Source organism: Arthrobacter livingstonensis, assembly GCF_003219815.1.
In the GTDB taxonomy this organism is placed as follows: domain Bacteria; phylum Actinomycetota; class Actinomycetes; order Actinomycetales; family Micrococcaceae; genus Specibacter; species Specibacter livingstonensis.
Genome location: NZ_QJVD01000001.1, coordinates 285,010 through 340,689, shown reverse-complemented (window position 1 = coordinate 340,689; position 55,680 = coordinate 285,010). Strand labels below are relative to the sequence as shown.

Below are 55,680 nucleotides of genomic sequence, written 5' to 3'. Positions count from 1 at the left end.
ACACTGCCTGAGATTGCACCATGAATTGAAAGTAGCGCCCCACATCAAGTGGGGCGCTTCCTTTTTCTGGCGGTCACGCCGTCCGGCAGGGCCGTCCGTGTTGGTTCGGGTCGACGAGGACCCCCCAACATGGCAGGAGCATATCCTTGGTTCCGGGAGCCAACATCCCGACCTTACTCGCGAGGGATGTGTGCAGCAATCAGATCGCCGTCATGGGTTGGTCCGGGTTGGGTGTTTCGTCAGGCAGGGAGTATTCTGCTTCTTGTCCTTCCGGTCCCCCAATGCGGAAGGGCAACCCCTTTGAAGCCGCCCCGACCCATCCGTCCGGAGCGGCTTCTTTGTCCTAGCATGCCACCGCGCAATGAGCAACAGGCCCATCACTCACCCATGCGGAACGCGGCAGCAGGCAGGTCGGTGCCAGCCGGGGTGCCTAAAATGACCGCCGTGGAGAACAGCAGCCAGCGCGCGTACGTCGAATCACACCCGGATTTCGCCGTGCACCCGACAACCCGGTTCACGGACCGCCGCGAACCCTACGTACGGGCAAGCGTGCAGCGCACCGACGGTGACACTGAAACCGTGGACGCCAAGGTCACCTTCTGGACAGCTACCCACGCCAACATCCGCTGGCAGGCGAACGACGCCGCCTACGACTTCTGGGTGCGCGCCGAAACAGTCACCCGCATCCCCCGCCGTGACTCAATCTGGAAGGACGTCTACGACCATGCCGACGGATATCCCGAAGGTGAATACTAATCGTGGGGCGGCTACAGATTCAGTTGCTGGCAGCGCCGGCAAGAACTCGGCCAGATTGTGGTTGACCTTGCGGTCCAGATGACTGCCCGGGGCTGGCCAGAGTTCCCGCGCTGACGGCCGGCGGTTGTTCGACGTGAATTAGCCAGTCCACACCGTTGAAGTCCTGGCGCCAACGACAAGGCAGAGGGCGGACCGAACAACGGAAACGACCGCTCGGATTCATCATCTGCGAAGCTTCAGAGCGCTTTTTGAGACCAATATGCGATCGCAGTTTCAAGTTCAAGCCTGTGGCCAGCATGGCCACGGGTAAAGGCGCTACGACCATTGCTCCTACTCGCTAGTTTATGGCCCGGTACCCAGACACCCCCGACTTGTCCAAGTGAAAGTCACAGACCTACATGCCCAAATTCCTTGCGGGCCTCATCAGCCAGCCAATCAAAGTCATCCCAGTAGCTTCGAGCAAGGGCATCGACCATGTTGCTACGGAAGCCTTCTATCATGGGCGCACACACCTTGTGGCAACGAATGATGCTTGCTCCGTAGCTCTGGATGATCGGACCGCTGTCGACAACTCCGCTGCGCAAAAGTGTCCCTATTAGGTCGTACGAAGCCGATGCGTTGGAGGCAGTCGCGCATTGTTCCGCTGTCCACTCAGAGGCGGGAATGGTGGCCAAGACCGTGAGGATCTCTCGTCGTGAATCACGGATGTCAGGGCGTTGGAGATAGTCCAAGACAGCGAGGAGCGATTGGGCGCGTGACGCTGACTGGGCCACGTGAACCTGCTGGCGGGCGAACAGGGCGCTCACGGCAGCCGCGAGAAAAGCAAGAATGGAGATCACAAGCGCGGCGACGTTCATGGTCCCATGCTTGCAGAGGGAACCAGCGATCGCTACAGCCGGCTGCTCACCAATATCAAGTACCAGATGAACCACGTGCACCAATTTGTGTCCCCAGGGATGATTGCGCCCATGTGATCAGCGATGTCTACAAACGAGGAACACCAGCAAGTTCGTCTTGGGGACGCGCAAGGATTGCGGTCGTCTCCTTGAAGCCGTTGGGGAGAATCGCCCGTGTATGCCTCGTGTGCACCGTGGTGAATCCTGATGTCGCTCACCCGACCACCCGGCCCGCATTCTTGCCCTTTTCCTGACAACAATTCGATCGAATTCAGGCCTTACTTTGCTCGAAGGAACAACGGCCGTCGAAGACGGCCCGGGAGGTGGCGCGACAGAATTTCACCTCACGAAAGGCCATAACCCGATGAGCACAAACCACGTTGGACACCCCAAGGCGCCCGATGCCGAGCTGGTGAACGAATGAGCGCGGAGCGCAACGCCAGGTCCCATGCGGAAGCATTTCACTGGTGGCGGGGCAACCCCGAAATGACGGTTGACGAGGCAGAACTGCGCGACCTGATAGCCCTGCGCGAGGCCACTGACGGGCTGATCGCTAACCGCCTACGCGACATGCGAGATTACGACGGCACGACCTGGGCCGCCATCGCATGCATTCTCGGGATAAGCGTGCAGGCTGCCCGGGCCCGGTACGCAGGGCGGGGGTGATGGGTGGGACATCCGTAGCAAACCTAGCCGCCGGAGGTGGTGACCCAGCTAGGAGCGCCACACCGTAGCCCCGCAGAAAAGTGCGACGCCGAGGACGTGGCCCGGGGTCGCTCTTTTCTTTCAGGCTGAAGGGTATTGGAACCTTCCGCTCAACCCTCCGGGCCAAGCTCGCGCAATACTTCCGCGGCCGGCACCGTCTTGGGACGGCCCGCCCGGACATCGAGAGCTCTCCGGACAAGCGCATCTGCCGGATCGCTACCGATACGGCACCCCGGCGTGCGCATCCGGGGCAATTTCATGTTTGCCAGACGCTTCACCGTAAGAGAAGTTTCACGATGAAGTTGTTCGTCGAGGGTGACCTTCAGCCGTGCAGCGAGGATCTCGCGGCGCAAGGTAGCCATAAACTGGTCCTTGCTCCACCCGGTGTACTTGGATTTGTTAGCCATTGCTTTCCTCCTCGCTGCCTAAATTCTCTCGCAGTACCTGCACACTGCCTAGGTTGCGACGAGGAGCGGCGACGCGGTGCCGACTCCTCCACCATGAGGTCTCGGAACGGCTTCGCCCGCGGACCATGCTGATTAGCATCTGCCCGGATTTTTTCAACTTTCCTCAGAGACCGATGTGGGTACATTGTGGCCAATAAGGTTGGTTCAAGAACAAATGTCGGCTGATTCCGGCGGGCACATCGCCTCCGGGATCTGGCATGGCTTCTGGAAAACCCGGCCTTGTCGGAAGAGTGCATTACCGTTTCGGTTGCGTCGCAACATAAATTCCTTGACCGGTGGATCTCCCTCGACAATCGCGAGTACCTTGGCTGGATTCGGGCCGTTCTGGGCATTGCATGGATACCGTTTGCCTGCGCGGCCGGCCGCATCACATAATTGGCGGGGAAAACCGTCAACTCAGACTTTAGGCTCGTCCTCGACCCTTCCAGCAAGCCAATATTCCTACTCGACAACTACAGGGACGCTGATCTGGAAATTGTCGAGGGCTAATTGACCGTGGCCACGCGCAGTCCCACGGCGTGGGCCTCAACTTACTTGACGCACCAACCGCTCTGTCTGGAGCGCTAGGTCCTCTCGCGCCGATACTCAACCCACTGGGACGAGCCGACTGATGCGAAAGCCTCCTAACGGTAATCACCGGTCATTGATGGGCCGTATTCGTCCATCATCATTTGGTTGAGGTGGGCCGCCTGCTTTTCCTGCATCACTTCTCGGGGCCGCACGATCAAGGAAAGATCGAGGCCGGTCAATGGAAACGTCCACTTTTGCGTCACAGTGACTGTGTGACCGCGCAAGCCGCGAGCCTCTTCCTCGTGTTCGGGAAGAACAGAACGGACCACGTCCAAAGCCTTGAGCTGACAATATTCCCAGCGTGTCGACTCATCGAATTTAGAGATTTTCCATACCTCCGCTGTGGCGCGCGCTCCCGCCTCGGTGAGCATCCCCACCTCTCTCATCGAAAGCACGAGGGGTGTAATCATTGCCGACACATTGACCAGTTCAGGGTTACCTCCGGACCACGAGAATTGCCCCGGCTCATTTTCCTCATAGTCAACATAGAGGGCGGTGTCACGTTGCCTTTGTAAGTCGTTTCGGAACCCCCAATCAGCATCATTGGGCCCGTCGAGATAGTGGCTTTCCCGATGGTCCTTGACCTGTCGGACTATTTCTCTGTAGTCAGCCGGGTTGCTGCCATGCACCTGAGCGTAGATAGACCGAGCAAGGTGGTTGTAGAAGCTCTTTGCTGATATTTGGCCTACCTTTTGAGAGTAGATATCACGAGCCATGTCCAGGAGAATGAGGACTTTGGCGGCTTCTTCTGTACAGATCACGTCCAAGGCGGCAGCGCCTCTAATGTCGTCCCGGGCCTGCAAGGTTTCGATTGATGCTGCCAGTCCAGCGACATGCTCCCCAAGACGTTGGAGCCCATCGCCAATGATTGAGAGCCGCAAGACCGGCTTTTTGGTTAGAATCTGATCCAGTCGCCTAGGAATCATCATGAGCGGTTCAATTCGACCGGCCGCAACAGCTCCGACCCTTCGCCTTTCAAAGGCGCTACCTGATGGAACTGCAGCGCCTCTGCCACTGGGGTGGCAGCAGCGACAGCTGCGTCCACGAGACCCTGGTCGCCGTCTTGCTCAGCGTCGAGCCACTCGTCCCAAAAGCTGGGCGGCAATGTCACAGGCGTCCGGTCGTGCAGCTGGCTGACTGGTCCTACTGCAGCGCGGGTCAGGATCGTGGCTGTGAGCGTCCAGTAGTCTTGGTGATCTTCGGGCAGGGACCTGTCCGGCCACCACGTGTACAGCCCAGCGAATGCCAGGATTTCATCTCCCGGGCTGTGGATCGCGAACGGCGTCTTGGTCTTGCCGACTGTCTGCCACTCGTAATAAAAGTCCGCCGGCTTATCCGGTAGGCCGTTGGAGCGGTCTTTAACGTCTTAGAGTGCATCATTGGCTCGGCTAACCCCAGTGAAGCTGTGGATATCTGGTCTTGTTCTTCAATGACGTGGATGTCTTCAAGTGGTGAAACCCGGTATTGCCACCGGCTGTATTCGGGGGAATGCTTGGTGGGAACAGCGTCTGGAAGGTGCCGATATGGCCAGAATCCAACGTGTCACCCTTGACGGCCAGGATCCGACGTGGACTGTTCTTGGTGATGATTTCCTGCCGGTTGTTCCGGTTGAAGAGTTTCTTGAATACCTGCGTCAGGTTGGCTCCTCGCCGAACACTGTTCGTTCCTATGCCCGCGGACTGATGCTGTGGTGCGATTTTCTGGGACTTCGCGACAGGGCATGGGACGACGTCAGGCTGGAGGATCTGACGGGGTTTTTGGGGTGGCTCAGGACCGGCTTGCCGCCGGAAATCGCAACCATCGGCCCGCCGCCAACGGATCTTATTTCCGATGCCACAGCGGCTTTGCGTTTGCAGTCCGTGCGTTCCTTTTATCTCTTTCATCAACGGGGAGGTCTGGCGATCATGCCGCAGCTCTCCGTGGCGTCGGATTTCGGTTCGCCCTACAAATCGTTTCTTCATCACATTCGCCGCCCGGGCGGCAACCGGAGGGCGACTGTGAAGGTCCGGCGCCGGCGACGGTCTGCCCCGACGCTGACTCCAACCCAGCTGACGCTCATCAAGGATTCTTGTGCCCGCTATGATCCGCTCACCAGAATGTGGGACGGGTCGGTGCGCGACAGGCTCTTCTTCAACCTCTTGGAGGAGACTGGTCTACGGATCGGTGAAGCATTGTCGCTTCAACATCGGGACTGGCACAGTGGCGGGGGCGGCAATCCGTTCATCGAGGTAGTCCCGCGGCTCCACCCGCTGGGAGAGCGGGTTAAAGGCGGAAACTACCGCAAGCTGTATATCGGTGACGATCTTGACCGGCTCTATGCGGAGTACGTTTGGCGGCTTTGCGACTCAGGCATGGATCTCGCCATCGCGGACATGGACCAGGCCTATGTCTTTGTCAATCTCCAGGGTGAGCGGAGCTTCTGTCCTCTGCGCCCGGAGACTATTTACAAGCTGGTGAGCAGGATCAGCCGGTCATTGGGACCGCGACTCCCTGCCGGGTGGTCTCCGCACTGGTTTCGACATACCCATGCCACGGCCCTGCTGCTCTCGGGGAGTCCAGTCCATGTCGTGAGTCGGCGCTTGGGCCATGCGGATGTCCAGACAACCCTGAATATCTATGCCTGGGTGACCGAAGACGAAGAACTTCGGGCCCTGGCTGATTGGAAAGCGGTGACAAGCAAATGGAGGGACGCCAATGAAACGCTCGGATGACGACACCTACTCTTGGCTACACAAGCTCAACCCAGAACCCTACTCACCGACCATCAATGCCGAATTGCTAGAAGCCGTGCCGCCGGGGCTGCGACTGCTGCACTACACCCGGACCACCGTTCCGGGAGAACATCTGGGAGCGTTTGCCTTCTACCATCGCAAGATTGGCCCGTTCCACCTGGACGAGCTCCCGGAACCCATGCAACGAGAAATGATGTTCATCATTTGGCGGATTATCGAACTCGGAGGGCGGGTGCCGTGTGCGCCATTGGGTCTGCTGATGAGGGAGTTGGCCGAAACCGCGCAACGGCTCAAAGCCGCGGGACAGCCGTTCGAATCTCTCATGGGAAGGACACCTGCACAGTGGAAGTCCGAACTTGCCCGCACCTGGGTGAAGCGAACAGGTGCTTTCCCCAATCCACAGACGTTCCGCACCTACGTCTCACCACTAGATCGCGCATGCAAACTCCTATGGTTTACCTACGACACCAGTGCTTGGTGGCAGCGAGAACTCTGGGACCTGACCATGGATTCCCGCATTCCACGACGAGCTCAGGAACCATGCGGACAAAAAGGCATTCACTGGTACCCCTTGGAACCGTTCTGGCTACGGGCTGGAGGGATGTATTACTTGAAGTCCTTGATGGAAATGGGGCAAATGACGTGGTCCACTGCGCATACGCACAAGAACGCCCTTATGGAATTCTCACACTTCGTGACCTCACGTGGCTTGACTGATCCCCGTTTGGTTAGCGACGACCGTCAGCTTCGGCCGTTGATGATCGAATTCCTCACGGAACTGCGTTCCACCCCGAACCACGGCGGACGCAACCACGGCAATCCGCGATCTGGGGCGAGCATCATTCAAATTGCGTCCACCATCAAGGCCTTCTACGCATTCATGCACGACTTCGGAGACGAGGCCGCAGCAGCACTCAACGACGATCGCTGGACCGGGTTCAGTCCGGAATACCTCCGCTTTTGGCGCCCTGGCGACGTCGGCAGATTCAAAAAGGCGCACCTAGATGAACGCTACCTTTTCAGCGACAACGACCTAGCGAGAATCAAAGCCGCGGCACCGTTGCTGGGATTACCCCGCACCGAGGGCGGGATGGGAGATCCGCAAGCCATGCGGATCCTCCTGCTGATAGTCGCCACCGGGCGACGGATTAATGAGATTTGCATGCTGGACGCGGACCCGCTCATCCTGCTGGAAGCTAACCTTGCAAAGCTGCGCTACCAACAGACAAAGATCTTGGATGCGCCTGACACAATCTTCGTCGATCAGGAAGTTATCGACATTGTTGAAGAGCAACAGGCCTGGCTCAAGGCGCGTTTATCGAAAACTGGCACCAATATGAACCCTCCTTACCTGTTCGTGCGCACCTATAACAACCTCCGTGGCCAAAATCCCTACCTCAACCACGTCTTGAGGAAGCAACTGGAAAAGTTTGTGGACCGCGCTCACCTGACAGACGATGCCGGCTTCCCTTTGATTCTGAGCAAGACACACCGGTTCCGCCACACCAAGGCAACCAGTCTGCTCAACGGCGGCGTTCCGCTGCACGTCGTACAACGCTACTTGGGACACACGACACCGGAAATGACCATGCATTACGCCCAAACCTTGGACTCCACGGCGAAAGCGGAATTCCTCAAATACAAGAAGATCACCAGCGAAGCAGCCCCCACTACCGTCAAGGCCGAGGACCTCTATGACCTGATGCTTTTGGACTCCCGCACTGACAGGGTACTGCCCAACGGCTGGTGCACTCTGCCCCCAGCGAAAACCTGCGAGAAAGGCAACGCCTGCCTGACCTGCAATCTCTTCGTTACCGACGAACGATTTCTGGACGTCCACAAAAGCGAACTCGTATCCTTGGACTCGTTGATCGAACAACGCCAGGAAGCTCACCGACACCGAACCGGCGAAGCAATGTCCGAAAACCATGTCTGGCTCACCTTGCGGCGTCGGGAGCAACAAGCACTGACCAGCATCATCAACACCCTCGAGACCGACGATCCAAGAACCGACACAGCCATCGCCGCCCCAGCGGTCGGTGTCCGAACAGAAGGGGACCAGAATTCCCGAGCAACCCGACGACCTGGGTGGCACGCATGAGGGGTAACCCAGAGAATCTGCGCCAAGCGGCCCGCGCTAAACACGACGCAGCCCTACTGAGAGCCGAGAAGGGTCTCAAAGCCGTCCTACGTGCCCAAGAACCGGTGACCTTTGAAGGCGTCGCCGCCGCCGGCGGCGTATCGAAGGACTTCCTCTACCGGATTCCAGAACTGCGAGCCCGCATCACCAAGTTACGCGAGCAACAATTACCAACCAGGCGCACCTTCATCACCAGCCAGTATGCGGAAGCGTCCGAACTGGATACCAGCAGCATCGTTCGCACGCTCACCGCCAAACTGGCAACAGAACGGGCCAGCCACCGCCAGGAACTCGCCGAGCTGAACCAAGCACTTGCCGCCGCTCACGGACAAATCCTCGCCCTCAAACGACGCTTACCCAATGCCGAATCGGGCGATGGACACCACATTTCTGGCTGAGCATCAGAGCCTGTGGGGTGAAAATATCCGAAAATATCCGGTTTTATCCAAATTCCTTGATAAGACCATCCTTGGCCTGCCACGCGGGCCCGCTGCCCAGTTCTTTCGTGGGGGCAGTGGTCCTGGTGTTGATTTCACTGAGGACCAGAGATGTTTATCGTGGTGACGTCAATGAGCGTTCCAGTCATTCAGGGAACGGCGCAACACCTGCGGCAGTCAACACCGTCGCCGATCCGTCGCCGACTCAGGAACTCGACGGAAGTGATGGAAAGCGCGGTGAGAACCAGTCTGGCGGGGTCACGAACCAGTATTCGGGTTCGGCGCCGTGATGTCATTCTTTCCTTCTAAGGGCCGCCCGGCGGGCGGCCAACTCCGTTTCGTCGATTTCCCCGCGGGCAAATCGTTCGTTAATGATTCGTTCGGCCTCGTCATGGGGAGCACCGTAGGGGCCATGTGGTCGTGGTCCATTCACGCCCCGGCCCTGACGGATCAGCACAATCACCACGGTGATTAATCCGCCCCAGAACAGCAGCATCATCACGGCCATCAACACCCATGCCCCGGCACCCATGCCGTCGTCCCATCCGTACATCATGCGAAATTCTCCCTTTTCACCTATTTGCCTATAGGTGAAGTGTCACCTGCTCGTGATCTTCTGTGTAGGGCCCTTTGGCCCTCAAATCACGGTGCTGGGTCGTTTTCAGGCAGCGGGCGCCATGAGTGTGTTGCCGCTGGGTGTTGTTCCTGCCATTAGTCGCGCCATCGTGCACATGCCGATGGTCGGGATCATCTGGGGCACCCGGCCCGGAAGCTCTGATGAATGCCATGACTGACTAGGCATAGTTGCGAACGGACATGGTATTTAGCATTAAAGCGGACACGGCGTGTGGCATGACATAGGCGGGGTAGGTGTTGCTGGATATGTGGTGGTCCCTCCCTATGTGAGGTAGGAGAAGACGCCCATCATGCCGCGTTCGGCATGGTAGGCGTTGTGGCAGTGGAAGAGCCACTGGCCCGGGTTGTCCGCATCGAAGTAGACGGTGACGGTCTGCTTGGGTCGGACGATGACAGTGTCCTTGCGAGCACCCGTCGTTCCGATTTGGAAGGTGTGGCCGTGGATGTGCATGGGGTGCCACATTTGGGTGTCGTTGATGAACTTCACTTCGACCCGTTCCCCAGCCTTGATGTCGAGGGCGTTCTCGAAGGGTTTGGCCATGTCGAACTGTTGAGCGTTGATGCCCCAGTCGTACTGGGCCATGCCACCTGTCAGGTGCACCTCATGGGTGCGGTCCACTGTCTTCGTCGCGAGGTTCACGGCTGGGTCTGCGGTGAGCTGGCCGCCGTCAACAACCTTGCCCTCCAACGTTGTTGGCAGGCTGGCCAATGCCGGTACCGTTCCTGTCCCGGTCGAGACCAGGCCGTAGGTCATCTGCGCTTTTCCTTCGGCCAGGGCGAGCACGGGGGTGTAGCCGTCCTGGACGGTCAGGATCGCGTCGATGCGTTCGCCCATGCCCAGGACGACGGCGTCGACGTCGACGTGTTGGATAGGGAAGCCGTCGGTGTGGGTCAGCGTTAGTTTCTGGCCCGGGGCCCCAACCCGGTAGGCGGTGTCTCCGGCGGCATTGATGATCCGCAGGCGGACACGTTCACCGGCCTTCGCTGTGAAGGTTTCCGGGTTCCCCGGGTCTCGGCCGTTGAAGAGGTGGAGCGGGTAGGCGACGTCGCCGGCGTCCCCGCCCAAGAAGTCACTGGTGGCGCCCATGAGCATGTGGCCCATCACCATGCCACCGTTCCCGCCACCATGGCTCATGCCGCCCATACTGCCCATGCCTTGGGAGACCTCCTTGAGGACCTCATCCGGAGTGCCGGTGACGCCATCGAGCCAGTCATCTAGGACGATGACCCAGTCCTTGTCGTACTTCAAGGGTTCTTGGGGGTCTTCGATAATCAGCGCCCCGTAGAGGGCACGTTCGCGCTGCATCTCCACGTGCGAGTGGTACCAATACGTGCCCGGGTGCGGGAGCTTGAAGCTGTACGGGTAGTCCTTGCCGGCGGCGATGGCATCCTGGGTGAGGCCCGGGACCCCGTCGGCGTTGTTGCGCAGGGCCAGCCCGTGCCAGTGGATGCTGGTGGCCTCGCTGAGCGTGTTGGCGAGCGTGACGTTGAGCTCGTCTCCGGCCGTGCCGCGCAGGGTGGGTGCGACGAGGGCGCCGTCATACCCCCAGGTGGTGATCTTCTTCCCCGCCAAGGTGGTGGAGAACGGTCCGGGGGTGAGAGTCTTGGCAACGGTTTTTCCCGTGGATGCCCTTCGGGTTTCGTACTCGGCGATTATCGGATTGATGGGCAGGATGCGGTTTGGCTGGCCGGTCGCGGTCGCGGTCGGGCTTGGATTTGGGGTGCAGGCGGCCAGGGCTGCCGCGGCGGTGGCCGCGACGGAGAGCCCCAGGAAGGAGCGCCGTTTCAGTGTGTTGCTCATGAGATATTCCTTTGAAAAAGTGTGAGGTTAGAGGACGGTGAGAAAGGTGCCGGAGAGGTTATACGGTTGGTAGATCCGCTGCATCCCCACCCCGGTCACCATCAGGATGCGGCCGGGCGGAACGTTGCCCCGCCGTCGGTGGAGACCTGGACACCATCGGTGGTGGCCGCCCAAATCCAAGGCTTGCCCGTACTGCCTTCCACCGCGGTCACCGCCTCGACCTGGCCACTGATCGTCCCGGTGGCAGCCCACGTCAATCCCGTATCAGTGGAGACATAGACGCTCCCGTCCGGGGCGATACCGACGGCCATCGTGGGAGCCTTCGATGCCGGCGTGGCAAAAGCGACGAACTGAACGACCGGTCCGCCGGGGACGGGCTGCCAGTTCTTTCCGTGATCGGTGGAACGCTGCAACCCTTCCTGGGTGGTGGCCAGTACGACTGTGGAGGTGGGGCTTCCCGCCAGCGCGGCCGGCGAAAACGTCGCCGCGGAGTTCGTCCAGGATGTCCCGTCAGTGCTGGTGCGCAGTTGCCCATCAAAGGCGACCAGGGCGCCGCCACTGACGGTCAGGGCGTGAAAGTCGGATTGTCCACCGAGGGAGACCTGTTGCCAGGTCTTCCCGGCATCCCTGGAGCGGATGAGACCGACTGGGTTGGGCAGGGAAGATCCGGGACCGGGATGTCCGGAGGCGTAGTAGACGTTTGGTTCACCCGTTGCGGTGAATCCCATCAGATCGATGGTGTCACTAACCTTTTCCAGTTTCTTCTTCGTGGCATCGTAGAGGCCGTCATGGGTGGCGATCAGGATCTTGGTGGAGACCGGGTCCACGCTGATGCCATGAACGTGGCTCACGGCGGCTGCCGGTGTGGGACTGTCTGGCGGGGTTGTAGGGGAGCATGCCGTCAAGGCCAAGGGCGCGAGAAGAAGTGTGGCGGCAAGGGAGCGGCGAGATCGCAAAAGGGTGGTGCGGGGGTTCACAGGGACCTCCAAAAGATGAGAAAGGAAGGGCGGTGGCGGCTGTCCGCAAAGCACGGCGGGCCGCCACCTGACGTGCTGGCTTACGCTGGGTTACAGGGTGGCGAGCAGGTCCTTCATGTCCTTGATTTCGGTTTCCTGTGAGGCGATGATGCTCTTGGCCAGGGCCACAGCATCAGCGTCTTTGCCGCCGGTGACCTCGGACTTGGCCATCTCGACTGCGCCTTCATGGTGGGCGATCATCTGGGTCAGGAACAGCTTGCTCGCCTCAGTGCCCTGAGCGGCCTTGAGCTTGTCCATATCCGTGGCGGTCATCATCCCGTTCATGCCCATGCTTCCGGCCATAGCGGTGGGCTCGGACCAGCCGGTGAGCCAGTCGTTCATCTTCTCAATTTCGGGTCCTTGGGCGGCCTTGATCTGTGTAGCCAGAGCCGTAATCTTCGGATCCAGACCGGTCTTGGCGAGCATGAGGTCGCTCATCTCCACCGCTTGGACATGGTGGGGGGTCATCATTTGGGCGAACATCGTGTCGGCGGCATTGTGCCCTCCGTCTGCGACGGTCGCCTGCATGGTGGAGGTGGTCGCACTACTGTGGTTCATGCCCGGCATGGAACCATCGTTAGCACTGGTAGAGCATCCGGCCAGGGCGATCATGGCTGCAACAGCGATGGCGGAAAGGGGCAGAATTTTCTTCAAGGGAACAGTCCTTCACTAAAACGAATCTCGAGAGTTGGCAGCGACACCCTCATCCAAGGGCGCGTCAATGAGGACCCGCCCATGGTGGGCAGGTCTGGTCATCGGTTTACGTTCTGCTGATCGAGAGTTGATTTAGTGAGGGAGGGTCGGGGACCCGTCCTGAGGACTTGTGCCCCGGGGTGGCAGAAAACACCGCAGGTGCGGCTAGTTGCGTGTGGATTCCAGGTAGGGGAACGCTCAGCACAGCGGGCCCGATAGAGGGTATGCATCCCCCATGCATGGCCATGGAGGCCGCGCACCCGGATGGCATGCAGTCACATAAGGCCAGAGTCCGGGTGGGCTCCGTCGCGACATGGCCGCCGCCCGTGCCATCGCCGGGCAACGCGTGGGCAATACCCGATGCGTGATGGGCAGTGTTCGCTGGTGCGACGACTGTACTGCTCATGCTGGTGGGGTTCATGGTCGCAGCCGGCATTCCAACAATCACGTGCATGCTGAGAATTCCCACGACAATGGCGAGAACGACAGCGAACAGCCCGCCCCAGCGCATCAAGGATCCCGCTGTCTTCACGTTTACGTTTGAATGCATGACGGGATCCTTTCGGAGTGTCGTTGGCGGCAGTAAGGGTTGTCGTGCATTCTACGGGGACAATCTGGATAGATCCCGTAACGCGGATTTAGCGTGCATCTGACGGGTTGAGCTTGAGTCGGCGGAGAAGCTGGGCATTGAGGGCCACCACAATCGTCGATATGGACATGAGCACGGCACCGGCTGCCGGAGACAGCACAATCCCGGCGAACGCGAGCACTCCGGCGGCCAGCGGGACCGAAATGATGTTGTAGCCGGTGGCCCAGATCAGGTTCTGCCACATTTTGCGGTAGCTGGCGTGCGAGAGATCCACCATGGATAGCACTGCCCTGGGATCATTGCCCGCCAGGACCACGCCGGCCGATTCCATGGCCACATCGGTGCCAGCGCCGATGGCAATGCCAACCTCGGCCCGTGCCAATGCCGGGGCATCGTTGACGCCGTCACCCACCATGGCCACCTTCAAGCCCCTGGCCTGCAGCTCGGCGACTTTTTGGTCTTTGTCCTTAGGTAGGACTTCGGCGAAAACCTCGTCAATGTGCAACTCCGTGGCCACAGCCCGGGCGACTTGGTGGGCGTCCCCGGTGACCATTGCGACCTTGATGCCACGGTTTTGCAGGGCCTGTATCGCCTGGCGGGATTCTTCGCGGATCTCATCCTCCAACGCGACGGCTCCGATAACAGCCCCGTTGCGGATCACGTGAAGAACAGCCGCACCCCGGTCCACCCACTCACTCGTTGTGCCACTGATGCTCTCCGGTTCGGTCAGGCTGAGCTCCTTGAGCAGGGCGGGACCGCCCACCGCGACGGTGGCCCCGTTGACGCTGGCCTGGACTCCGCGTCCGGTCAGCGACTGAAACTTTGTAGCTTCCGGGACGGAGCTTCCGGAGTTCGCTGCGGCACTAACGATGGCTCGGGCCACAGGGTGTTCACTGTCGGATTCAACGGCTCCGGCAAGGGACAGTAGTTCATCGGTTGTCACGCCGTCGGCGGCAACAACATTGGTAACGACTGGTTCGCCCTTGGTCAACGTACCGGTTTTGTCGAAGAGCACGATGTCGATGGTGCGCATCCGCTCCAAGGCCATCCGGTTCTTGATGAGCACCCCGGCCCGGGCGGCCCGCTCCGTGGAGATGGCGATCACCAGCGGAATGGCAAGGCCCAGGGCGTGCGGGCAGGCAATGACCAGCACCGTTACGGTGCGGGTCACAGCATCCGGGATGCTCCCCATGAGGGACCAGAATATGAAGGTGAGGATGCCGGCTCCGGTGGCGAAGTAGAACAGGAACGCGGCAGCTCGGTCGGCCAGGGCCTGGGCGCGGGATGTGGAGGCCTGAGCCTCGGCGACCAGCCGCTGAATCCCGGCCAGGGCGGTGTCGTCACCGACCGCGGTGACCTGCATTCGCAGGGAGTTGTCGGTGGCGACGGTGCCGGCCACCACGGGATCGCCCACGGTGCGCGGGACTGTCTTGGATTCTCCGGTGATCATCGACTCGTCCACTTCGGCGGATCCGTCGGTGATGACGCCGTCGGCCGGCATGCGGGCCCCGGAGCGGACCAGGACAATATCGCCGGCCTGCAGCTCGGCGACGCTGATGGTCTCCGTGCCGCCGTCGATGACCCGTTCGGCCTCATCCGGCAGCAGGGCGGCAAGAGCGTCAAGTGCTCCGCGGGCCGAGCCCAGGGCCCGCATTTCAATCCAGTGCCCCAGCAGCATGATGGCCACCAGCAGGGCCAGCTCCCACCAAAAGTCCAGATCGAACCCGCCCAGGCCCAGGCTCGTCACCCAGGAGGCAACGAACGCGACGCTGATGGCCATGGAAATCAGCAGCATCATGCCCGGCTGCCGGGACTTGATTTCCTGCCAGCCACCCTTGAGGAACGGCTGTCCGCCGTAGAAGAAGATGAAGGTACCCAGCAGTGGCGGAATCCATGCGGCCCCGGAAAACTGTGGCGGGGCATAGCCGAGCAAATGCCCGAACATGGGGCTGAAAAACACCACAGGGATCGAGAGGACCAGGGTCAACCAGAAGCGGTTCTTGAACATGGCGGTGCTGTGCCCGGCATGCTGGCCGGCAGTGTGGACGGCGTGGTCATCGTGATCCACTCCACCGTGACCCATCGCCTCGTGATCCATGCCGGACATTGATGCGTGGTCGACGCCGGTTGGTGCCATCTGGTGGTTGTGGCCAGTGCTGTGATCGTCCATGACTCTCCCTACATTGTTTGCGGGAAATACTTAGCTCTCGGAGACCATATACCCGGCGGCCGCGACGGCGGCTCGGATATCTTCCGGGGCGGCCTGGCCGGAGACGGCCATGGCGGAGGTGCCGCCGGCCACCAGGGTGATGCTGGCAGAGTCGACACCGGCAACGGCTCGAACCGCTGTCTCCACTGTTTGGACGCAATGCCCGCAGGTCAGCCCCTCCACGGCGTAGGCCGTTCCGACAGTATCGGCTGATTTAGTGGTCTTTGTTGCGGAGGAGCAGCAGCCGCAGGAGCTCTCCGCGGTGGGAGTCAGGTTCAGATCTGTGGGGGCTTCAGGGACGCACATGATGGTCATTTCCTTCGAGAGGGGTGATTGTGTGCGTTGGGGTTGAACGGCAGTGGCGGCCGGAAGATTCAACGGCGGCGACAAGCTGGTTCACTGACAACACCTTCATTATACCCCTAGGGGGTATATCGGTCAAGGTGGGACTCGGGCCGAGAGGGTTTCTTGTCGTTCAGATGTCGCTGAGACCTACTCCTTGGTCGTCAAGGCACGGTGAGTGTTTCCCGGCCGCTGGTCCGATGGAGCGTAGGCAGGTGCAGGCCGGTCCTTTGACGGCTGGCGTTGCCAGCCACACAAAGCGTTGCATCTTGTTGTACGTGCCAAAGTCCAGGATCGCACCATCGAGTTTTGGAGCCAGCTCGTGGCTGACACTGATCACGAGCTCATCATCAACAAGCCAACCATCGTCATCTCGGTGCCCGTCCCCGACCACCCCTGGGCCGTTGAGTAGGCAGCGAAGGGGTTTCTTTGGTTCCGTCCGGGAGAAGTACAGTGCCTGTTTGCGGCAACCGCCACCTCCCACAAAACAGTGCAGGGTTCCACCGAACACCCTGATCATGGCCACCGCATCCCCAGTCATTATGAAGCTGCCATGACCAGGGATGCGGGCCTGAATCTCAAGTGCTACGGCGGCCATGGTCTCTGCCTTCTCGCGCGGCTTAGTGCCCATGCGGCTGCTGCGCGCTGACATGATCAGACTGCTCCGTGACAGTAGTCGGGCGGATGGCGAAGTGGTCAAGCTTGGGCAGGGCATGGCCAATCCGGTGTTCTGCCGCATGGATGGTCTGATCGACCGCCGACAACGCGGCGTCGGCCAGCACCACCGTGGCGGCGCCCTGGAGGCGGTGCCCCACCCAGCGCAGCTGCACGTTTTCCACGGCCACGACTCCCGGGGTACCGGTCAGGGCCGCTTCCGCACGGTCCACGAGCTCGGGCTCGATCCCGTCCATCAGTCGGCGGCCAATGCTCTTGACCGTGCCCCACAGCAGGGCGATGATGGCGGCGGAAATGAGCAGGCCCACGATCGGGTCGGCCAGCGGGAAGCCAAGCATCACGCCGCCGCCGCCCAGCACTACGGCGAGGGAGGTGAATCCGTCGATCCGGGCATGCACACCGTCGGCGACCAGTGCGGCGGAACCGATCTGCCGCCCCACCCTGATCCGGTACACGGCCACCGCCTCGTTCCCGACAAAGCCGATCACGCCGGCCGCAAGCACCCACCACAGGTTGTGCAGGGGCTGCGGGTGGAACAGCCGGTCGATGGACTGCCAGGCCGCAACGACGGCGGATAGCGCGACGACGGCGACGATGAAGAGCCCCGCGAGGTCCTCGGCTCGCCCGTACCCGAAGGTGTAACGGCGGGTTGCGGCCCGGCGGCCCAGAATGAAGGCAATCCACAAGGGGACCGCGGTCAGTGCGTCGGAGAAATTGTGGATCGTGTCCGCCAGCAAGGCCACCGAGCCGCTGATGAGGACCACTAGGAACTGCAGGACCGTGGTGCCCAGCAGGATGAAGAGGCTGATCTTCAGGGCGCGGACGCCTTGGGCGCTGGACTCCAATGCGTCGTCGATGGAGTCCGCAGAGTCGTGGGTGTGCGGGACGAACAGTTCGAAGAGCCACCCTTTGAATCCGGCGTGGTGCTCGTGGGAATGTCCGTCGTGGTCGTGGTCGTGACCGCCGTGGGGGTTGTCGTGGCCGTCTGGGTGTTCATGTGGGTGGAGGTGGTCGTGACCGTTGTGATGCTGGTCCGGCTGTCCGGTGGGGCTCATACTGTTGCCTGGTCTGCGCGGTGGTGCGCGGGCATCCCGCCCAGTGCATGCTCGGCCTGGTAAATGGCGTCGGCCACCAGTTGCCGGGCGTGCTCGTTCGCCAGCCGGTACATGACCTTCGTGCCGTCCTGGCGGGTGGAGACGATGCGGGCCAGACGCATCTTGGCCAGATGCTGCGACACCGCGGCAGGTGATTTTTCTACTACTTCGGCCAGTGCTCCCACGGCCATTTCACCCTCGCGCAGGGCCAGGATGATCCGCACCCGTGTGGCATCGGCCAGCATGGCAAAGATCTCCACCGCTAGTTCCACGTATTGGCTGTCCACATCCAATGTGCAAGACTTCTTATCTGCATTCATACGCACATATTCTCATTAAGCAACGACTAATGTCGCATCGACCGCGACGGGTCAGACCTTTGGGACCGGCCGCCGGCCGGACTCGCTGCAATTCCTGAGTGCCACCTAGCCAGGGGGACGGTTGGCCTCTCCGCCGTCGTCCTTCGGGGGGAGGTCTGTTGTTTGTTGATCGGTCCCGCGGGTCCGTAGAGCGGCGACCTTTGCCGGTAGGGCGCCACGGCGCCGGGCACGGTGCAGCGTGAGGAGGGTGAAACCGATCATCACCGCGGCGATAACGACGGCCAGAGTCACAGAGACGGCAATCACGCCGGGAATCCCCATTGCCCTGATGTTCGACCAGTCATCCCACCGGCCGGCGACTACTCCTTGACCCACTATCGCCCCTCCCTGGGTTGCGTCACATCCTCAGGGACTGGTTGCCCCTGCAAATTCGCGTCCTTCGCCCTTGTCCGGTGAGCCCGGTATTCATGCACGGTGAGCCAGACGATGAAGATGTCAAAGGCGGTCAGCAAGACCATGCCCCAGGTAAAGGCAACCACCAGCTCATAGCTTTGGTAAAGGATGAAGACACCAAGGAAGGCAATCATCCACGGGTAGGCCCAGAGTTTGTCTTTGAGTACCGCCCAGACTAGGACGATCTTCACGAGCCCGTGCAGCAAAAAGTAGATGGCCCCGAACAGGGTTGCCGAGACGGTCATGGTCCCGGCCAGGTGCACCAACGCCGTGGCAATGAGGTCGTGAGGATCTTCGGAGAGCTCATGCTGGGTTAGGAACTGGACCAGGAAACCCACCTGCGCGGGCGAGACCAGCAGGAGGAGGATTCCTCCGACCAGTTCCAATACTCCGTCCAGGCCCTTGAGGACCAGACTGACCCTGAACGTCTTGTCCAAGAGCGTGCCACCAGTAGCTGACTCAACCATCATTCCTCCGTCACGTAACAGCTGTTACAATTCCAAGTGTGACACAAAATATTGAATGGGTACTGATCCTTCCGCAAATTCCGTCCGAACCATCCCGCCACCGAGTGGCCGTGTGGCGCCAGCTGCGCAAGGCTGGCGCCGTTCCCGTCTCGACCGGCGTCTGGGCCCTCCCCGCCGGGCTGGCCTTCCAAGCCGATCTGGACCGGGCCGGGGAACTGTGCCGCAACGGCGGCGGGAGCCTGGTCATCATCGATGCATCCCCCCGCGACGTGGCCTCGGCCGCCATGATCCGGGACGCTTTCACGACCGTTCGTGTGGATGAATGGGCCGAGTTCATGGCGGACTGTGGCAAGTTCGCGGTGGAGATCGCGAAGGAAATTCAGAAGCAGAAGTTCACGTTCGCCGAGCTAGAGGAAGAAGAACAAAGCCTGGACCGGCTGCGGCGCTGGTACCGGGACCTGAAGAAGCGCGACGTTCTGGAACTGCCCGACGCGAAAGCCGCCGAGATGCGGCTTCGTGCTTGTGTAACAATTTTGGACGGCTACGCCGAACAGGTCTACCAAGCCGTCCACGGAGGAGCGGACACGCCCGACAGCAGCGCCCCGGCGGCAACACCACCAGTCCTGGACGGGCCGGACACATGAGCGTGCCAGGCCATCGCAAGACCCCAGCCGACCCTACGACGAGCCCAACGCTGACGGAACCCCCAGCACGGGTGCTGGCGCCGCTCTATGCCGCGGGATTCACCACCGCATTCGGGGCCCACAGCATCGCCGCAGGCCTGGGCGCAGAAAGCGGCGGCATCGGCCTCGGACTACTCACCTTTGGCGTACTATTAGCCCTTTACGACGTGGCAGAGGTCATCCTCAAACCCGTCTTTGGCTCCCTCAGTGACCGGATCGGCGCCAAACCCGTCATCATTGCCGGACTTCTCGGGTTCGCCCTGGCCTCCCTCCTTGGCACACTGGGAACCGGCCCACTCATCTTGGGTCTGGCCCGTCTTGGCCAAGGCGCGGCAGCCTCAGCGTTTTCCCCCGCATCCTCGGCGGCCGTCGCAAGGCTGGCGGGCCCGGCTTCGCCCGGAAGCTACTTCGGCAAATACGGCTCCTGGAAAGGCCTCGGCTACGTCCTCGGCCCGCTACTGGGGGCAGGCCTGATCTGGATCGGTGGGTTCCCCGCTCTCTTCCTGGCCATGGCCATCATTTCGGCCGCGGCTGCCCTATGGGTCGGAATCTCCATGCCCGCCCTTCCGATCCTCCCGCGCGCCCGCTACACCATCAGTGACCTCGTGCGTCAAAGCACCCAGCGGTCGTTCCTCATTCCCACCATGGCCCTGGCCGGCGCCACCGGCGCTCTCGGTGTCGCCGTCGGATTCCTTCCCCTATTGGGCACCGAATTTCACCTTCCCCTCATCGCGAGCATGGCCGTTGTCGCTGTCCTTGCGCTCTCCTCCACGCTCACCCAACCCCTGGTAGGCCGCTGGCGGGATCAGGGGCGTCTCACTGCCCGGGCCGGCATGAGCTGGGGCCTGGCCCTCATAGCAGCAGGGATCATCCTCCTCGCCGTGTTTCCACACCCGATGACGCTCTACCTGGCCGCGCTCGTCATCGGGGCCGGCATCGGCATCACCACGCCCCTGGGATTCGCGCACCTCGCGGCAACCACTCCACCAGAACGCATGGGACGAACCATGGGAACGGCAGAAATCGGCCGCGAGCTCGGCGACGCGGCCGGCCCCCTCGTTGTCGGGGCCATCGCCACCACCGCCAGCCTCGCCGCCGGCCTCGGCGCCCTCGCACTCCTCATAGCCATCGCATCAGTACTTTCAGCCCTGCTACTGCCCCGCACCAGCGAATCGCTTTCAACCCATCAAAAAATTGAGACTTCCGCACCATCAAAACCAAACGCCTAAGGACGCGTCCCCAAGTGATTGACGTGCGCAAACAGCGGATGCTGGACCTCAACTATAGGTAAGCTGGCGAAAAGGCTCAGGGTTTGGCCAGCACTCCCGAGATTGAACTTGCTCGGTAGCAGAACGAATCGGTCAGAGAATCGATACGGGCCAAGCCATCCCGTGCCCTCCGAACGACGGCTCAGTCCATCCGGTTGTGCTCAGTCTCTTCAGGCCAGAAGCAGAATGAGGCGACGATATTGTGCGCGGGGTCTCTTGCGGCGTTACACACTGACTTTACTTTGCGTGGAATAGGGCCTGCACAAGCATGGGGCTGGGGCAATGAGGATTGGTAGGAGTGGGGGGGGTAACTGCAAGCGCGGCGCGCATGGCGCGCGGTTGGATCGGCGCTGTCGTTTCCACCACTGTTGCCGCCGCCTCGCATGTTCTAGCGACTAGTGTCCTGCTCCGAGTTTTCCGCCCATGCGTTCGCGCATTTTGAGGCTGGCCGCGTTGAGTCCCTCGATTTCGACGGTCTTTCCGTATTTCGCGTATTTTGCGGTGATGGCATCCAGTGCTGCGATGGTGGAGGCATCCCACAGGTGCGATTTGTACAGGTCAATGATGACGAGGTTGGGGTCCTCAACGTAGTTGAACTGGGTGTAGAGGTCGTTGGAGGAGGCGAAGAACAGCTCGCCGTTGACCTCGTATTTGGCGATAGTCTCCCCGAAATGTTCCTCGATGCGCCGTTCAACAGTGACCAGGTGGGCGACACGGTTGGCGAACAGAACCATGGCGGTGAGCACCCCGACGCCGACGCCGATGGCGAGGTTGTGGGTGGCTACGGTGAAGACCACGGTGGTGAGCATGACCGTGGTTTCACTCTTGGGCATCATGCGCAAGGTGGAAGGTCTGATGCTGTGCCAGTCGAAAGTGGCCACGGACACGAAGATCATCACGGCCACCAGGGCCGCCATCGGAATCAGCGCAACGATGTCGCCCAACGCGACGACCAGGATGAGCAGAAACACTCCGGCTAGGAAGGTGGAGATGCGCGTCCGGGCACCGGAGGCCTTGACGTTGATCATGGTTTGGCCGATCATCGCGCAGCCACCCATGCCGCCGAAGAAGCCGGTGATAATGTTCGCGACACCCTGGCCCCAGGACTCGCGGGTCTTGTTGGAGCGGGTGTCGGTGACGTCATCGACGAGCTTGGCAGTCATCAAGGATTCGAGCAGGCCCACGAAGGCCATGGCCAGCGCATAGGGGAACAAGACCTGCAGGGTTTCGAAGTTCAACGGAACATTCGGCAGGAAAAGGGAAGGGAGACTCTCGGGCATCTCGCCCTTATCGCCCACGGTGGGGACCGCCAGGGACGCCAACACAGCGATGAGAGTCAGGACCACGATGGCAACCAGGGGCGCGGGAACCACGGTGGTGATCTTTGGTAGGCCGAAGACGATCACCAGGCCCAGGATGGTGAGCGGGTAGACCAGCCACGGGACGCCGAGTAGTTCGGGGACCTGGGACATGAAAATCAGGATCGCCAGCGCGTTGACGAAGCCGACCATGACCTGTCGGGGAATGAACCGCATCAGCTTCGCTACACCCAGCAGAGCCAAGAGGATCTGGAAAACTCCGGCGAGGATGACGGCGGCAACGAAGTAATCCACGCCGTGGCTTTTCACCAACGGGGCGATGACCAAGGCAATGGCGCCGGTCGCCGCGGAAATCATCGCTGGCCGCCCTCCCAGGAAAGCGATCGAGACGGCCATGGTGAAGGAGGCGAAAAGGCCAATGCGCGGATCGACCCCGGCGATGATGGAGAAGGCAATGGCTTCGGGGATCAAGGCCAGGGCCACGACGAGTCCTGCCAAGACTTCGGTTTTGAGCAGGCGCGGGGATTTGAGGGTGAGAAGAACGGATTGCCGTTCTTCCGGGGTCAGAACCGGGTGTCCTACCGTGTTTTTCGTGGCCATTAATGGCTCCGTTCACAGGGAAATGAGCGCCCTGCGGCGCTCGGATACATGAAATGATGTGGGGTCGGTGCGTCCTTGTTTGTACTGGTTGGCTGCGGCGAGGAATGGCCGAAGCGAAGCACCGAACAAAACCAACCTTACCTTAACGTGAGGGTAGAGTTGGAAGCCAAGGAAACAGGAGAAGCCATGACGGAAACCCCAACCCCAGCCGCCGAAGCGCGGAGAATGCAGATCGGGGACTTGGCCGAGGCCACCGGCCTGTCCCAACGCACCATCCGCCACTATGACGAGGTGGGCTTGCTTCCGGCCACAACACGCAGCGACGGGGGATTCCGGATCTACACCGACTCCGACCTTCAGCGCATGCTGGTGATTCGATCCATGAAGCCACTGGGATTCACGCTGGAAGAAATGGGCGAACTGCTGGACACCGTCGACACCCTGGCCGCCGACGCGACCGATACGAAGGCCCGGGCCAAGCTCGCTGAATTCATTGACCAAGCCAATGCCAAGCGCGCGAAGTTAGCCCTGAATCTCAGCCGGACCGATTCCTTCATTCAGGACCTGCAAGGTAAATAGTTCCCCTGCAAGCTTCCGAATCAGCGCGGGAACAATCGTTGGCGGAAAGTCGGAGCAGCCTCACGGTCTCACAGGGAATCTCCGGAATGAACTTCTGGCACTGTCCCGCAAGCCGGCCTCTCACCGGAGCAGGACCAGACGACTTCGGGAATTTTCGAAACGGCATAGTTCTGCAGTGTCAGATCGCCCTAGACCCTGCCCGAGAAAAAACACGATGATGGGGAGCCAAACGGTACACTCCGCGAGCTCGATCCCCATAGAGCATGAATTGCCGTACGGATCATCCTCAGACCCCAGAGACTCCTATTTACCGAGTCCAACTTTCGGGGTGCCGTTCAGTTCTGGGGCTCCGGTCGGGTTGGCGGTTGCTGGGAAGGCGGTGGAGCGTGGGCGTGTGCGGAGTATCAGGAACGCTATGACCGCGGCCAGGCAGACCAATCCTGCGACCCAGGTGTTGACCCGAAGTCCCAGGATCAAGTTCGCGTAGTCCGAGCGCATGAGTTCAAGGACGAACCGGCCGGCCGTATAGCCGGCGGCGTAGAAGGCGAAGACGCTGCCCGCCCCGAGCTTATAGCGGCGGTCCAAGGCGAGTAGGGCGAGTCCGACGACCACGCACCAGAGTGATTCGTAGAGGAACGTCGGCTGGTAGTAGCCGAGGATGACCGCGTGGCCGGAGGCGTCCGTGAGGGCGGTTCCGGCGCCTTGGTCCATCTGGTGGATCTGGAGTTTCCAGGGCAGGGCCGTCGGATCGCCGTAGAGTTCGTTGTTGAACCAGTTTCCCCACCGGCCGAGGGCTTGGGCGAAGATCACTCCAGGGGCGACGGCGTCCAGGAAGGCGATCAGGGACACCCCGGCCCGGCGGCAGCCAATCCAGGCGCCCACACATCCCAGGGCAATGGCTCCCCAGATGCCCAGGCCACCATCCCAGATGGCGAACGCGTTCCACGGGTTGCGTCCGGGCAGGAAATACAGTTCAGGATCGGTAATGACGTGGTAGAGCCTACCGCCGAGGATTCCCCCGGGGATGGCCCAGAGGCAGATGTCCGCGACCTGCCCAGGGCGCCCTCCCCGGGCGATCCAGCGCCTGGATCCGAGCCAAATGGCTACCCCGATGCCGGCGATGATACACAGGGCGTAAAAATGTATGGTCAATGGGCCCAGATGAAAGGCGCTGACCGTCGGGGACGGCAGGAACGACTGGGGCGAGGTCATGAGAATCCGTTCATTGAGTGAGGGACGTGTCGGGTCGTCATCGTGAACTGTTTCATGGTTTGCTGCGGAAACACTGGGTTCCGGTGGCATCGGGAACCAGGCGCAGACGCCGCCGGGTGCTGTACCCGTGGGTCATTCATGCCTCCTGTGTGAGCGGTGCGCGCACTGCGCCAGCATTAGCCCCGATATGGTCTGGTCTGTCCAGCGACGTGGGCATAGGCACCGAAATGGGTGAGTTGTGGCACGCCCCTAAGCCCGCTCGTGCGCCTCATGACCAGAACAGTGACCGCCCTGATGGCAAGCCGTCAGTCAACCTTGGCCCTTGGTGCGCCACATTGGTGGAGGGGTTTACTCAAGCCCGGGGTGTCGGTGCGGCGCTCAGTGCCGCCAGTGCTCCGCGCAGCCGGGTATCGGCATCGTCGGCGATCTCACGAACTGCGGGGTTGTCGCTGAGCTGGACCATGGTCTGCGGATCGATGGCCTCGATGATCGTTTCAGTGGCGTCCTTGCTGCGTCGAACAACCACGTTGCATGGCAGTAGCGCGCCCAAGGCTGGTTCCGCGGCCAGGGCGCGGCTGGCCAGGGCCGGATTGCAGGCACCCAGAATCAGGTAGTCGCCGATCGCATCAGCGGCCTCGGGGCCGAGCTTGGTCGCAAAGGTGGCGCGGACATTGATTTCAGAAAGTATGCCGAAGCCCTGTCCGGCCAGGACCTCGCGAGTCAGCTCTACTGCTTCTGTCCAAGACAGCGGGATGGTGACAGTGTGCGTGTAGCTCATGGGTGCTCCTGTAATAGTGGTGGATTTCGGACTCTTAGGCGAGGGACAGGAAGAGCTTTTCCAGGTCTTTTTTGTCCATGCCGGGGTCCTCGCTCCTGATGCACTGTTCCAGGCCGGTGGCGATGATGACAAAGCCTGCCCTGTCCAGGGCCTTGGAGACTGCGGCGAGCTGAGTGACGACATCCTTGCAGTCCCGGCCCTCTTCGAGCATCCGGGTCACGGCGGCGAGCTGGCCTTGGGCACGTTTGAGCCGGTTGATGACCGGGGTGAGTTCTTTCACGTCAAGTTCCATGACAGGCTCCAAAGTAGTGTAGGTAGTTCCTCATATTATACCCCGGTGGGTAATTTGCTTGACGTAGGTATTCCACTGCCGCCCGCACCTCAATGCGTTTGCATCATACCCCAGGGGGTATTATTGTTTGAGTGAGAAGAACCGGAGTCTTCCCTCTAGGAGGCTCCACCCCCGCCCCACGCAAGGAGAGCCCTCATGCTTATTGAGCGCATTTACGACGAAGACTTGGCCCAGGCCAGCTATTTCATTGGCTGCCAGGCCAAGGGCGAGGCCATTGTTGTCGACCCCCGGCGCGACATTGCCGTCTACCAGTCGCTGGCCGCCGCGAACGGAATGAAGATCGTGGCCGTCACAGAAACTCATATCCACGCGGACTTCCTCTCCGGAACCCGTGAACTGGCGGCCGCGACCGGAGCAGTTGCCTATGTCTCCGGGGAGGGCGGCACGGACTGGCAGTACGGCTTCGAAGCCGAACGCCTGCTCGACAACAATGAGATCACCCTCGGAAACATCACAATCAAGGCCCTGCACACCCCCGGCCACACTCCCGAGCACCTCTCCTTTTTGATCACCGACGGCGCATTCGCCGACACTCCGGGCTACCTACTCTCCGGCGACTTCGTGTTCTCCGGCGACCTGGGGCGTCCCGATCTGCTCGATGAAGCCGCCGGCGGCGTAGACACCCGCTTCGCCGGCGCCAAGCAACTCTTCGCCAGCCTGCAGGAAAAATTCCTGACCCTGCCGGACCACGTTCAAGTCCACCCCGGCCACGGCGCCGGCAGCGCCTGCGGCAAGGCCCTAGGTGCCGTCCCCTCATCCACCGTCGGCTACGAACGGCTCTACTCCTGGTGGGGCCCCTACCTCGCCGCCAAGGACGAGGCCGGCTTCATTAACGAGCTCCTCGACGGCCAGCCCGACGCCCACGCCTACTTCGGACGCATGAAGCGCGAAAACCGTCAAGGGCCAGCTGTCATGGGAGCACGGGCACCCCTCCAGGAGCTCGCCGCCGCCGACGTCCTCCGCGATCTCGCCGCTGACACGGTGACTTTCGTTGACACCCGCTCCAATGCCGAAGTCCACGAGGGAACCGTCGCTAGATCCCTGAACATCCCGGCGGGCAAATCCACGGCCAGCTTCGGCGCCTGGGTCGTGAACCCGGAGACGGACAAGAACCCGTTGGTGCTGCTGGCTCCGGACCAGGCCCAGGCACAGGAGATGTGGGACCACCTGGTCCGCGTCGGCATCGATACGGTCGCCGGCTACGTCACCAGCATCCAGGGCCTGCCCACAAGCACACCGAAACTCATCCAACCCGAAGAGCTCGAAGGCTTCGACTCCGCAATGGTCCTGGATGTCCGCAACCGCACCGAGCACACCGCCGGCCACATCCCCGGCTCCCACCAGCTCAGCGGCGGCCGCGTCATGTGGAACCTTGACCAGCTCCCCTCTGAGGGCCCTATCGTGAGCTACTGCCAGAGCGGTGTCCGCAATTCCGTTGCTGCCAGCGCCCTGCGCCGCGCCGGTTACGACGTCGTCGAACTCGATGGCAGCTACGCCGGATGGGCGACTTGGATTCAGACGCGGGAACCTGTTTCCAGCAACTAATCCGTGTCACATCTGAACTGATCAACCAACACCATTGGCGGCGCCCGGACTACCGGGCGCCGCCAATGGTGCATCCCCCGACCGGCCTGCAGCTGTCACAAGCGGGCGGGCGGGTACCGCCTCGGATCACTGCCAAAAAGTGCGCCAGATATTCCGTCGCCGACGTCGCAGGTACTACGATCACCCTGCCACTGGGCTGAGTTCTCGTGGGCAATCAATGCACAGCAACGGCTGCAGTCTTGCCGCCCGAGGTTAATGTACTATCGCAGGAAAATACCCCATGGGGTATACTAATGAAACAATCCAATCCTACAAAGGGAGCAAGCAGATGTGCCGTGCAGTGACATGCAAGAAATGCGGTAAGACAACCTGGGCTGGCTGCGGCGAGCACGTCGAACAGGTCATGCGCGGGGTCCCTTCCTCTGAACGATGCCGCGGGCACGAGCAGGAAGAATCTGAGAACCAAGGCTTTTTCGCAAAGCTGTTCGGCCGGTAACTGGGACAGTCCCGCCACCTAGGCGGCAGTTGAGTTCATAAGGGAGCCCCGGGGGATCAATATCCTCCGGGGCTCCCTTATGAACTCAATAGGCCCTTAGGAAAGGAGCGCCTGCCCGGCCACGTAAGCGGCAATGACTAGGACCAGGACTCCAAAGCCACGTTTGAGAATCTTGCCGGGGATCCTGGCGCCGATCTTTCCCGCTATGAGTGAAGCGACCATGGCAGCCCCGGCAAAGGTCGCCGTGACGGCCCAATCAATCCGCAAATCTCCGAGATGAGCGGCAAAACCCGCGGCTGAGTTGATAACTATGATGACCAGCGATGTACCAACAGCCAACATCATCGGGAGCCCGAGAATAAGGGTGAGTGCGGGCACGATCAGGAATCCTCCACCGACCCCCAGCAGCCCCGTTAGGAAACCCACGACGGCGCCGGTGGTGATTGCCTTGGGAAGACAGCTGCGCCAGTGAACCCCACCGCCGGGCAATGCGCAAGAGCCTCCGGAAGAGGTGGAAGGCATCAGCATCCTGAAGCCTGCGAAAACCATGATGGCAGCGAAGGCCAGCAACAAGATCTTCGGATCAAGCAGGCGGTTGACCATCGCGCCAAGGAAGGCAGTCATGGTCCCGGCTGCACCGATGATCAGTGCCAGGCGCCAGTTCACCCCGGACCGCAGCCGGGGCAACACCGCTACGGCCGAGGACGCCCCGACGACGACGAGCGAGGTAGGGATCGCCGCGGCAAGCGGCAAGCCCACGCCATAGACCAGGGCCGGGACGGCGAGGATGGATCCACCACCACCGACCAGACCCAACAAGGCGCCGACGACCAGCCCGAACCCCGCTGCAGAGATCATCATTCCCGGGCACCCAAGCTCTGCAACGCCTGATGCGCGGTGGGATCATTGGACGACTTGTTCCAAGGCATGCGGGACAAGACATTCCCCATGGCGCAGCTATTCGTTGTGGCTGAGTACGTCAGGCCCGCCCCGATCCCGCCAGCCACCAGACGCAGCTTCGGTGAGACGAACCTCCCTGCGACGATGCTAGCAAGCACCAAGGACCCCGCCGTCATCCTCACCTGGCGTTCCATCGCCCAGGCACTGCGGCCACGGACAACATCGCCGCCAGCAGCAGCATAGCCGGGAACCCCGCCGGAAAGGACACTGGCACCGACCAATCCGACGGAGTCCAGGCGCTTGCGTGCCTGCTCGGCCCGGTTCCCGGACTGGCAGACCAGCACCACGCGAGTACCCATCTTTGCTGCAAATTCTTCCGTGTGTTCACCGAGCATGGCCAACGGCACATGATAGGAGCCCCTGATATGCAGGGAATCGAACTCCGCACCGCTGCGCACATCAATAATCATCAGATCATCATGCTGCTCTTCCCACCCCTTCAATGTGGAAGCGTCAATAGCCGGTGGGGCGTTTTCGACCGTGCTGGTCTTGGCTGAAATAGTCATAGTCACTTTCAATAAGTTGAGGAGGGCTCTTAGCGGCCATCTCCGCAGGGTTCAGGGGGTCACCTGCCATCCGTCCGACCCGTCAAAGAGAATGCCGACGCGTGGGAGGCCATTCGAGGCTGGGGGCTGGGTAGTCATTGCGGCTGCAACAGCAGCAGATCAAACAACCACATTCCGTTACGTCACTATACCCCATGGGGTATTTTTATGCGCCAACGGTACCCAGAATGAAACGCTAGATAACGGTCAAATGGAGAGCACCAAACGGCGTTCACAAGACACCTCAAGACAGGCTATGGCCCGCGGAGAGCAAGGTCTGGGTTGTATTGCCGTTATGGACGTGGCCGCGCTACGCCAACGTCCCCTACTTATGAATGCGATGGCAAACACCAATTCTGAGCCTGAAAAGGCGCAAGCGCTCTCGACGGGGCTGGCATTTTTTAGTGCGGATTTGCGACACAGCAGGAACATCACATCGCCACAGTGGGGACACGCGGAACATCTCCGTGCAAACTTTGGCAGTCACGCTATTGAAGCCTTGCCCATGTCCACCAACATTTCTCCGATAGCAGCGCGAAATCCAGAGACTGTTTTCCAACAACTAACGACGCGTCGTCAAGGGATAGACCTGCATCAAAGCGTTTTCTGGGCGAGTAGCTACAGATAAGCCGGCAGGATTGCTCTTTTGCTCTTGACGGATCCCCTGAAAGTCGCCTTTTCCGCTGCTGTTTCTGCCCTGGCGTTGAAGGTGGCGAACTTGGTTCTGAGCTCCTTGGAATAGCTCGGCGTCAGCGACCAACGCGCTGGCTCCAAGCGGCGCACGGGGGTGTCTGAGCCTTTAGCTGATTCAAGGACCACAGGCACTTTGGTGGTTGGCTTGATGTTCCAGGCTGGTTCTGGGAGGTTGGTGGCTGTCTCTTGGACATCGAACATGGCCACCAGGTCAGCTGTCGCTCTTGCGACCACGAATCGTCCGCACATGTTGCCCATTCTGCACTGGCTTGGCGCCTACGGGAAGACCCCGGACCCTGCGGGCAAACAGCGACCCAGTGCATTTCGCCACCGAACCGCCACAACCGCATGATAAAGCTGATTGTATGAGTCCTGTCTTATTCACCGGCGTGGCGCTACTCGCCGGAATAAACCAATGGCTTGGAATCGGCCTCGCGATCATCGCCGCATTTTCAGCGTCGCCGCAAGGTACCAGCATGATGGCGCGGTCGCTGTCCCGCGGGCTCGGTCGAAGTGTAAAACGCCTCCGCGAAATCCTTGCCCGCTTTCTGCCATTCCTGCGCCGCAGCGTGACAGTTCACGCCGCCGTAGCCAGGGCGACTCTCAATGCCAGCGGGACCTTGGGCAGCCATGCCGAAAGCTGGGTACCGACAGCAACGGTTGAGGAGAAGATCGAGGCGCTCAGGCAGCTGCTGTCCGAGACGCGCGATCAATTGCGCAAGCTTGACGAAAGGCTCGACGCAGAGGCTACCCGGCTTCGTTCGGACATCGCCACCTCGGAGCAGCGAATACTTGAAAAGCTCGACGACCTCCGCGCCCAGATTGCTAGGCAAAACAAGGATGCAGCTGCCATTGACGCCCGAAGCCTTCCAGTCATCGCCGTGGGAATCCTCCTCACGGGCGCGCCGGAAGATCTGGCACGGTGTCAGTTTCCCATCAACTGGCTGCTGACTCTGGGGGCAACAGCCTTCAGTGTTTGGCTGCTTTGCAGCATCTGGCTGTCGTATCGCCGCGCGCCTAGCCGGCCCCAGGCATCATAGGACGCCCACTGAGCAACCAACGACCACCGCTCAGCAGTCGCTGGTCGCTTTGAAGTTCGGCGGAGCAGCCAGCACTGCCGGACCAGCTTCATCGAGAGGGCTCTTCCGCATCAAGCTCGCTGGGGCAACGTCATCCAGTTCAGGATTCATGCCCTGGAACCAAGCCTGCACGACTGTGCCAGTGTCTTGCTCCGCCAGCAGCACCGCCACATGGTGGGAATCGCTCAGCCGACTCATGGGCTCAGCCGACGGCTCCCGCACACCGTCGGTCCACTGCCTCGCGGCACGGGTTTCCTTTGCGGACCCCAGGTAGGCCACCAGCTTGGCGCCGATGATGTTCCTCACGGCCTGGATGAGCACAGCTGCAGGCCGCCGGATGGAATCCCCGTATACCTGGAGGCCTCAACGAGAAGCTGAAACGGCCGCCCTGAAGCTATGCACTGACGCGTGACACGCTAAATCAACGGGTTGAATACGCTTCAAATAACGGATTGAGTCACACCCAAGGTCACCAAGAATCTATCTTTTATCAAGTGAGTCATAAATCGAAATATATAGCTATGAGTTCTGGGACTCCGACTGTCCCGTCTCATCTCAGATCAGGCAATCGCACTTCAGTTGGGCACTAGTGCCTTTTGTCTCGCTACAGGCCAGCCATCGAATATGAGAGTCCATCATTCTTCCTCATAGAATCGGTGCATGACATCACTCGCTACAAAAGCTCTAGCCACGGCTGTCTTCATTCTTGTAGCGACTGCATCGTTCTCTGCCTGTAGCTCGCCGCGGTACACATAGACCAGCGTTCCGACCATCGAGAAGGCCACCGTCGACGAGTACAAGCAGTATCAGGACTCGTGCGATCAGCTGATGAAAAAGTACGCCGTCAATAAATATCAGGCGTCCTCCTTTCAGATCACGTACCTCGGTACCCCCAATGTGTCCCATTTCCACGGTAAGCGTGACGGATTCTCGGGATCGATTTCCGTTGACTTGATGAACGCGGCTGGCGACCTGATCTACTCCCAGCTCTCTCTCTACTGCGGTACCAATGAAAATTTCGAGAGTACAAGCTTCGCGAATCGAAAATAACGGCCTTTCGTGATTTAGCTTAGACGAGCCGGGGCTCCGACCATCCCGGGAACACTTCGTTCATGGCGTCGAGCCGCCATTGCGGCATGAGGCCGCGATTCCGTTGCGAAACCTGCGTCTGCAACCAGACGCCCAGAACATCTTCTTCGTGAGATTTGCAGTGGCGTCGGTTGGGCAGGCGACTGTGCTCTTTGTGGAATTCAACCAGCTCGTCCAGTCTCTGCCTCCAGTGCGTGTCGTTGGTGAACTCCAGGTCCGTGGTGATCCAGTCACCCAGCACACCCATGGCCGCCGCCTGGTTCCAGGTCAACCTATGTTCCATGAAGGCATGGCGTTGCTGAGACAACCAGGCATTGACTGACTGCTCGCCTCTTTCTGGACCGTTGCGGGACGGAAACCTGTCATGGACAACCAGAAAAGCCTTGAGCTCTGCAAGGCGCTTGAGCCACTCCACGGTTGGAGGCTCGATCCTGGAAAGCACATCATCTTCGGGTTCATGCTCAGAATCTTCGGAAGTGCCGTTGACTGGATCCAGGGGCTGGTTGGCTGTGTTCATACGTCATGTCCTCCTCGCTGGTGAACTTGCCGTTAGGCTAACCGGCCACTGTGCCGTTGTCACTAACCAGTAATCCAGCCGCTGTCCGTCCCAACGAGAGAGCAAGAAGAGAGTGGCTCCATCCGGGCCATCCGGGTGGATTCTCTTTTTTGGCTGACGCCTAACAGCCACCATTGACCTGAGCACCGTGGATCAGACCCCTCACAGCTACTCCACCGGTGAGACGACCCTGAAGTGGGCCTCGGAGACCCTGTGCACTGGACCTGTACGGCACAGCCATGTACGGCACCCCTGACGACGTCCAGACGGCCATAGCGGACATCACCCGCGGCCAGCTGGACCATCAGGCACTGTTCGAGGCGTTCCGGGCCCAGATGACTGGCGGAACTGGCAGCACAGAATCGAGCACGTCATGAGCCGACTTTTGGCAGGAACACGTGTGACGCTGGTAGATCCCAAATACAAGATGCGGACAACCGGAACCCTGGTCGCAGATGCTCTCTCAGGTGTTTACGGCACCTTCACGTTGGCCACAGATGATGACCAGCGCTTTCGAAGCGAGGGTGTGCTGGAGCTCGCACAGCCGATTGACTATATCAAGGGCGCGTGCACCACCTAACCGCTCTGATGCGCTCGATTGCTCCGGGCACTTTCTCGGGGTTTTTCAGTACGGAGTCAATCGACCCAACATCTCGCTTGATTAATCTATCAGCGCTTTCACCTGCGTTTTTAGGTGCATTTTCACTATAGATTCAACCTGCGATCTGACCTACAATTGGACTATGACAACCGTAATGAAGCCCGATCAACGACCAGGTCTAGGTGCATCCGATGAATCTGTCGGGCTCGCGTTCACTGAGCTGGTGTCGCAACTGCGCGAGATGCTCGGAGTGCGCCTGGTCGCCTACATCGGTGGCGTGAAGTCTGCTCGATCTGTGTCGAATTGGGCCGAGGGAACAGGGGCACCCGGCGAGGTCGACCAAGAGCGTCTGCGCCACGCCTTCCACGCTGCCGCGTTGCTGAGAGAGCGCTACGACGCGACGACGGTGCAGTCCTGGTTCAAGGGGATAAACCCCGCGCTCAATGACGACGCGCCGGCACACGTCCTGCGCGAGGTTGAACCGATGAAGGGCGCTCGGGATGTCATTGTCGCAGCCAAGGCATTCGCTTACGTCGGATGAGCAGCCCCGAGCCAGAAACAAGTCCTGCGCTGGAGATAGAGAACTCGGCGGAACCAACCCAGGTCTGGCGCATCGGCTACGCGCCTGACCTCTGGGCGTGGCCACCGTGGGCCTACGCCGACGACCAGGGGCTGTTCGGTGGCCGTTGGGACGACCAGCTGGGCGAGTTCCGCACAATCTATACAGCTGAGAGCCTTTTGGGCTGCTTCCTCGAACTGCTCGCCCACTTCCGGCCCTGCCTGCCGCTACTTGCTGAGCTTGACGAGATCGTCGACGACGACGGCAGCATTGCCAGCTACCCAGAGGCACCCGAAGGCGCCGTGGGTTACAGGTGGCTGGACGGTCGAGAGTACAGCTCCACTTACCAGAGTGGCCGGTACTGCTTCATTACCCATTCACGCAGCATTGCTGCGCTGATCGCCCGCTACCCATTCGCGCAGCATGGTCTTGCCGCAGGCGACGTCGACGCGGCGCTTCTGAAGGACGCCCGCGACCGCGTGCTCACCAGGTCCATTGCCAGGTGGCTGTACGACCTCCACGATCAAGGCAGCCCTGTTGTCGATGGTGTGAGGTTCAATTCCCGCCACGGGGACGAGATCCGCGTCTGGGCTGTTTTTGAGCGTGCTGGCGACCCATCCCGAAGCCCCCTCATCCAGCCTTCGAGCGAGCCGGCCAGGGTCCATCCAGTCCTGCCCGAGCTGCAGGAGGCATTCACTCGATTCGGCCTGCATTGGCACGAAGGCTGAACACTTCGGCACAGGCCCCGTGGAAGACCCGCATGTATAAACCGAGCCTTACCGGCAGACTGAAACCCACTACCTAATACTGACCCAGTGCATTGGAGACACCGATGAGCACCAACGACGACAGAGTCAGCGACGCCGAGATCAATCGTCGGATCGCCTTTGCCGATGCTGCCCTTGGGGCAGCAGGCCACACAGTCACTGACCTGCAAGCGCGAGAACTGGCCCGCCAGGTCGCAGCTGGCAAACTGACAGGCGACGAGGCTGTTGCCGGGGTCCTGGCTGGCACTGATTCCTATGACTCGCTCGGTGAGCAGGAGCAGGCGATCGTTCGTGAGCAATGGGCTGACAGCATGACCGCTCTGCGCGATGGACTGAACTACGAAGAGGAAATTACTGCAGCTGGAGATTCCTACTCGGAAATCGACGACGACGGCAACCTCGTCGTGCACCAAGCCCGCGGCTGATCAGCAACTACTGCTTCTGCTTCCAGAGTCCATCTAAAGGTACTGAACCCGCGCCATACCAAAGGCTAGACGCATAGCCTTTGGTATGGCCGGCGCCGGAGATCCTCGCTGCGCTTGACGTCTTCGCGGCACGGGCCAGACGCCGCAGCTGAGAGATTCAACAGGTGGCCTCGCCCGATTCAGCCTACATTGGCGTGAAGGCTACACGCTTCTGGCCTGAGCACGACATAGGGTGGCTGACAATACCAACAGTTCCTTGCAATTTGCGTCACTGAAACTGATGCCCTTGGACCACATCGGCCTAGGCTGAGAATTTAAACACGCATCAACCGAGACAGTACGAAGGTGGTCTAGACAATGACCCGCGACATGCGCAAGAGCATCAGCTGGGACCTCTCCCGGGTCGATTTGGAGCGCATCCGGCATATCGGCACCGAGAAGGCGCGACATAGATTCCGTGCTGCACTCCCTGATCTGATCTGGAACGCCGCAGCGCTGGAAGGCAACACCTTCACGCTCGCCGAGGTGCGCGAACTCCTCAATGGAGCCACAGTCCACGGCAGGACAACCGAAGAAGAGCAGCAGATCCTGGCACTCAGCGAGGGATACAGCCTGGTCGACGAACTTGTCGGTAAGGATGAGTTTCAGCTCAACAAAGCCAACTCTGATCACGTCCATGCCCAGGTGGCCCGGCACGAAGCCATCGAGTCAGGTCACTTCCGCGGCGAAGGCTCTGTCCAGGGCGGTGGCACTGTGCGGCTCACGAACGGCGGCTACGTCGACGGGATCCCCCAGGCGGAGCTGCCGGGGCGCTGGAAGCTGCTTATGGAACGGCTGGCAGAGATTCAGGACCCAAGAGTGCGGGCCCTGGTATACAACGCCGCAGCGACGCGGACCCAGTACTACTTTGATGGCAACAAACGCACTGCCAGGCTGATGATGGCCGGAGAATTGATGGCCCACGGCTTCGACGCTGTGAACATTCCGAACTCGCGCCGGCTGGAGTTCAACGTCGCCCTCGACGAGCTCTTCCAAAGCAACGATGCGACGCAGCTGATGGCATTCACAACCTCCTGTGCAGTTCCGGGAGCCGAAAATCCCAGTTCTGAACAGAAACCTGCACACGTTCGTTTCTCCGAGCTGCGGAACATGAAGCTTGACCTGCATGGTCTGGCAGAGCACGCGTTGAACGACGAAGCCGCGGAGCCAGCCGAGCCCCGGAGCAACGACTTCGGAATCTGAAACACCTCCCGCTCCAAGAAGCAGCCCCAGCAAAATAGAAAGGCCACCCCGCAACTACATGGTGTTGCCTTTCCTGCGTCTATCAACTGGGCTACGCAACCACCTTTGAACCCTTCGAGCGGTTACAGCGCCAACCTACAAGCCGCGCAAGCAGCCTAAGGAGTCCCCTTCCGAAAGGGAGGGGAGGATGTCAAAGATGGGTCGCCGCAGAAAACGGGAAAAATCGCACGCTAAAGGCGAGTTGAGCCAAGTAGCCACTGGACTACAGCTTGCCGATGGAAGCCACCAGAGCCTGTCCGTAGCGGGAACCCTCTGCGGGACGGTGTTTACATGCGTTAGCTATTTACGGTGCGCTCTTGAACCCACCTGACCACCTGGTCGACAAGAGGTTGCCTGTCGCTCAGCGGCCCGGTCTTGAGGGCTTTTATCGCGTCGTCAAGCTCGGAACTGGGGCCGCAGTCGGTGAGGATAAGGACGCGGGCAAGGTCGCTGTTGAAAGTCGTTAGTTGTTTAATGCGGTTAGACGGATCTAGCCAACTATTGATCTGGGGGAGGCCGACTTGGTTAAGCCTGTCGGTCACGCGACGTGCTGTTTCTATCGCTGACTCGTGGTCAGTAATACTCCAGCGTTGATTTTCAAGTGCCCGGGGTTCGTCGTCTGTATAGAGTCGGTCCTTCAGGAACTCGTACCCTCTTTTGGGCTTGCCGCCAGTGGTATTGCTTTGGAAGTCGAACCAGGCCTGCGGGGTATAGCCAAGGTTGATGTAGAAGAGTACTTGTTCATGGGTGGTTTCGGATGAACTTTGAAAATTGACGGACCCGTAGTCACCATAGGCTGACCGAATTTGCCATGTTGGGGCAGTTCCGCGGAAGCCGTGCTCCCGAATCATGGGGCCAATTTGGGATTTCAGCATGTCGCGAAAGATTGCGATAGCCGAGGTCATAGCCCAGGGTTCTCCCGGAATCGAACCACCGTCGACGCCACCGGCACGAGTACCCGAGGGCCTATCTACTTCAGAATTCAAGTCAGCCACCTTAGTTTGGGTCGTTGGATCTTATTCGCCGCGGAGTATAGGTGCGGTTGCATGAAGGATTTTGCGTTGTACGGAACGGATGAGGTGCAGAGTTGTCAGGTCATCCCAGCCTGTGATCCCCTGCCATTCGAGCCCGGCACCAACAATATCGCTGGCGAACATGACTTCGGTGGCCAGCACCGCGCGACGCCAGTCGGCGATGGTCAGGGGTAGTTCCGCCCGGATGTCGCCGGCTATTCGATAGCCAACACTATATAAATTCGACACCCCACTAAAACCCATGGCAACCGCCATGGGTTCTGTCCCTTTGGCCGGACCGCCCCATTGTGCAAGACCCTGATACAGGAGACTGCGCTCATCCTCGGTCAGGTCAATGGCTATCTCTTGCTCAGGGCTCATGTTCCTGATCGTGCCACAAGGGGCGACCCAATCCACGCTATTCTGGGCAAAACGAGGTCAGCATGGCGGTGGATTGCGGGTTCGGAGACGTCATTTCTACAAGTCGTCTGCACAGCACCGACGTGTCTTTAACGGGAACGCTCTATGGGACAGGGTCGCCGCTTCATGGTCAAGTCAAGCTACATCGGGGCAATCCCGTAAGGATCGAAGCTGCGATAAGGATCCGTATCGGCACTTCGCACTATTGATCGCCGAATCGGAGTTGACTCCAGACGAGGGATTCGACTTTGGGTGCAGCATCGAACGCCCATGAAGTGACTACAGCGTGTGCGACTCGCATGTCTGCCACGTTCGTGGCGTAGTGCCGATCCGGGGTTCCCTCACGACGCTCAACATCAAAAGTCCCGTCACTCATTCGGATGGACTGAACATAGGTCTGCCCCGTTGAATCGGCCAAATCTTCGACGATCAAGAATGCCTCGTCACCGCGTTCGACGTCCTCGATAAGCATGAAGAGGAGATCTTCGGACGGATCGTCCCATGTTTGGCCTGATTCATTCTGTGCTCTTAAAATCGCTCCCAATTGCATCCTTTCTCGATGTTCAAAGACTAACCCTCACCGGACAGCTGACGCCGTTTCTGGGCGGATGGTTCTGGGTGAAGTGAAGTCGGCGTTGTCCACGACGAATGTGGCACGGTCCCAAGGACGTGCCGCTTGGAAGTACAGACGTTGTCCGCCGACGTATCGGCGCATCGTGGGGTGCTCCGGGTCGGGATTGCTGCCGTTCCGGATCGCCATTCGCGCCGCAGTTTCGGTGAAGGGGACGTCCAGGAAAATCGATGCATCCCAGTTTGTGGCGAGTTCGTCGCGGTGCAGGAACATGCCTTCCACCACGACCAAGGCATTTGACGGCGCCAGAATGGTGTCCACCTCTGCCACTCGATCGGTCTTCGAGTCGTAGGATGCAGGCGAGTACAAACCGTCCCCGTGCGAACCGAGGGGTGCGAGCAGTTGGTCGTGCAGGGCCGCATAGTTGTAGGTGTCTTCCCAGAAGCCTTCGGGCGAGGTGCGTCCTTTGGCATGCCTGACGGGTGAGGGGTTTAAGAAGTTATCGACGTGGATCACGATTACGGGTCGGTCCCGGATCACGGCTGCCAGATTGGCGGCGAAGGATGTCTTGCCGCTGCCGTCGACTCCGTCGATTGCTACCAACCGGCGCCCAGGCCCGATGTCACCCAGAATGTCGTTAGCAAGGAGCCGTATGAACTTTTCCATAGCTTCATTCTCCACGAATCGGCCCCTAATCAGCGACCGATAGCGGAACCTTGAACGGGAAGGACGACGGGCGATTTTTCGCAGCCCCCAGATCGTTGGCCCGGGCGGATTCCAAACGCATGAATGTATAAGCTGGGTTGGGCTTAAGGAGTCTGACCATGTACCGCAATTTATATGTTCCCCTGGACGAGGACCTAGCCCTGCTGCCTCTCGAAGTATTGGCTGGTGAGGAACCTTGGATCTGCACGGTCACTACAACTGAGTTGAATGAAAATCGCGTATCGCTTACCTGGGACAGGGTTGCATGCACGATTTCTATTCGGTGGCATTCCAGCGGATCAACGATTCTGGCTATGGACCGTGAAGCCGTGACTACCGTGACCATTGAGTCTCAGGCGGGAGTTTTGGTTTTTCGGATCAAATGCGAAACGAATGGATTTGTCGGACTACTCGAAGTCCGGGCGAGTTCCACGGTCACCGTTACGGATACTCTTCTCCGTTCATAGCCAGGTGTGTGGATCGCAGCGATAAATGGCGGCTTTTTCGCAACGCTGAATGTCATCCCCCGGAACCCGCAAGCCGAACGGTTTACGGGGCGCCGGCGAGTCTGAGTCGTTCGGATGCTTGTTGTGTGAGTGCATCCAGTGCGACCGGCGGGGATTGGAAGAGACTTTCACCGCGGGCGTTATGCAGTGCGGGCCACAGGCTCGCGGCCCAGGCAACCTCCTGCTCTTCCTGGGTAAACTGCCTACGCCGCGCCTGCTGGTAGGAGTCGATGAATCTTTCCGAGCTTTCTATGGTTGCCAGCGTTGGGATGGCGGTGCTGGTAAAGGCGCCGGATGCTGCACCGACAATGGCTGCTTCTGGGAGGGCGACGAGGCTGTCCCAATCGTGGACCGCCCACGGGAGGTCCTCCTGCCAACGAAGATTTTGGCTCTCCCAGTCACCGTGCCCAATAACTAGGGGTAAGACTTCTTGTGCCAGTCGGTGCGATACGGAACGGGCAATAGCATGCACGTGCTCGGGCACGAGGTCTTGGTCCATGGCGTCTACCCCTGGATTTCGTGGCCACAAGCCGCCCGTTGGAGGATTCCAGTGCATCCACGGAGGCGGTGCGCCAAGCCCGGTTGGGGACTGTGATTCAAGAATCTCCATCAGGTCCGCCAAGAGTTTGGCGGACCGCTCGGCAAAGGAAACCTCGCCACCGGAATGCATTTCACCGCCAGCAAGCCATGTCTCAGCACTGATCACTAAACCCGGTTCGAGGAAGTCAGCTCCGGTCAGTGGCCGCGCGCACGGGAAGCCGGTATCCGCTGCAATGCGCTGAATTTGAAGGCACCGACTGATCCTGTCGGTGGAATCAGATCGGACTTTGACGGCAACAGCGCCTTGCTCGTCGGAGTCGTAGCGGAATTGACGTGACATTTGACCGCCAGCTTCGGCACGCAACGATGTGAGGGTGCCGTGGCCGAGCACGCGAAAACACCAAGCCTCAACTCCAATGGACATTGATCTCGACACCATCATTCGATTCTACAAACAGGGGACCCGGCGACTCGTTCCAACATTGGCCATGACTCTCTGGTGTGGCATCTACCGTGCCGCATGCGGAAGCGGCATCGGGATCGCTACCCCTCCCCGTGGCCCGAGAATGAGCTCGCACTTTGTCGGGCAGCTGGTAGTACGAATGCGAGCCGCTGTTCTGGCGGCCACTCGTACGTGTCATCACACCGGTAACCCCTGAGCCACGCCCGCCCATCCACGACACGGATGTAGAACCCCTTCGGATACTCCACGTCCCCGCTCGGCGGCTCGGAAGCGACGTGGATTGCTCCGGTCGGGGCGCGGCCTGCAGACAAGACTGAGTCCGGCGCGTCGGCCTGCTTCATCATCGCCAATCGGAGGTAGGGGCCCGTCACCAAGGGGCAAAGTTCGAGGCCTTGGTTCTTCGCAGCGGCGAAGACCCGCGACCAGGTAGCCCCGTGCTCGAAGCCAAGCTCCTCTACCGTTCTTTCCACGATTCGTAGGCTTCGACTCTCTGGTGCGTCGAAGGCGGTGTGAGCGAGCAGCGTCTCAGCGTGGACATTGAGCAGGACATTTGCGCTGTTTAGCAATTGCATGACATCACCTCGCGATCGGCCCCCAACTCGAATCACGCAACCGTCACCTTTCATAGCGCTGACCATGCACCTATCCTCCATCGCTACCCACCGGACAAAGAGTAGTCCTGATCACTTCAGGGTATCCGTTCGAGGAACCGTCTACGAGGCATATCCAAGTAGCGTGGTTGTATCCGTGCCAACTGAATATATGGACAGCGTGGAATTGGGGTGCGTAGGGTTAGCGCTATGCCAGAGAACGCTCCGGAGGGCCGTGTACGAAGATTCACAGACATGCTTGGGTTGACCGAGGCTGGAAAGCCGACGCCAAAGACCAGTTCCCGCTATTTTGCCCGCGTGGGAGTCGTTTATCTGGTCGGGGGCCTTGTCTGCTTGGTACTCGCATTGGTATCTTACGCGGCAAACAAATCCAACTATTTGGTCTTCATCCCGACCCTTATTTTTCTCGGCCTAGGTGTAGGAGGTCTTGTCGGTTGGTGGCGAACTCACAAGCGTAATTCTGACTGATCCGGGTCCCCTCCACCGGGCAAACGCGCCGTTGAAGTGCTGTCGTTTTCAGTAGTAAACAGCGCAACAGTTCTTTGACCACAAGCGGAAGGATGAGTGGACTGGATTGGGGCTGTGCATGGTTTAGCAATGGTTGGGGGTTCTCGGAGGACTGAACGCCAAAGTTGGTCCTCCTACTACAGGTTTGAGTCCATGTCAGTCTTTTCGACATCCCTCTTACGACGTTGCGCTCCACCTACGGCAATCCAAGCGAGAGCCAAGACTACGAAAATAAGTCCGCGCCACAGTGCCTCGGATGAAAACTGCCAAATTCCAAGCAGGAAAAATAAGAACGCTACGATGTATGCCATCCGTGGGCTGATCGAAGTTTTCTTCATTCGCCTATTCTCCATCAAGTCTGGGGACAGCGGACGTAAGCGCCAGATATTCCGGTAAGTCAGCGGGTGGACGGGGCGACGCGAACCACTGAGCGACTTTGAAGTCCTTCGCCAGGAAGTCCGGATGCGGAACCCTCACTGGGATTGTCTTGAGCTGTTAGGTTTGCGCCATGGATAAATTCATTGAAGATTGCGACGTTTATGCGGCCTCGTCGTACCCGGTCGAGATCTCTGCAGGGCGTCGAATGCTGGGCAAGATCAAGCTGAAGGCCCGTGTTAATGCTGAAACCGGCGAGGTTAGTTTCTATGTTCCGGTTGATGAGATATCGAAACTCCACTGACGTCGGTCTGATCGGGATCTATCACTGAAATGCGTGTGAGCGTATGAGGAGCATTCCTGCTGTCCAGTATTGGATCCTTGCCCGTTGAGACCACCGCTCACGGCCGCACCGCAAGCCGAACGGCGTGCGGGACAATCGGCGTGTTATGCGTAGAAGTACCGCCCTGATGAAAGTGGCGGGCCTGCGGGTGACTTCGACGTACGTCCGTCAATGGGTCAGGATGAAGCTGTGGATGCATTTTTGCGAGTTGAGATTTTCCCCGGTGACTTGGATGTGACGACTGCTTTCTACGAACGTTTGGGCTTTCAGGTCACGGGTCACAATGTCGGGCCACCGCGCTATGCGTCGATTCGCATGGGAACGGTTCGGATCGGTGTGTGCGAAGCCGAACCAGTCGATCCTGCGCGGCGCGCTCATCCGGTGATGACGGAAATGGTCATCGAGGTGGATGATGTGTCTGCCCTGAGAGACCGATTCGTCGACCGGGGCATCATTCTCACAGAGAACCTGCAAGAGCGGGATTGGGGGCTGACCGATTTCCGAGTCACGGACCCGGACGGTTACTACCTCAGATTTACCAGCCGGGCGTCGTGACTGTGCGGCTTCGGCCGCGGCTGTCCATGTTTGTATGAGGAACGGTCTACGGGACGGTTGTCGCGTAGTGATTGATGTTTGGCGTTGTGTGCTCTCCTACTCTTGTTTTTTCGGCTTGGTGTTTGGGTTGGGATCATTCGGCTAATTGGTTATTCGCGCTCTGGCTTGCTCTACTTGGGTGGCCATGTGGAAGTGGCGGCATCCTTTGAGCCCTGCAATGACTCTGGGAATGTCTGTCTCGGGGCGGTTTTGGCTGAGTTTTTTCTTCGCTGGCAGATACGGCGTGATGGTACGGGCAGTCCGGGTAGGTGGTACCGCTGATTTCGGGGACCCGGTACTGGCCAGGAATCGCGGATGGTGATTTCTGGCCAGTTGTCGGGTGGACCGTCGCCGGGAAGAGCGATGGTTACTTTCCAGATCGTGTGGTTATTCCCAGTGGTCCTTGGTTGCGCGGGCCTCTTCGGCGTGCAGTCGGCGCATGTCGACGTCGCCGAGGTTGATGGTGCGGGCCCGGCTGGCGAGACGGTTCACGATGGAATCGGCGGCGACTTTCTCTGGCAGGCTCTCGATCCAGTAGCGCGGGCCGGATTGGCTGGCGATCATGGTGGGCAAGCGCTGGTCCCTGTTGACCAGGATCGTGAACAGGTCGTTCGCGGCGGTCTCATCGATGCCGATCGTAAGGAAGTCGTCCAATATGAGCAACCCGACCTCGCTGAGCTTGTTGAGTAGGTTTTGGTGGGCGATCCTGTCACCGCGGGAGATGACCAGTTCACGGGCCAGTTCGTCCATCCGGGTGTAGTGGACCGTATGTTCGGCGTGGCAGGCGGCGATCCCTATCGCGCAGGCAATATAGGTTTTCCCGGCACCGGTGGGAGAAATCAACAACAGGTTTGTGGGGTCTGCGCCCCAGTCATGGGCCGCGTATCTTTGCATCCTCACCGAGGTGACGCCTCGCCCGGGCAGATAGCGGATTTCCTCGATTGATGCGTGCGGGATCGGGAACCTGGCCTTGCCGATGAGCTTGTCGATACGGTTGGCACGCCGGATTTCCAGGGCCTCGTCAACGGCGGTGAGGAACAGGTCTTCAGGAGTCCTGGAGTCATTGCCGTCGTCCTTCAGCAACCCTTCAAGCTGGAGCGCTACCTGGGTCATGCGCAGGGTCCGAAACTTCTCATAGTCAGCACTGGTAAACATCGCGTACTACCGGCCTTCCTGGTAGTAGTCAGCGCCGCGAACAAACACGTCGCCACGATCCCCGGCGTCTGTGCTAGCCGGGGCTTTCTTCGTGTTCGGCGTCGCCGGCATTGGTGGTGTAGCTTGTCGGCTGTCACTGTTCATCGAGGCCATCAGCCGCTTCAGCGTCGTATAGGTCGGATACCCGTGTTGATTCAGGATTTGCTGACACGTCGCTTCCAACCGCTGCCTGTTGTTCTTGCCCAAACCGGTGAGGATGTTTTGGCAGTCCAGGAAGGCCTGGGCTGGAATCTTCGCTCGTTCAAGGATCGCCGTGATCACCGCGACGGTCGCCGGGCCGAAGGGACGGGCACGGTCAAGGAACCATTTCGGAGACCACAACCCGTCGATGTCCTGGTGCTGCTTGGGGACATGCTCGGCCAGGGTTGAGTATTGGCCCTTGCGCCCGTGTTTACGTGGATGTTCACACGCCACGGACTCACCATCAAAGACCGTGACTCTCACCCCGGTCAGCCGGACCTTCAAGATCCGGCCGGTCAACTTGTAGGGCACGGAGTAGTGCTGATAATCGGCGCTGACATGGTAATTCCGCCCGACTTTCAGCTGTTTCCATTCCACAGATTCAAAGCGTTCCACCGGCAATGGTTGGAGCATCTGGGCTTCCTCCGCTGTGAACTGCCCGGCCCTGGTCGACCCATCCACTCGCTTGATCTGTTCGTTGATCTCATCGACCCGTTCATCGATGGCCGTATTCAACTCCGCCAGGGTGTGCCAGAGTTCCTCGCTCAGATACCCAATGACCCGCTTGTTGACCACATTGACCGCAGACTCCGCAGCAGCCTTATGCCGGGGACGATTTGGTCCGGCCGGCACAATCGCCGTGCCGTAATGATCAGCCAACTGCTGATACCGGGCATTGATAACCCGGGTGCTGTCTCCCTTGCTATGCCGGTTCGTTGCAGTCGCAGCGTTATCGGGAACCACGATCGGGGTGACACCGCCATAGAACTCAAAGGATTGAACGTGGGCGCTGTTCCACGCCTCCTGCTTCATATCCGTAAACGCCTTGCAAAAAACCATGCCCGAATACGGCAACACTGCCACGAACAGGTATGCCTTGCTCACCTCACCGGTCACGGCGTCAATGAGCGGCAGCGTGTCCCCGGCCCAATCCACCAACATCGCCCGCCCCGGTTCGTGGTGCAAAGTGGCCACGACCTCATGAACTGCCGCGTAGTCGTTGAACAACTGGCAGAACTGCGTATACCCGTATTTCCTTCCCTGCACTGCCGGCGCCTGCACATACCGGTGCCAAGCCTGCTGCAAGGTGTAATGCCGGTTGACTTTCATCGAGGCAACAATTCCGGCGAAGTCCGGCTGCATATAACCGGCAGAGACATTCTTCCGGCCATCAGGGAAGAGTTCCGCCAGCTCATCCCGACTCAAAGACGCCGCTTGCGCCGCCGTGATTCCACGGGCCCTGACAGTCTTGCTCACCAAGGAAACCTCCCGGCGTGAACACCCGACCATCGCAACAATCTCGCTGTAACTCCGGCGCTCTAACACCAACGCCATGATTGCACTGTAATCAGCCATAAAAGAGGCCCTCCCGTTCAACACAGCAGCGCCGATTGCGCCGCCGGTTTCACAAGAAAACCACGGCAGTACCATCTAGCCGAAACAAGCGGTACCACCTACCCGGACTACCCGTACCCTAAAGCCGTATTTGCCATTCGCCTCGATTCTGGTGATAACCAGCTCGATTCCGACAATGGCTCTGAGCTGGCCGGTGATGTATTTCTCGGGTGCATCGTCCACCGCCCAGGGATGTTCTGATCCGGCTTCATTGATGTTGGTCAGTGCACGGGTGTGGTTTCCGAGCCAGGCCGGGTCCTCGTGGATCACGACGTTGCCGTATATGTGGGCGGTGGAGTAGTTCCAGGTGGGCACGACGCGTCCGTGTTCGGCCTTTGCTGCGTACCAGGATGGGGATATGTAGGCGTCCGTACCTTGGATGATGGCCAGCGACTCACCGGTTGCAGGTTGGGACCATTGGGTGTTGTTTCGGGCCACGTGTGTGTGCAGTGCTCCATGGTCACCGATGGTGGCGTCGTAGACGAATGGCAGCATTGTGGCAAGCATCCCTTCTTGCGTCATGGTGATTAGGTTGGCGGTGGATGGTCCGTTGAGGAGGTCGTGGATGTCGGCGGGGCTGGCAGTGAAGTGTTCCGGTACGTACATGGCAGTGTTCCTTCAAGAGATGATGCTGGTGGTCAGGGATTCTGGGGTTGCCGAGATGCGCTGAGCCTGACCCGGACGGCAAGTCCAGCGCACAGGATCACGGCCAGGCCGCCCAGGATGGTGGTCCAGGTCAGGGTTTCGCCCAGTAGAAGCCAGGCCCAGCAAATGCTGAGGACGGGTTGTACGAGTTGAATCTGGCTGACTTGGGCCATGGGTCCGATAGCGAGCCCGTGGTACCAGGCGAAGAAGCCCAAGAACATACTGATGATGCCCAGGTAGGCAAAAGAAGCCCATTGAATCGGTGTGGCTGATGCGGGTTGTCCGGCCATTGCCACTCCGGTCAGGATGACCATGAGTGGGGAGGCCAGGACCAGGGCCCAGGACACGGTTTGCCAGGCGCCGAGCTCTCGTGCCAGCAGACCTCCTTCGGCATACCCGATGGCCGCAGCGATCACGGCACCAAAGAGGAGTAGGTCGGTCCAGCTGAGAGCCCCGAACCCTCCGGATTGGAGGAAGGCGAAACCAAGGGCTGCCAGTGCCCCAATGACGGTGGCAGCCCAGAAGGCTTTCGATGGGTGTTCGCGGCCGCGAAAGACCGCGGCCGTGGCTGTTGCCGCCGGGAGCAGGGCAATGACGACGGCTCCGTGGCTGGCCGGAGCGCTCGTGAGCGCAAAGGATGTCAGGAGTGGGAAGCCGACAACAATGCCGCCGGCAATCACGGCCAGCCGCAGCCACTGCTTCCCTCGCGGAAGGTGCTGGCGGGTGAGGGCCAGTGCAAGGGCTGCCAAGATGGCGGCGACCACTGCTCGGCCCGAGCCAACGAACAGCGGGGACAACCCGCCAACGGCAACCCGGGTGAGGGGCACTGTAAAGGAGAAGGCCGCTACACCCAGCAGGCCCCACCAGAGGCCGGTAGGGGCTCGATTCGGTATCACTGGGCGAATAAGCGTAGTAGCGCTATCATTGTTACTCATGAACAACGATAGCAGTTCCCGTATTGCGACGCGACTTAAGGAATGGATCTCCACGTCCTCACCGGGGTCCCGCTTGCCCTCAACCAGGGCACTTGTTACTGAATTTCAGGCCAGTCCCGTCACCGTGCAGAAGGCACTGCAAGCCCTCACGATGCAAGGGTTGATCGAGAGCCGGCCCGGAGTGGGGACCTTCGTGCGAGCCGTGCGGACAGCACGCCCTTCTGACTATGGGTGGCAAAGCGCCGCTCTGGGTTCACTCCAGGTTCTGTTACCGCCGGCTTCCTCTACGATGCGCACCGTCTCCAACGAAGCAATAGGTTTCCATTCGGGCTATCCGGACAGGGAACTGTTACCGGAACGGCTGGTGCAAGCTGCTCTGACGCGGGCCGCCCGGGGTGATGCGGCTGTGTCCCGCCCGCCCGTCGCGGGCCTGCCGGAGTTGCAGTCGTGGTTCGCCCGCGAACTGGGCGCAGCCACGCCTGCCGGGATCAACCCGCCCACCCCCAGTGATGTCATCGTGCTGCCGGGAAGCCAGAGCGGACTTAGTTCGATCTTCAGCGCCCTGCTCGGGAGCGGACAGCCTTTACTGATTGAATCTCCCACCTATTGGGGCGCTATCCTGGCCGCACGGAACGCCGGTGTTCGGCTCATCCCAGTACCCAGCGGTCCCGACGGACCCGACCCGCTCGAATTGGCCAGGGCTTTCGAGGAATCCGGTGCGCGCATGTTCTACGCACAACCCCACTACGCCAACCCCACAGGCTCACAATGGTCCAAGGAACGGGCAGAGCAAATATTGGAAGTCGTTCTTGACTATGGGGCGTTCCTTGTCGAGGACGATTGGGCCCATGACTTCGGCATCAATACGACCCCCGCCCCTATAGCTGCACGTGACGATTCCGGCCACGTCATCTACCTTCGATCCCTTACAAAGAGCGTCTCCCCGGCAATTCGCATCGCAGCCATCATTGCCCGCGGCCCGGCCAGAGACCGCATCCTCGCCGACAGGGGCGCCGAAACGATGTATGTGAGCGGCATTCTCCAAGCAGCCGCCTTGGACGTTGTCACACAGCCTGGCTGGCAAACCCACCTACGCAATCTGCGCCACCTGCTTCAATCACGCCGCGACCTGTTGGCCAGCAGCCTCAGGGAGCACGCCCCGGAAGCACATATCGAAACTATCCCCAAAGGCGGTCTGAACCTGTGGCTGCGCCTCCCCGACGGAACCAACCTCGAACGGCTCACCAGCGACTGCGAGAGAGGCGGAGTCATTATCGCTGCCGGCAACGAATGGTTCCCTGCCGAACCCACCGGACCCTACATTCGCCTCAACTACTCAGGGCCGAATCCCGGCGCCTATACACAAGGCACACGCATCCTCGGCCAAGCCCTAAAACACAACCACCAATAACCGGCGAGTTCCATAACCATGCGCCGCACTGCAGCCCTCACGAGCCGGACGACGACAGTGTTCAATCGGGAACCTCCTGCGGGACGCTGCTGGCTGGCATCTGTCGCTTCATCAACACTCAGCTGCACATTTGGCGTGAACGGCATAAATTGATTGCTCGAAGAATTGACCTCAAGCTAACTTGAGGAGGAAGAGTCATGACTATGAAAATTACGAGGGTTTCCCTTCCAGTTCGATCCGCTAGCCTGTGGTTTGATTTCTTCAATCAGCGTCTCCAGCTCGCCGAGGGACGCGGCGATATGTCGCCGTCCATTCAACTGGGCAGTACGCGGGTCGAATTTCGACAGGATGACGGCCAGATCGGCGATCATCACCTAGCTTTTACGATCCCGGAGGCCAAGTTCGGACAGGCGAAACGCTGGATTGGCGAAAGAACGACAGTCTTGTCTCGGGATGGTGCTGATGAGTTCGAATGTTCCCCTGCGTGGAATGCCCACAGCGTTTACTTCGAGGGGCCTGACGGGGCAGTGCTCGAACTCATTGCGCGACGGGAGTTGCCTCCTGGTCAGACCGGCGAATTCACATCTGCCAGCTTGCTCGCAGTGAGCGAGGTCGGGGTGGCAGTCTCGTCGGTCCCCGAGTCGGCCTCTGCACTGGCGACCTCGGCTGAGTTGCACCCTTATACGGAATCGCCGGATGAGACTTTCGGTGCTGTCGGCACCACCGAGGGTCTTCTGATCCTCGTGGTGGAGGGGCGCACCTGGTTTCCCACATCCGACAAGATCGCCGCTTACGGCCGTATCGACATCGACGCGACCGGTCACAACCCCGGACGATACCTGGTCGGCTCGAGCACCCTAACAATCCGCGATTGAAACAACCGACCAGATGTCATGTTCCGAAGACGAGCGCACAGTCAGGAGTCGTGTTTACTCGTCTGATTTTTCAGAAGTGCCCTGCACGGAATTTTAGAAAACGTCAGCACAGCCCTACCGTGTCTGCTGGGAACCATGGGTGAGACATGGACAACTTGGCGGCTGTGTCAACAGAACAGCGGGGCCCTGCGCCTCATGAGTCTCAGAAGTCCATGTTTACAGCACGGTCGTCAAGGTACGCGTTGTATTCGACGTATTTTGAGAACCGTTCAGGACTTTCCATAGCTTCAATGACTTCAGTCCGAAAAGTAGGATCAAATCGGACGTGCAGGCCAGAAGTGATCCATTCCATGGCGAAATGCATACGATCGTCAGTGAACCATGCGTCGATCTCGTCGAACAGCTTGAAAACATGGGTGATGTCTTCATCTGTGGCAGGCATCAAGAAAATGCCGACGCGCTCAGTTGCGGAGCTCAGCCCCACGGGGATGGCCCCGATCCCTTGATAGTGAAGGTACACCGAGGAGCCATGTCCCTTCTCAAACCCGCCGTGCGCATAGGTGTTGCGCCAGCGCTCAACCACCTCAATTAGCCTGTCGTAGTAGCGCTTGTCATCCTTTCGGGTCAGATCAAAAACCTGTCCATACTTATCTCCCCACCGCGAACCAATGAACTTATCCAGAGAGTCTTTGGATGGGTCGAAGCTTTGGAAAGGCAACGCCAAAACCAAGATGTGTTCGAGCAGACTGAGGTAGGCATTGACTGAAGCCACCAAGTCATGGAATGAATTCATTTGCATCAACCGGTTCCCTAATTGGAAGGTTGTTCCTCCATTTCCAAGATGCTTCACCTCATCGTCGATGAGGAAGGGGCTGGATGCACGTTCACGAAAATATTCATAGGACCGGCGCAGACTCGAGTATTGGTTGACTACAGTAGCCTTGCCCTCACGGAAGAGCCCCGGCGCAGCCGGCGTCAAGACCAAGCTCTCGATGGCCCGCATGCTGGAGCCGAGCTTCTTGACGATCTTGTTAGCTGCCATATTTGCATCAGCTTCGTCATTGTCGACGATTTCGATGTACAAATGTAAGCCAAACTTCTCTAAAGCAAGTTCGCATTGGCGGCCATGGAACAGGAAGTTAACCCACCAGGCCACCTTCTCACGAGAACCTTGCGAAGGCAGTCCGACTAGTCCTAGCGCATATCGCACCAATCCGGGAAGTGCTATCTCATCGCGGGAAACTGACCGTCGGTATCGCCGATATCGACGGGTCTTGTCCGTGTCAGTACTAGGATCTAGAAACTCGCGCAACGACGTCGCGCTGAGACGCTTAGCTGCGTCCTCTGATCCGGCTATACGCTCTGATGTCATACCGACAGCATATTGGTGTCCTAACCCGCCAATGATGGCGGTCAAAATGAAAGGCATTAGTCGCCGTCATTCGATATGCGAGGACAACAACCCAGAAATCAGTCCCTCAAGCGGAACCTCCTACGGGACGCAGTCTTTGAAAATTCTCGGCGGTAAGTCTCTTGAACTAGATCTTTAGTTCTTTCCGTGGTGAGCGGGTGGCGATTCGAGAATTCCACCGCAATGGTGGGCCTGAAATTCGTAGCGAGGTATTGCCTCGCGAGTTTGTAGTTGTCTGTGCAGCTGGGCGCGTCTTGTGATTCAGGTAACTCTTTTGGCGTGGTAGGTTCATTCTCATGACTTCTCAACAAGATGGTGACTCAGGCGAAGGTGGGACAACGCGCGGACTCTAAGTCCGCGCGTCGCACAGCCTGCACTACATGAGCGCGGCCGGTAGTATCCCGGCCTCTTTTGTTGTGCCCCGACGCGATTAATTCAATCGTCGTAGGAGTCATCCATGTTTTCCCTTCATTCCAATTCCCTGCCCTCTAACACCCGGGCCAGATCACGGCACTACTTTGTTGCCGCCACAGTGTTCCTGCTGCTCGGCTTTCATGTGGGTGTTTGGGCAGTTCAAATATCCTCGGTTGCTGATTTCCTTCAGCTCTCTCTTGGGGAGTTAGGCGCTCTGTTGAGTGTGCCGGCTATTGCTGGTCTAGCGACTCTCTTTGGTGGCGGACACCTTGCCGACAAGTTTGGGCGCAAGCCTGTCCTACTCATAGGCCTGGGTGGAACGGCCACCGCGTTCGTGCTCCTGGGCAGGATCGACTCGGTCATCAGCCTGTCCATTGCCCTGTTCGCCTACGGGCTGTGCATCAGCTTTGTCGACATCGGCGCTAACGCGATCGGTGCTGATTATGAATCCCATCATGGTGCCCCAGCAATGACCGGCTTTCATGCCTGGTTCAGCTTCGGCGCCGTACTCGGAGCTGTAGGAACCGGGACCGCTTTGGCCTCAGGTATGAGCTTCAGGACCATCTATTTCGCCCTCGCTGTTCTGCTGCTTTGCGGTGTTGTTCTTGTCTGCGTATCTGCCTTGCCCCAACCCGCTGCCCCCGAGGTCCCTACGGGTGAAAGCAAAATGCCGAGCAAAAGGTTGTGGCGGGTTACTGGCGTTGGCCTAGCCGTAGCCATGGTCTGCCTCTGCTTCTTCAACGACGGTGCACTGGAAAATTTCCTGTCCGTGTTTCTGCGCAACACCCTCGAATCAGGGGCGCTATTAGCTGGAATCGGGATCGGCAGTTACGACCTAGCCTCGCTGTCCGGGAGGCTTTTAGCGGTGCAAACCACCCGGCGATTAGGTGAACGACGGACTATGGTTTGTTCCGCACTTCTTGCCGCCGCCGGGCTCGGTATCGCAGTGGCTTCCACCAACGCCACCGTCTCTATCGGCGGAATGCTGGTCGTCGGCTTTGCCATCGCCCCGGTCGTGCCGACGTCGTTGTCACTGGCTGCAAGATCAGCCCCCGGACGCTCTGGCCGGGCCGTGGGACTGACTACCGCCGTCGGATACGGCTCATTTATTCTCAGCCCAGTCCTCATCGGACAGTTGGCCGGAGCGACCACACTACGTCTTGGACTGGGTGTGCTCATCCTCATCAGCCTGGCCATGGCACTCGTGGCCAAGCGCTGGCCTGAACCGGCAACAGTCTCGATCTCTGCTCCTATCCACGTAAACGATGTAGTGCAGATTGCTCCCGACGACTCCACGCAGGCGCCCACGATCTAAGGCTGGCCTGCCTGCCATCGTTACACTCACCCAAGATTTGCCTCTCCTAGCGGAAAACCCTAGGAAGAGGCGGAAGGAACACCATGTTTAGAAACCCCATGACCGTTGCTGTGGAAGGACTCCAGGAGTTACGCCGAAATGGCAAAGTCTCCACAGCCGTTTTCGTTGACACTGTGGGCGTTGGTTTGATGGCCCCCATTTCCCTCGTCTATTTCACCCTCACCACCAACGTCACCCTCGCACAGCTTGGCATCACCCTCACACTGGCCACCTTGGCGTCTCTCCCCGTGGGACTCCTCGGTGGGGTGATCGTTGATCGCTTCGGGGTCAAGGCCGCTATGGTCAGCAACAATATTGTCTCTGCCATGGGCTTTCTGATGTATATCTTTGCCCAAGAACCGATCGGGATCTTCATCGCGCTCTTCCTGGTCGCCTCCTCGGAACGGGTGTATTGGGCCAGCTGGTCGTCGTACATCCACCAAATGTCGGCAGGGAGACCCTTTGAGAAATGGTTCGCGTTCATCGAAGCCGTCAAAGCCGGTGCGATGGGTTTGGGCGCAATCCTTGGCGCCGTTCTCCTCAGCACCGCGGGGACACTCCCGGCGCACCTGGTGGTCCTACTCAACGTAGCAACGAGTCTGTTCGCGGCAGTGATCTTCGCGATTCAACCACTAGAAAAAACCCGAACTACTCCAGCAGCAACGGAAGAACCCGAACTTTTGTCCGCACTCAAGGGATTCCACGACGTCATCACAGATCCGCGTTCCCTGCTGCTGGCCGCGGGTGCTTTTCTCCTGAGCCCCATCATGATGCTGCCTAATATTGCTATCTCTGTGGTGTTGGTCAGCGTCTGGAAAATGCCACCCTCGGTAGCTTCCATCTTGTTCGCGTTGAACGTGATCGTCGTTGCCCTGTTCCAGACCACAATCACGCACAACGTCCAACGATTCTCACGCGCATCACTCATATGGACGTCCGCGATCATGATCGCAGCCAGCGCCATCCCCTTGGCCTTCATTCCAGTACTCCACGGGATGGGGGCCTGGATCTACGTGATTGTGGTCGGCATCATCCTCGGCATAGTTGACGCACTATATCTACCTGCGACCAACGCCCTCATGGTCGCTGTCCCACCCGAACACCGCCAAGGCCGATCAGTCGCAGTGTTCCAAACCTCAGCCGCCGTAGGAATGGCCCTCTTCCCACTACTGGTTTCCCTGCTCCAGACCCCGTACTCGGCACTGATGTGGATCATCACAGCAGTTTCAGTCATGGCTGGAGCCGCCTGCTACTCACTCGCCACAGCCAACGCCCCAGCCAACATCAAATACGCCGTCTCAGAGGAAGTAGACGCCTGACACGACCGTCGTATCACTTCTAGATCTAGTCGGCAGAGAGCCGTCACAGCACCCTAAACAGTCGAGCCAAAGAGGCCCCTGAACAGAGTAGTTAGAGCCACCTAAAGTGAGGCAGATCGTCCCAGCATCACACTTTCATTGAACTGGAAGAATGCAGCTCGCCCACGGTTGTACGCCAACAAGCCCCCCGAAATTTAGAAGCCTGTTGGTGTACGACCGCGTCCGTGTGGGGAACGCTAATCGGGGACGCTCCTGGACCTAGGAGTTCTTATATCGCTACTCCCTTGGAGGTAGGTTTATGCTTCCATCTCCACAGTGAGGGTTTCGCGTCTCTCATTCGGGGCGGGGTTCGATGGAGAGGATGTGGATGTGGATGCGGCCCGGGGTCAGGCCTGTGTGGCTGATGTTCTCGTGGATGCGTTGCTGTACGGCCTCGGCGACGGTGAGGGCGGTGTAGGCGATGTCGGTGGCGATGTCGAGGTCGACGCGCGCGGTGCCGTCGTTGATTGTCGCGGTCACGCCGTCGTGCCGGTAGCTGCCGTCCTGGCTGCCGGGGTGGCGGAGGCTGCGCAGTGCGGCGGGTCCGAGCCGGGCGAGGAAGCCTTCAAGGGTGGGTTCGAGCCGGAGCACGCCGGGGGTTTCCAGGGCGGTGCGGGCGGCGAGGGAGGCGATGAGTTGGCTGTTGATGAGGGAACCGGGAAGGTATGGGTCAGACATCGTAAAGGTCCTCCACGGTGATGTTGATGGTTCCGGCATCGATGCCGATGCCGGCCGGGATGGCGGTGCGGATCTTCTGCCGCAGCGCGTCAACGGTTTTGGGGATGTCGATGCCGGCAGCTGCGGCGACCCGAAAATTGATGACCAGGCGGGGGGCTCTGGCGGTGCTTGTGGTTTCGTGAGGGCTGTTCGGGAGTGTGCGTATGTCGATGCGGCAGCGTCGCGAGTGGATCCCGGGTATGGCTGTTGCGGCGATGCGGATCAGTGAGTCCAGGGCCTGCTCACTGATCTCGATGGTGCCGTGGTCTGTGGTGCGCACCAGGAGCCTGTTGCCGCGGCGGACCTCGGCGCGGGCGACGTCCATGATGGCGCGGGTGAGCCCGGGGCGGGGCTTGAGTTCCGGGTCGTGCAGGTCACTTTCACGCAGGGCAACGGTCGCTTCCTGGAGGCGTTGCAGCCGGGTCCTGGCTGTTTGGCAGTATTGGCAGTGTTCTTCGTGACCCGTCGGTGGCTGGTCGATGCCGGCCCAGACCTCGTCGATGCTGCGCCCGCATCCAAGGCGGGGGACGTCTTCTAGCGCCACTGGCCCATCCCTTCTGCTATGTGGTGCCGGGCACGGGCGAGCATGCCGCGGACCGTGGTGGGACTGATCTTTAGTGTGTCACTGATTTCGGTGTAGCTACGGCCGTGGATTTCGCGCAGGAGCCAGCAGGCCCGCTGGGCAGGCGGGAGTGTGTTCAGCACGGCCGCCAGCCCTTCTTGTTGGGCGGACCATT

Annotated in this window: 59 protein-coding genes and 1 pseudogene (2 of these 60 cut by a window edge); 25 read left to right on the top strand and 35 right to left on the bottom strand. The window is 59.8% G+C overall.

What is annotated here, in order from left to right:
• Together dinD and CVV68_RS01625 are read left to right on the top strand one after the other, a co-directional pair.
• Positions 1–24, top strand: the end of a protein-coding gene (gene dinD / locus CVV68_RS01630) for a DNA damage-inducible protein D (protein ID WP_110499254.1). The gene continues 828 nt to the left of window position 1, outside the view; only the last 24 of its 852 coding nucleotides appear in the window; the start codon falls outside the window, past its left edge; the stop codon is at positions 22–24.
• A gap of 420 nt (positions 25–444) precedes the next feature.
• Positions 445–756 carry a hypothetical protein gene (locus CVV68_RS01625; RefSeq protein ID WP_211320685.1) on the top strand — a complete coding sequence of 104 codons (312 nt, stop codon included), beginning with the start codon at positions 445–447 and terminating at the stop codon, positions 754–756.
• Positions 757–1,142: 386 nt separating this feature from the next.
• Here the strand turns inward: CVV68_RS01625 and CVV68_RS01620 are convergent, their stop codons facing one another.
• The gene (locus CVV68_RS01620) at positions 1,143–1,613 is read right to left on the bottom strand and encodes a DUF4760 domain-containing protein (RefSeq protein ID WP_110499252.1); all 471 of its coding nucleotides are present in this window, start codon (positions 1,611–1,613) and stop codon (positions 1,143–1,145) included.
• A gap of 459 nt (positions 1,614–2,072) precedes the next feature.
• Between CVV68_RS01620 and CVV68_RS01615 the strand changes: the two genes are divergently transcribed.
• Positions 2,073–2,318, top strand: coding sequence for a hypothetical protein (locus CVV68_RS01615; RefSeq protein WP_110499251.1), 246 nt, complete (start codon positions 2,073–2,075; stop codon positions 2,316–2,318).
• A gap of 149 nt (positions 2,319–2,467) precedes the next feature.
• On the opposite strand, the gene CVV68_RS01610 is transcribed toward CVV68_RS01615, so the two are convergent.
• From CVV68_RS01610 to CVV68_RS24855, 3 genes and pseudogenes are all read right to left on the bottom strand, one after another.
• A complete protein-coding gene (locus tag CVV68_RS01610; RefSeq protein WP_110499250.1) occupies positions 2,468–2,764 on the bottom strand; it encodes a hypothetical protein in 297 nt (98 codons plus the stop codon).
• A gap of 683 nt (positions 2,765–3,447) precedes the next feature.
• Entirely contained in the window at positions 3,448–4,323 is an 876-nt protein-coding gene (locus CVV68_RS01605; protein ID WP_110499249.1) for an AbiV family abortive infection protein, read from the bottom strand.
• Positions 4,320–4,712 (bottom strand): annotated as a pseudogene (locus tag CVV68_RS24855) (SOS response-associated peptidase family protein); the annotation flags it as partial. The pseudogene CVV68_RS24855 and the gene CVV68_RS01605, both read right to left, overlap by 4 nt.
• A gap of 205 nt (positions 4,713–4,917) precedes the next feature.
• Between CVV68_RS24855 and CVV68_RS01595 the strand changes: the two are divergent.
• From CVV68_RS01595 to CVV68_RS01585, 3 genes are read left to right on the top strand one after another with little or no spacing between them, the layout of a single operon-like run.
• Positions 4,918–6,105, top strand: a complete 1,188-nt coding sequence (locus tag CVV68_RS01595; protein WP_110499247.1) for a tyrosine-type recombinase/integrase — start codon at positions 4,918–4,920, stop codon at positions 6,103–6,105.
• Positions 6,089–8,227, top strand: a complete 2,139-nt coding sequence (locus CVV68_RS01590; RefSeq protein ID WP_110499246.1) for a tyrosine-type recombinase/integrase — start codon at positions 6,089–6,091, stop codon at positions 8,225–8,227. The genes CVV68_RS01595 and CVV68_RS01590 overlap by 17 nt, the downstream gene beginning before the upstream one ends.
• Positions 8,224–8,664: a DUF6262 family protein gene (locus CVV68_RS01585; RefSeq protein WP_245933264.1), complete on the top strand. Its 441-nt coding sequence runs from the start codon at positions 8,224–8,226 to the stop codon at positions 8,662–8,664. The genes CVV68_RS01590 and CVV68_RS01585 overlap by 4 nt, the downstream gene beginning before the upstream one ends.
• 331 nt (positions 8,665–8,995) lie before the next feature.
• Here CVV68_RS01585 and CVV68_RS01580 read toward each other — a convergent pair whose 3' ends face one another.
• The 9 genes from CVV68_RS01580 to CVV68_RS01530 form a co-directional block, all read right to left on the bottom strand.
• The gene (locus tag CVV68_RS01580) at positions 8,996–9,259 is read right to left on the bottom strand and encodes an SHOCT domain-containing protein (protein ID WP_110499244.1); all 264 of its coding nucleotides are present in this window, start codon (positions 9,257–9,259) and stop codon (positions 8,996–8,998) included.
• 342 nt (positions 9,260–9,601) lie between these two features.
• Positions 9,602–11,140 (bottom strand): multicopper oxidase family protein, encoded by a 1,539-nt coding sequence (locus CVV68_RS01575; RefSeq protein ID WP_110499243.1) that lies wholly within the window; start codon positions 11,138–11,140, stop codon positions 9,602–9,604.
• 101 nt (positions 11,141–11,241) lie between these two features.
• Positions 11,242–11,991 carry a F510_1955 family glycosylhydrolase gene (locus tag CVV68_RS01570; RefSeq protein ID WP_245933263.1) on the bottom strand — a complete coding sequence of 250 codons (750 nt, stop codon included), beginning with the start codon at positions 11,989–11,991 and terminating at the stop codon, positions 11,242–11,244.
• A 216-nt stretch (positions 11,992–12,207) separates the two neighbouring features.
• Positions 12,208–12,810, bottom strand: coding sequence for a DUF305 domain-containing protein (locus CVV68_RS01565; protein WP_245933262.1), 603 nt, complete (start codon positions 12,808–12,810; stop codon positions 12,208–12,210).
• A 677-nt stretch (positions 12,811–13,487) separates the two neighbouring features.
• On the bottom strand, positions 13,488–15,608 hold the full coding sequence (locus CVV68_RS01560; RefSeq protein WP_110499241.1) for a copper-translocating P-type ATPase: 2,121 nt from the start codon (positions 15,606–15,608) through the stop codon (positions 13,488–13,490).
• A 30-nt stretch (positions 15,609–15,638) separates the two neighbouring features.
• Entirely contained in the window at positions 15,639–15,962 is a 324-nt protein-coding gene (locus CVV68_RS01555) for a heavy-metal-associated domain-containing protein (protein ID WP_110499240.1), read from the bottom strand.
• Between the two features lie 647 nt (positions 15,963–16,609).
• Positions 16,610–17,719 (bottom strand): cation diffusion facilitator family transporter, encoded by a 1,110-nt coding sequence (locus CVV68_RS01545; protein ID WP_110499239.1) that lies wholly within the window; start codon positions 17,717–17,719, stop codon positions 16,610–16,612.
• Positions 17,716–18,078 carry an ArsR/SmtB family transcription factor gene (locus tag CVV68_RS01540; protein WP_110499238.1) on the bottom strand — a complete coding sequence of 121 codons (363 nt, stop codon included), beginning with the start codon at positions 18,076–18,078 and terminating at the stop codon, positions 17,716–17,718. Before CVV68_RS01540 ends, CVV68_RS01545 begins: the two co-directional genes overlap by 4 nt.
• Before the next feature lie 374 nt (positions 18,079–18,452).
• Positions 18,453–18,998: a DUF2127 domain-containing protein gene (locus tag CVV68_RS01530; RefSeq protein ID WP_170133050.1), complete on the bottom strand. Its 546-nt coding sequence runs from the start codon at positions 18,996–18,998 to the stop codon at positions 18,453–18,455.
• A 38-nt stretch (positions 18,999–19,036) separates the two neighbouring features.
• On the opposite strand from CVV68_RS01530, the gene CVV68_RS01525 reads away from it, so the two are divergent.
• The gene (locus tag CVV68_RS01525; RefSeq protein WP_211320684.1) at positions 19,037–19,642 is read left to right on the top strand and encodes a Chromate resistance protein ChrB; all 606 of its coding nucleotides are present in this window, start codon (positions 19,037–19,039) and stop codon (positions 19,640–19,642) included.
• Positions 19,639–20,910: an MFS transporter gene (locus tag CVV68_RS01520; RefSeq protein WP_110499235.1), complete on the top strand. Its 1,272-nt coding sequence runs from the start codon at positions 19,639–19,641 to the stop codon at positions 20,908–20,910. Before CVV68_RS01525 ends, CVV68_RS01520 begins: the two co-directional genes overlap by 4 nt.
• A gap of 434 nt (positions 20,911–21,344) precedes the next feature.
• On the opposite strand, the gene CVV68_RS01515 is transcribed toward CVV68_RS01520, so the two are convergent.
• Positions 21,345–22,868, bottom strand: coding sequence for a SulP family inorganic anion transporter (locus CVV68_RS01515; RefSeq protein WP_110499234.1), 1,524 nt, complete (start codon positions 22,866–22,868; stop codon positions 21,345–21,347).
• A gap of 186 nt (positions 22,869–23,054) precedes the next feature.
• On the opposite strand from CVV68_RS01515, the gene CVV68_RS01510 reads away from it, so the two are divergent.
• The gene (locus tag CVV68_RS01510) at positions 23,055–23,447 is read left to right on the top strand and encodes a MerR family transcriptional regulator (protein WP_110499233.1); all 393 of its coding nucleotides are present in this window, start codon (positions 23,055–23,057) and stop codon (positions 23,445–23,447) included.
• A gap of 303 nt (positions 23,448–23,750) precedes the next feature.
• Here CVV68_RS01510 and lgt read toward each other — a convergent pair whose 3' ends face one another.
• The 3 genes from lgt to CVV68_RS01495 all read right to left on the bottom strand — a co-directional run bounded on the left by lgt (position 23,751) and on the right by CVV68_RS01495 (position 25,729).
• Entirely contained in the window at positions 23,751–24,659 is a 909-nt protein-coding gene (gene lgt / locus CVV68_RS01505) for a prolipoprotein diacylglyceryl transferase (RefSeq protein WP_110499232.1), read from the bottom strand.
• A gap of 352 nt (positions 24,660–25,011) precedes the next feature.
• A complete protein-coding gene (locus tag CVV68_RS01500) occupies positions 25,012–25,437 on the bottom strand; it encodes a DUF302 domain-containing protein (RefSeq protein ID WP_110499231.1) in 426 nt (141 codons plus the stop codon).
• Between the two features lie 34 nt (positions 25,438–25,471).
• Positions 25,472–25,729 carry a metal-sensitive transcriptional regulator gene (locus CVV68_RS01495; protein ID WP_110499230.1) on the bottom strand — a complete coding sequence of 86 codons (258 nt, stop codon included), beginning with the start codon at positions 25,727–25,729 and terminating at the stop codon, positions 25,472–25,474.
• Between the two features lie 195 nt (positions 25,730–25,924).
• On the opposite strand from CVV68_RS01495, the gene CVV68_RS01490 reads away from it, so the two are divergent.
• A complete protein-coding gene (locus tag CVV68_RS01490; RefSeq protein WP_110499229.1) occupies positions 25,925–27,334 on the top strand; it encodes an MBL fold metallo-hydrolase in 1,410 nt (469 codons plus the stop codon).
• Positions 27,335–27,662: 328 nt separating this feature from the next.
• Entirely contained in the window at positions 27,663–27,830 is a 168-nt protein-coding gene (locus tag CVV68_RS25125) for a DUF8730 family Cys-rich protein (RefSeq protein ID WP_110499345.1), read from the top strand.
• A 96-nt stretch (positions 27,831–27,926) separates the two neighbouring features.
• Here the strand turns inward: CVV68_RS25125 and CVV68_RS01480 are convergent, their stop codons facing one another.
• The 3 genes from CVV68_RS01480 to CVV68_RS01470 form a co-directional block, all read right to left on the bottom strand.
• Complete coding sequence (locus CVV68_RS01480) at positions 27,927–28,691, bottom strand: sulfite exporter TauE/SafE family protein (protein ID WP_110499228.1); 765 nt, start codon at positions 28,689–28,691, stop codon at positions 27,927–27,929.
• A complete protein-coding gene (locus CVV68_RS01475) occupies positions 28,688–29,296 on the bottom strand; it encodes a rhodanese-like domain-containing protein (RefSeq protein WP_110499227.1) in 609 nt (202 codons plus the stop codon). The genes CVV68_RS01480 and CVV68_RS01475 overlap by 4 nt, the downstream gene beginning before the upstream one ends.
• A gap of 657 nt (positions 29,297–29,953) precedes the next feature.
• On the bottom strand, positions 29,954–30,286 hold the full coding sequence (locus CVV68_RS01470; protein ID WP_110499226.1) for an SOS response-associated peptidase: 333 nt from the start codon (positions 30,284–30,286) through the stop codon (positions 29,954–29,956).
• Between the two features lie 107 nt (positions 30,287–30,393).
• Here CVV68_RS01470 and CVV68_RS01465 point away from each other — a divergent pair, with 107 nt between their 5' ends.
• Positions 30,394–31,068 (top strand): hypothetical protein, encoded by a 675-nt coding sequence (locus CVV68_RS01465; protein ID WP_110499225.1) that lies wholly within the window; start codon positions 30,394–30,396, stop codon positions 31,066–31,068.
• 30 nt (positions 31,069–31,098) lie between these two features.
• Here the strand turns inward: CVV68_RS01465 and CVV68_RS01460 are convergent, their stop codons facing one another.
• Positions 31,099–31,413, bottom strand: coding sequence for a hypothetical protein (locus tag CVV68_RS01460; RefSeq protein WP_211320683.1), 315 nt, complete (start codon positions 31,411–31,413; stop codon positions 31,099–31,101).
• A gap of 763 nt (positions 31,414–32,176) precedes the next feature.
• On the bottom strand, positions 32,177–32,713 hold the full coding sequence (locus tag CVV68_RS01450) for a helicase associated domain-containing protein (RefSeq protein WP_110499222.1): 537 nt from the start codon (positions 32,711–32,713) through the stop codon (positions 32,177–32,179).
• 278 nt (positions 32,714–32,991) lie between these two features.
• Here CVV68_RS01450 and CVV68_RS23340 point away from each other — a divergent pair, with 278 nt between their 5' ends.
• The 6 genes from CVV68_RS23340 (at position 32,992) to CVV68_RS01425 (ending at position 36,346) form a co-directional block, all read left to right on the top strand.
• Complete coding sequence (locus CVV68_RS23340; protein ID WP_170133049.1) at positions 32,992–33,129, top strand: hypothetical protein; 138 nt, start codon at positions 32,992–32,994, stop codon at positions 33,127–33,129.
• A complete protein-coding gene (locus CVV68_RS01445) occupies positions 33,126–33,332 on the top strand; it encodes a hypothetical protein (RefSeq protein WP_170133048.1) in 207 nt (68 codons plus the stop codon). Before CVV68_RS23340 ends, CVV68_RS01445 begins: the two co-directional genes overlap by 4 nt.
• 163 nt (positions 33,333–33,495) lie before the next feature.
• The gene (locus CVV68_RS01440) at positions 33,496–33,894 is read left to right on the top strand and encodes a hypothetical protein (RefSeq protein ID WP_146238802.1); all 399 of its coding nucleotides are present in this window, start codon (positions 33,496–33,498) and stop codon (positions 33,892–33,894) included.
• On the top strand, positions 33,891–34,640 hold the full coding sequence (locus CVV68_RS01435; protein ID WP_110499219.1) for an RES family NAD+ phosphorylase: 750 nt from the start codon (positions 33,891–33,893) through the stop codon (positions 34,638–34,640). The genes CVV68_RS01440 and CVV68_RS01435 overlap by 4 nt, the downstream gene beginning before the upstream one ends.
• Positions 34,641–34,744: 104 nt before the next feature.
• Positions 34,745–35,104: a hypothetical protein gene (locus tag CVV68_RS24075; protein ID WP_245933261.1), complete on the top strand. Its 360-nt coding sequence runs from the start codon at positions 34,745–34,747 to the stop codon at positions 35,102–35,104.
• Positions 35,105–35,461: 357 nt separating this feature from the next.
• A complete protein-coding gene (locus CVV68_RS01425) occupies positions 35,462–36,346 on the top strand; it encodes a Fic family protein (RefSeq protein WP_211320682.1) in 885 nt (294 codons plus the stop codon).
• A 335-nt stretch (positions 36,347–36,681) separates the two neighbouring features.
• On the opposite strand, the gene CVV68_RS01420 is transcribed toward CVV68_RS01425, so the two are convergent.
• From CVV68_RS01420 to CVV68_RS01405, 4 genes are all read right to left on the bottom strand, one after another.
• Positions 36,682–37,371, bottom strand: coding sequence for a DUF4304 domain-containing protein (locus CVV68_RS01420; RefSeq protein ID WP_146238801.1), 690 nt, complete (start codon positions 37,369–37,371; stop codon positions 36,682–36,684).
• A 30-nt stretch (positions 37,372–37,401) separates the two neighbouring features.
• Positions 37,402–37,779, bottom strand: a complete 378-nt coding sequence (locus tag CVV68_RS01415) for a hypothetical protein (protein WP_110499217.1) — start codon at positions 37,777–37,779, stop codon at positions 37,402–37,404.
• A 241-nt stretch (positions 37,780–38,020) separates the two neighbouring features.
• Positions 38,021–38,362 carry a hypothetical protein gene (locus CVV68_RS01410; protein ID WP_245933260.1) on the bottom strand — a complete coding sequence of 114 codons (342 nt, stop codon included), beginning with the start codon at positions 38,360–38,362 and terminating at the stop codon, positions 38,021–38,023.
• Positions 38,363–38,395: 33 nt separating this feature from the next.
• On the bottom strand, positions 38,396–39,055 hold the full coding sequence (locus CVV68_RS01405) for a nucleoside/nucleotide kinase family protein (protein WP_110499215.1): 660 nt from the start codon (positions 39,053–39,055) through the stop codon (positions 38,396–38,398).
• 158 nt (positions 39,056–39,213) lie between these two features.
• Here CVV68_RS01405 and CVV68_RS23055 point away from each other — a divergent pair, with 158 nt between their 5' ends.
• Complete coding sequence (locus CVV68_RS23055; protein WP_146238800.1) at positions 39,214–39,561, top strand: hypothetical protein; 348 nt, start codon at positions 39,214–39,216, stop codon at positions 39,559–39,561.
• Positions 39,562–39,643: 82 nt separating this feature from the next.
• Here the strand turns inward: CVV68_RS23055 and CVV68_RS01400 are convergent, their stop codons facing one another.
• Positions 39,644–40,564, bottom strand: a complete 921-nt coding sequence (locus CVV68_RS01400; RefSeq protein ID WP_170133047.1) for a phosphotransferase — start codon at positions 40,562–40,564, stop codon at positions 39,644–39,646.
• Between the two features lie 1,665 nt (positions 40,565–42,229).
• Here CVV68_RS01400 and CVV68_RS23335 point away from each other — a divergent pair.
• Complete coding sequence (locus CVV68_RS23335) at positions 42,230–42,400, top strand: hypothetical protein (RefSeq protein WP_170133046.1); 171 nt, start codon at positions 42,230–42,232, stop codon at positions 42,398–42,400.
• Between the two features lie 228 nt (positions 42,401–42,628).
• The gene (locus CVV68_RS01385) at positions 42,629–42,994 is read left to right on the top strand and encodes a VOC family protein (protein ID WP_170133045.1); all 366 of its coding nucleotides are present in this window, start codon (positions 42,629–42,631) and stop codon (positions 42,992–42,994) included.
• 426 nt (positions 42,995–43,420) lie between these two features.
• Here the strand turns inward: CVV68_RS01385 and CVV68_RS01380 are convergent, their stop codons facing one another.
• From CVV68_RS01380 to CVV68_RS01365, 4 genes are all read right to left on the bottom strand, one after another.
• Positions 43,421–44,188, bottom strand: coding sequence for an ATP-binding protein (locus CVV68_RS01380; protein WP_110499210.1), 768 nt, complete (start codon positions 44,186–44,188; stop codon positions 43,421–43,423).
• Between the two features lie 6 nt (positions 44,189–44,194).
• Positions 44,195–45,784, bottom strand: coding sequence for an IS21 family transposase (gene istA / locus CVV68_RS01375; RefSeq protein WP_110499209.1), 1,590 nt, complete (start codon positions 45,782–45,784; stop codon positions 44,195–44,197).
• A 75-nt stretch (positions 45,785–45,859) separates the two neighbouring features.
• Positions 45,860–46,429, bottom strand: coding sequence for an FMN-binding negative transcriptional regulator (locus tag CVV68_RS01370; protein ID WP_110499208.1), 570 nt, complete (start codon positions 46,427–46,429; stop codon positions 45,860–45,862).
• Between the two features lie 32 nt (positions 46,430–46,461).
• Positions 46,462–47,403, bottom strand: coding sequence for a DMT family transporter (locus CVV68_RS01365; protein WP_110499207.1), 942 nt, complete (start codon positions 47,401–47,403; stop codon positions 46,462–46,464).
• Here CVV68_RS01365 and CVV68_RS01360 point away from each other — a divergent pair.
• Positions 47,402–48,814 carry an aminotransferase-like domain-containing protein gene (locus tag CVV68_RS01360; RefSeq protein WP_110499206.1) on the top strand — a complete coding sequence of 471 codons (1,413 nt, stop codon included), beginning with the start codon at positions 47,402–47,404 and terminating at the stop codon, positions 48,812–48,814. The two genes, CVV68_RS01365 and CVV68_RS01360, sit on opposite strands and share 2 nt — an antisense overlap.
• A 197-nt stretch (positions 48,815–49,011) precedes the next feature.
• Positions 49,012–49,689 (top strand): VOC family protein, encoded by a 678-nt coding sequence (locus CVV68_RS01355; RefSeq protein ID WP_110499205.1) that lies wholly within the window; start codon positions 49,012–49,014, stop codon positions 49,687–49,689.
• A 202-nt stretch (positions 49,690–49,891) separates the two neighbouring features.
• Here the strand turns inward: CVV68_RS01355 and CVV68_RS01350 are convergent, their stop codons facing one another.
• Positions 49,892–51,118, bottom strand: coding sequence for a hypothetical protein (locus CVV68_RS01350; protein WP_146238799.1), 1,227 nt, complete (start codon positions 51,116–51,118; stop codon positions 49,892–49,894).
• Positions 51,119–51,557: 439 nt separating this feature from the next.
• Between CVV68_RS01350 and CVV68_RS01345 the strand changes: the two genes are divergently transcribed.
• Positions 51,558–52,829, top strand: coding sequence for an MFS transporter (locus CVV68_RS01345; RefSeq protein ID WP_110499203.1), 1,272 nt, complete (start codon positions 51,558–51,560; stop codon positions 52,827–52,829).
• A gap of 83 nt (positions 52,830–52,912) precedes the next feature.
• Positions 52,913–54,187, top strand: a complete 1,275-nt coding sequence (locus CVV68_RS01340) for an MFS transporter (protein WP_110499202.1) — start codon at positions 52,913–52,915, stop codon at positions 54,185–54,187.
• 333 nt (positions 54,188–54,520) lie between these two features.
• Here CVV68_RS01340 and CVV68_RS01335 read toward each other — a convergent pair whose 3' ends face one another.
• The 3 genes in view from CVV68_RS01335 to CVV68_RS01325 are tightly spaced (each overlapping or abutting the next) and all read right to left on the bottom strand, a layout consistent with a single transcriptional unit that may run on beyond the window.
• Positions 54,521–54,904, bottom strand: coding sequence for an Asp23/Gls24 family envelope stress response protein (locus CVV68_RS01335; protein WP_110499201.1), 384 nt, complete (start codon positions 54,902–54,904; stop codon positions 54,521–54,523).
• The gene (locus CVV68_RS01330) at positions 54,897–55,487 is read right to left on the bottom strand and encodes an Asp23/Gls24 family envelope stress response protein (RefSeq protein WP_110499200.1); all 591 of its coding nucleotides are present in this window, start codon (positions 55,485–55,487) and stop codon (positions 54,897–54,899) included. The genes CVV68_RS01335 and CVV68_RS01330 overlap by 8 nt, the downstream gene beginning before the upstream one ends.
• Positions 55,478–55,680, bottom strand: partial view of an RNA polymerase sigma factor gene (locus CVV68_RS01325; protein WP_110499199.1) — the 3' portion only. Its footprint extends 397 nt past the window's final position; only the last 203 of its 600 coding nucleotides appear in the window; its start codon lies beyond the right edge, outside the window — the gene reads right to left on this strand; its stop codon occupies positions 55,478–55,480. Before CVV68_RS01325 ends, CVV68_RS01330 begins: the two co-directional genes overlap by 10 nt.

Bases quoted from the DNA above. Each gene is read 5' to 3' on its own strand.
- CVV68_RS01605 (WP_110499249.1), bottom strand. From the start codon at position 4,323: ATGATGATTCCTAGGCGACTGGATCAGATTCTAACCAAAAAGCCGGTC.
- CVV68_RS01335 (WP_110499201.1), bottom strand. From the start codon at position 54,904: ATGTCTGACCCATACCTTCCCGGTTCCCTCATCAACAGCCAACTCATC.
- CVV68_RS01615 (WP_110499251.1), top strand. From the start codon at position 2,073: ATGAGCGCGGAGCGCAACGCCAGGTCCCATGCGGAAGCATTTCACTGG.
- CVV68_RS01610 (WP_110499250.1), bottom strand. From the start codon at position 2,764: ATGGCTAACAAATCCAAGTACACCGGGTGGAGCAAGGACCAGTTTATG.
- CVV68_RS01405 (WP_110499215.1), bottom strand. From the start codon at position 39,055: ATGGAAAAGTTCATACGGCTCCTTGCTAACGACATTCTGGGTGACATC.
- CVV68_RS23335 (WP_170133046.1), top strand. From the start codon at position 42,230: ATGGATAAATTCATTGAAGATTGCGACGTTTATGCGGCCTCGTCGTAC.
- CVV68_RS01620 (WP_110499252.1), bottom strand. From the start codon at position 1,613: ATGAACGTCGCCGCGCTTGTGATCTCCATTCTTGCTTTTCTCGCGGCT.
- CVV68_RS01470 (WP_110499226.1), bottom strand. From the start codon at position 30,286: ATGGGCAACATGTGCGGACGATTCGTGGTCGCAAGAGCGACAGCTGAC.
- CVV68_RS01595 (WP_110499247.1), top strand. From the start codon at position 4,918: ATGGCCAGAATCCAACGTGTCACCCTTGACGGCCAGGATCCGACGTGG.
- CVV68_RS01435 (WP_110499219.1), top strand. From the start codon at position 33,891: ATGAGCAGCCCCGAGCCAGAAACAAGTCCTGCGCTGGAGATAGAGAAC.
- CVV68_RS01480 (WP_110499228.1), bottom strand. From the start codon at position 28,691: ATGATGATCTCTGCAGCGGGGTTCGGGCTGGTCGTCGGCGCCTTGTTG.
- CVV68_RS01580 (WP_110499244.1), bottom strand. From the start codon at position 9,259: ATGATGTACGGATGGGACGACGGCATGGGTGCCGGGGCATGGGTGTTG.
- CVV68_RS01465 (WP_110499225.1), top strand. From the start codon at position 30,394: ATGAGTCCTGTCTTATTCACCGGCGTGGCGCTACTCGCCGGAATAAAC.
- CVV68_RS01380 (WP_110499210.1), bottom strand. From the start codon at position 44,188: ATGTTTACCAGTGCTGACTATGAGAAGTTTCGGACCCTGCGCATGACC.
- CVV68_RS01490 (WP_110499229.1), top strand. From the start codon at position 25,925: ATGCTTATTGAGCGCATTTACGACGAAGACTTGGCCCAGGCCAGCTAT.
- CVV68_RS01540 (WP_110499238.1), bottom strand. From the start codon at position 18,078: ATGAATGCAGATAAGAAGTCTTGCACATTGGATGTGGACAGCCAATAC.
- CVV68_RS23340 (WP_170133049.1), top strand. From the start codon at position 32,992: ATGTACGGCACCCCTGACGACGTCCAGACGGCCATAGCGGACATCACC.
- CVV68_RS01530 (WP_170133050.1), bottom strand. From the start codon at position 18,998: ATGGTTGAGTCAGCTACTGGTGGCACGCTCTTGGACAAGACGTTCAGG.
- CVV68_RS01590 (WP_110499246.1), top strand. From the start codon at position 6,089: ATGAAACGCTCGGATGACGACACCTACTCTTGGCTACACAAGCTCAAC.
- CVV68_RS01365 (WP_110499207.1), bottom strand. From the start codon at position 47,403: ATGAGTAACAATGATAGCGCTACTACGCTTATTCGCCCAGTGATACCG.
- CVV68_RS01370 (WP_110499208.1), bottom strand. From the start codon at position 46,429: ATGTACGTACCGGAACACTTCACTGCCAGCCCCGCCGACATCCACGAC.
- CVV68_RS01345 (WP_110499203.1), top strand. From the start codon at position 51,558: ATGTTTTCCCTTCATTCCAATTCCCTGCCCTCTAACACCCGGGCCAGA.
- CVV68_RS25125 (WP_110499345.1), top strand. From the start codon at position 27,663: ATGTGCCGTGCAGTGACATGCAAGAAATGCGGTAAGACAACCTGGGCT.
- CVV68_RS01350 (WP_146238799.1), bottom strand. From the start codon at position 51,118: ATGCCTTTCATTTTGACCGCCATCATTGGCGGGTTAGGACACCAATAT.
- CVV68_RS01355 (WP_110499205.1), top strand. From the start codon at position 49,012: ATGACTATGAAAATTACGAGGGTTTCCCTTCCAGTTCGATCCGCTAGC.
- CVV68_RS01515 (WP_110499234.1), bottom strand. From the start codon at position 22,868: ATGGCCACGAAAAACACGGTAGGACACCCGGTTCTGACCCCGGAAGAA.
- CVV68_RS01585 (WP_245933264.1), top strand. From the start codon at position 8,224: ATGAGGGGTAACCCAGAGAATCTGCGCCAAGCGGCCCGCGCTAAACAC.
- CVV68_RS01445 (WP_170133048.1), top strand. From the start codon at position 33,126: ATGAGCCGACTTTTGGCAGGAACACGTGTGACGCTGGTAGATCCCAAA.
- CVV68_RS01545 (WP_110499239.1), bottom strand. From the start codon at position 17,719: ATGAGCCCCACCGGACAGCCGGACCAGCATCACAACGGTCACGACCAC.
- CVV68_RS01575 (WP_110499243.1), bottom strand. From the start codon at position 11,140: ATGAGCAACACACTGAAACGGCGCTCCTTCCTGGGGCTCTCCGTCGCG.
- istA (WP_110499209.1), bottom strand. From the start codon at position 45,784: ATGGCTGATTACAGTGCAATCATGGCGTTGGTGTTAGAGCGCCGGAGT.
- CVV68_RS01340 (WP_110499202.1), top strand. From the start codon at position 52,913: ATGTTTAGAAACCCCATGACCGTTGCTGTGGAAGGACTCCAGGAGTTA.
- CVV68_RS01560 (WP_110499241.1), bottom strand. From the start codon at position 15,608: ATGGACGATCACAGCACTGGCCACAACCACCAGATGGCACCAACCGGC.
- CVV68_RS01415 (WP_110499217.1), bottom strand. From the start codon at position 37,779: ATGAGCCCTGAGCAAGAGATAGCCATTGACCTGACCGAGGATGAGCGC.
- CVV68_RS01440 (WP_146238802.1), top strand. From the start codon at position 33,496: ATGACAACCGTAATGAAGCCCGATCAACGACCAGGTCTAGGTGCATCC.
- CVV68_RS24075 (WP_245933261.1), top strand. From the start codon at position 34,745: ATGAGCACCAACGACGACAGAGTCAGCGACGCCGAGATCAATCGTCGG.
- CVV68_RS01500 (WP_110499231.1), bottom strand. From the start codon at position 25,437: ATGAGCTACACGCACACTGTCACCATCCCGCTGTCTTGGACAGAAGCA.
- CVV68_RS01510 (WP_110499233.1), top strand. From the start codon at position 23,055: ATGACGGAAACCCCAACCCCAGCCGCCGAAGCGCGGAGAATGCAGATC.
- CVV68_RS01555 (WP_110499240.1), bottom strand. From the start codon at position 15,962: ATGACCATCATGTGCGTCCCTGAAGCCCCCACAGATCTGAACCTGACT.
- CVV68_RS01450 (WP_110499222.1), bottom strand. From the start codon at position 32,713: ATGAACACAGCCAACCAGCCCCTGGATCCAGTCAACGGCACTTCCGAA.
- lgt (WP_110499232.1), bottom strand. From the start codon at position 24,659: ATGACCTCGCCCCAGTCGTTCCTGCCGTCCCCGACGGTCAGCGCCTTT.
- CVV68_RS23055 (WP_146238800.1), top strand. From the start codon at position 39,214: ATGTACCGCAATTTATATGTTCCCCTGGACGAGGACCTAGCCCTGCTG.
- CVV68_RS01400 (WP_170133047.1), bottom strand. From the start codon at position 40,564: ATGTCCATTGGAGTTGAGGCTTGGTGTTTTCGCGTGCTCGGCCACGGC.
- CVV68_RS01360 (WP_110499206.1), top strand. From the start codon at position 47,402: ATGAACAACGATAGCAGTTCCCGTATTGCGACGCGACTTAAGGAATGG.
- CVV68_RS01495 (WP_110499230.1), bottom strand. From the start codon at position 25,729: ATGGAACTTGACGTGAAAGAACTCACCCCGGTCATCAACCGGCTCAAA.
- CVV68_RS01475 (WP_110499227.1), bottom strand. From the start codon at position 29,296: ATGACTATTTCAGCCAAGACCAGCACGGTCGAAAACGCCCCACCGGCT.
- CVV68_RS01520 (WP_110499235.1), top strand. From the start codon at position 19,639: ATGAGCGTGCCAGGCCATCGCAAGACCCCAGCCGACCCTACGACGAGC.
- CVV68_RS01425 (WP_211320682.1), top strand. From the start codon at position 35,462: ATGACCCGCGACATGCGCAAGAGCATCAGCTGGGACCTCTCCCGGGTC.